The 56081-nt window shown below is 66.2% G+C and carries 51 protein-coding genes, 1 tRNA gene and 1 pseudogene (1 of these 53 running past the window's edge); 26 read left to right on the plus strand and 27 right to left on the minus strand.

The window, feature by feature from the left end; all coding sequences use genetic code 11:
* Positions 1–138: 138 nt before the first annotated feature.
* Complete coding sequence (locus ACK4HJ_RS08095) at positions 139–852, minus strand: ABC transporter ATP-binding protein (protein WP_409829728.1); 714 nt, start codon at positions 850–852, stop codon at positions 139–141.
* Between the two features lie 15 nt (positions 853–867).
* On the opposite strand from ACK4HJ_RS08095, the gene ACK4HJ_RS08100 reads away from it, so the two are divergent.
* Positions 868–1554, plus strand: a complete 687-nt coding sequence (locus tag ACK4HJ_RS08100; RefSeq protein ID WP_409829730.1) for an arylesterase — start codon at positions 868–870, stop codon at positions 1552–1554.
* A gap of 9 nt (positions 1555–1563) precedes the next feature.
* On the opposite strand, the gene ACK4HJ_RS08105 is transcribed toward ACK4HJ_RS08100, so the two are convergent.
* The 4 genes from ACK4HJ_RS08105 to ACK4HJ_RS08120 form a co-directional block, all read right to left on the minus strand.
* The gene (locus tag ACK4HJ_RS08105; RefSeq protein ID WP_409829733.1) at positions 1564–1758 is read right to left on the minus strand and encodes a hypothetical protein; all 195 of its coding nucleotides are present in this window, start codon (positions 1756–1758) and stop codon (positions 1564–1566) included.
* A 61-nt stretch (positions 1759–1819) separates the two neighbouring features.
* Positions 1820–2662: a DUF2189 domain-containing protein gene (locus tag ACK4HJ_RS08110; RefSeq protein ID WP_409829735.1), complete on the minus strand. Its 843-nt coding sequence runs from the start codon at positions 2660–2662 to the stop codon at positions 1820–1822.
* Between the two features lie 112 nt (positions 2663–2774).
* Positions 2775–4043, minus strand: coding sequence for a PLP-dependent transferase (locus ACK4HJ_RS08115; protein WP_409829737.1), 1269 nt, complete (start codon positions 4041–4043; stop codon positions 2775–2777).
* Positions 4044–4125: 82 nt separating this feature from the next.
* Positions 4126–4617 (minus strand): BON domain-containing protein, encoded by a 492-nt coding sequence (locus ACK4HJ_RS08120; protein WP_409829739.1) that lies wholly within the window; start codon positions 4615–4617, stop codon positions 4126–4128.
* Positions 4618–4745: 128 nt separating this feature from the next.
* Here ACK4HJ_RS08120 and ACK4HJ_RS08125 point away from each other — a divergent pair, with 128 nt between their 5' ends.
* The 4 genes from ACK4HJ_RS08125 to ACK4HJ_RS08140 all read left to right on the plus strand — a co-directional run bounded on the left by ACK4HJ_RS08125 (position 4746) and on the right by ACK4HJ_RS08140 (position 9042).
* Complete coding sequence (locus tag ACK4HJ_RS08125; RefSeq protein ID WP_409829742.1) at positions 4746–6434, plus strand: SulP family inorganic anion transporter; 1689 nt, start codon at positions 4746–4748, stop codon at positions 6432–6434.
* Between the two features lie 100 nt (positions 6435–6534).
* Positions 6535–7311, plus strand: coding sequence for a GGDEF domain-containing protein (locus ACK4HJ_RS08130; protein ID WP_409829745.1), 777 nt, complete (start codon positions 6535–6537; stop codon positions 7309–7311).
* Positions 7312–7321: 10 nt separating this feature from the next.
* A complete protein-coding gene (locus ACK4HJ_RS08135; RefSeq protein ID WP_409829748.1) occupies positions 7322–8176 on the plus strand; it encodes a MinD/ParA family protein in 855 nt (284 codons plus the stop codon).
* Positions 8177–8244: 68 nt separating this feature from the next.
* Complete coding sequence (locus tag ACK4HJ_RS08140) at positions 8245–9042, plus strand: sulfurtransferase (protein ID WP_409830094.1); 798 nt, start codon at positions 8245–8247, stop codon at positions 9040–9042.
* A 61-nt stretch (positions 9043–9103) separates the two neighbouring features.
* Here the strand turns inward: ACK4HJ_RS08140 and ACK4HJ_RS08145 are convergent, their stop codons facing one another.
* The 4 genes from ACK4HJ_RS08145 to ACK4HJ_RS08160 all read right to left on the minus strand — a co-directional run bounded on the left by ACK4HJ_RS08145 (position 9104) and on the right by ACK4HJ_RS08160 (position 11940).
* Entirely contained in the window at positions 9104–9988 is an 885-nt protein-coding gene (locus ACK4HJ_RS08145) for a pirin family protein (RefSeq protein WP_409829751.1), read from the minus strand.
* Positions 9989–10108: 120 nt separating this feature from the next.
* Positions 10109–10663 carry a flavodoxin family protein gene (locus tag ACK4HJ_RS08150; RefSeq protein WP_409829754.1) on the minus strand — a complete coding sequence of 185 codons (555 nt, stop codon included), beginning with the start codon at positions 10661–10663 and terminating at the stop codon, positions 10109–10111.
* 121 nt (positions 10664–10784) lie between these two features.
* Complete coding sequence (locus tag ACK4HJ_RS08155; protein WP_409829756.1) at positions 10785–11198, minus strand: DoxX family protein; 414 nt, start codon at positions 11196–11198, stop codon at positions 10785–10787.
* Between the two features lie 40 nt (positions 11199–11238).
* Positions 11239–11940, minus strand: coding sequence for a pirin family protein (locus ACK4HJ_RS08160; protein WP_409829759.1), 702 nt, complete (start codon positions 11938–11940; stop codon positions 11239–11241).
* A 105-nt stretch (positions 11941–12045) separates the two neighbouring features.
* On the opposite strand from ACK4HJ_RS08160, the gene ACK4HJ_RS08165 reads away from it, so the two are divergent.
* The 5 genes from ACK4HJ_RS08165 to ACK4HJ_RS08185 all read left to right on the plus strand — a co-directional run bounded on the left by ACK4HJ_RS08165 (position 12046) and on the right by ACK4HJ_RS08185 (position 17110).
* Complete coding sequence (locus tag ACK4HJ_RS08165) at positions 12046–12984, plus strand: LysR family transcriptional regulator (protein WP_409829760.1); 939 nt, start codon at positions 12046–12048, stop codon at positions 12982–12984.
* Between the two features lie 98 nt (positions 12985–13082).
* Positions 13083–14240 (plus strand): NAD(P)/FAD-dependent oxidoreductase, encoded by a 1158-nt coding sequence (locus ACK4HJ_RS08170; protein WP_409829763.1) that lies wholly within the window; start codon positions 13083–13085, stop codon positions 14238–14240.
* Entirely contained in the window at positions 14237–15256 is a 1020-nt protein-coding gene (gluQRS, locus tag ACK4HJ_RS08175) for a tRNA glutamyl-Q(34) synthetase GluQRS (protein ID WP_409829765.1), read from the plus strand. The genes ACK4HJ_RS08170 and gluQRS overlap by 4 nt, the downstream gene beginning before the upstream one ends.
* A complete protein-coding gene (trmB, locus tag ACK4HJ_RS08180) occupies positions 15253–16011 on the plus strand; it encodes a tRNA (guanosine(46)-N7)-methyltransferase TrmB (protein WP_409829767.1) in 759 nt (252 codons plus the stop codon). Before gluQRS ends, trmB begins: the two co-directional genes overlap by 4 nt.
* A gap of 40 nt (positions 16012–16051) precedes the next feature.
* Positions 16052–17110, plus strand: a complete 1059-nt coding sequence (locus ACK4HJ_RS08185; RefSeq protein WP_409829769.1) for a GGDEF domain-containing protein — start codon at positions 16052–16054, stop codon at positions 17108–17110.
* A 26-nt stretch (positions 17111–17136) separates the two neighbouring features.
* Here ACK4HJ_RS08185 and ACK4HJ_RS08190 read toward each other — a convergent pair.
* The 3 genes and pseudogenes from ACK4HJ_RS08190 to alaS form a co-directional block, all read right to left on the minus strand.
* Positions 17137–17566, minus strand: a pseudogene (locus ACK4HJ_RS08190) (VOC family protein).
* A 43-nt stretch (positions 17567–17609) separates the two neighbouring features.
* A complete protein-coding gene (locus tag ACK4HJ_RS08195; protein WP_409829771.1) occupies positions 17610–18533 on the minus strand; it encodes a helix-turn-helix domain-containing protein in 924 nt (307 codons plus the stop codon).
* A gap of 33 nt (positions 18534–18566) precedes the next feature.
* A complete protein-coding gene (alaS, locus tag ACK4HJ_RS08200) occupies positions 18567–21206 on the minus strand; it encodes an alanine--tRNA ligase (RefSeq protein ID WP_409829773.1) in 2640 nt (879 codons plus the stop codon).
* Between the two features lie 300 nt (positions 21207–21506).
* Between alaS and ACK4HJ_RS08205 the strand changes: the two genes are divergently transcribed.
* The 11 genes from ACK4HJ_RS08205 (at position 21507) to ACK4HJ_RS08255 (ending at position 32918) form a co-directional block, all read left to right on the plus strand.
* Positions 21507–22424, plus strand: coding sequence for a dihydrodipicolinate synthase family protein (locus ACK4HJ_RS08205; RefSeq protein ID WP_409829776.1), 918 nt, complete (start codon positions 21507–21509; stop codon positions 22422–22424).
* A gap of 75 nt (positions 22425–22499) precedes the next feature.
* Positions 22500–23651 (plus strand): branched-chain amino acid ABC transporter substrate-binding protein, encoded by a 1152-nt coding sequence (locus ACK4HJ_RS08210; protein WP_094290688.1) that lies wholly within the window; start codon positions 22500–22502, stop codon positions 23649–23651.
* Positions 23652–23685: 34 nt separating this feature from the next.
* Positions 23686–24621 (plus strand): 4-hydroxyproline epimerase, encoded by a 936-nt coding sequence (locus ACK4HJ_RS08215; RefSeq protein ID WP_409829780.1) that lies wholly within the window; start codon positions 23686–23688, stop codon positions 24619–24621.
* A gap of 27 nt (positions 24622–24648) precedes the next feature.
* Positions 24649–25764 (plus strand): NAD(P)/FAD-dependent oxidoreductase, encoded by a 1116-nt coding sequence (locus ACK4HJ_RS08220; protein WP_409829783.1) that lies wholly within the window; start codon positions 24649–24651, stop codon positions 25762–25764.
* Positions 25761–26051 carry a 2Fe-2S iron-sulfur cluster-binding protein gene (locus ACK4HJ_RS08225; RefSeq protein WP_409829785.1) on the plus strand — a complete coding sequence of 97 codons (291 nt, stop codon included), beginning with the start codon at positions 25761–25763 and terminating at the stop codon, positions 26049–26051. Before ACK4HJ_RS08220 ends, ACK4HJ_RS08225 begins: the two co-directional genes overlap by 4 nt.
* On the plus strand, positions 26048–27379 hold the full coding sequence (locus ACK4HJ_RS08230) for an FAD-dependent oxidoreductase (RefSeq protein ID WP_409829788.1): 1332 nt from the start codon (positions 26048–26050) through the stop codon (positions 27377–27379). The genes ACK4HJ_RS08225 and ACK4HJ_RS08230 overlap by 4 nt, the downstream gene beginning before the upstream one ends.
* 103 nt (positions 27380–27482) lie before the next feature.
* Complete coding sequence (locus ACK4HJ_RS08235; protein WP_409829791.1) at positions 27483–28118, plus strand: TRAP transporter small permease; 636 nt, start codon at positions 27483–27485, stop codon at positions 28116–28118.
* Positions 28119–28132: 14 nt separating this feature from the next.
* Entirely contained in the window at positions 28133–29398 is a 1266-nt protein-coding gene (locus tag ACK4HJ_RS08240; RefSeq protein ID WP_094290683.1) for a TRAP transporter large permease, read from the plus strand.
* Between the two features lie 62 nt (positions 29399–29460).
* Positions 29461–30483, plus strand: a complete 1023-nt coding sequence (locus ACK4HJ_RS08245; RefSeq protein ID WP_409829795.1) for a TRAP transporter substrate-binding protein — start codon at positions 29461–29463, stop codon at positions 30481–30483.
* Between the two features lie 70 nt (positions 30484–30553).
* A complete protein-coding gene (locus ACK4HJ_RS08250) occupies positions 30554–31228 on the plus strand; it encodes a GntR family transcriptional regulator (RefSeq protein ID WP_252660174.1) in 675 nt (224 codons plus the stop codon).
* A 199-nt stretch (positions 31229–31427) separates the two neighbouring features.
* Complete coding sequence (locus ACK4HJ_RS08255) at positions 31428–32918, plus strand: NAD-dependent succinate-semialdehyde dehydrogenase (RefSeq protein ID WP_409829798.1); 1491 nt, start codon at positions 31428–31430, stop codon at positions 32916–32918.
* Between the two features lie 84 nt (positions 32919–33002).
* Here ACK4HJ_RS08255 and ACK4HJ_RS08260 read toward each other — a convergent pair whose 3' ends face one another.
* The 4 genes from ACK4HJ_RS08260 to ACK4HJ_RS08275 form a co-directional block, all read right to left on the minus strand.
* Positions 33003–34163, minus strand: a complete 1161-nt coding sequence (locus ACK4HJ_RS08260) for an ROK family protein (protein WP_409829801.1) — start codon at positions 34161–34163, stop codon at positions 33003–33005.
* 193 nt (positions 34164–34356) lie between these two features.
* A tRNA-Gly gene (locus tag ACK4HJ_RS08265) sits at positions 34357–34430 on the minus strand.
* A gap of 64 nt (positions 34431–34494) precedes the next feature.
* Positions 34495–36507 carry a Cache 3/Cache 2 fusion domain-containing protein gene (locus ACK4HJ_RS08270; protein ID WP_409829803.1) on the minus strand — a complete coding sequence of 671 codons (2013 nt, stop codon included), beginning with the start codon at positions 36505–36507 and terminating at the stop codon, positions 34495–34497.
* A gap of 319 nt (positions 36508–36826) precedes the next feature.
* Positions 36827–37747: a pseudouridine synthase gene (locus ACK4HJ_RS08275; protein ID WP_409829805.1), complete on the minus strand. Its 921-nt coding sequence runs from the start codon at positions 37745–37747 to the stop codon at positions 36827–36829.
* A gap of 273 nt (positions 37748–38020) precedes the next feature.
* Here ACK4HJ_RS08275 and ACK4HJ_RS08280 point away from each other — a divergent pair, with 273 nt between their 5' ends.
* The 3 genes from ACK4HJ_RS08280 (at position 38021) to ACK4HJ_RS08290 (ending at position 41686) form a co-directional block, all read left to right on the plus strand.
* Positions 38021–38566: a hypothetical protein gene (locus ACK4HJ_RS08280; RefSeq protein WP_409829808.1), complete on the plus strand. Its 546-nt coding sequence runs from the start codon at positions 38021–38023 to the stop codon at positions 38564–38566.
* A 122-nt stretch (positions 38567–38688) separates the two neighbouring features.
* Positions 38689–41082: an AsmA family protein gene (locus ACK4HJ_RS08285; RefSeq protein WP_409829810.1), complete on the plus strand. Its 2394-nt coding sequence runs from the start codon at positions 38689–38691 to the stop codon at positions 41080–41082.
* A gap of 73 nt (positions 41083–41155) precedes the next feature.
* On the plus strand, positions 41156–41686 hold the full coding sequence (locus ACK4HJ_RS08290; protein ID WP_409829813.1) for a M23 family metallopeptidase: 531 nt from the start codon (positions 41156–41158) through the stop codon (positions 41684–41686).
* 24 nt (positions 41687–41710) lie between these two features.
* Here ACK4HJ_RS08290 and ACK4HJ_RS08295 read toward each other — a convergent pair whose 3' ends face one another.
* From ACK4HJ_RS08295 to ACK4HJ_RS08315, 5 genes are all read right to left on the minus strand, one after another.
* Positions 41711–44959, minus strand: a complete 3249-nt coding sequence (locus ACK4HJ_RS08295) for an error-prone DNA polymerase (protein ID WP_409829816.1) — start codon at positions 44957–44959, stop codon at positions 41711–41713.
* A gap of 40 nt (positions 44960–44999) precedes the next feature.
* Positions 45000–46571: a DNA polymerase Y family protein gene (locus ACK4HJ_RS08300; RefSeq protein ID WP_409829818.1), complete on the minus strand. Its 1572-nt coding sequence runs from the start codon at positions 46569–46571 to the stop codon at positions 45000–45002.
* Positions 46534–47385: a translesion DNA synthesis-associated protein ImuA gene (imuA, locus tag ACK4HJ_RS08305; RefSeq protein ID WP_409829821.1), complete on the minus strand. Its 852-nt coding sequence runs from the start codon at positions 47383–47385 to the stop codon at positions 46534–46536. The genes ACK4HJ_RS08300 and imuA overlap by 38 nt, the downstream gene beginning before the upstream one ends.
* 179 nt (positions 47386–47564) lie before the next feature.
* A complete protein-coding gene (locus ACK4HJ_RS08310; protein ID WP_409829823.1) occupies positions 47565–47972 on the minus strand; it encodes a VOC family protein in 408 nt (135 codons plus the stop codon).
* Between the two features lie 85 nt (positions 47973–48057).
* The gene (locus ACK4HJ_RS08315; RefSeq protein WP_409829827.1) at positions 48058–49368 is read right to left on the minus strand and encodes an HD-GYP domain-containing protein; all 1311 of its coding nucleotides are present in this window, start codon (positions 49366–49368) and stop codon (positions 48058–48060) included.
* 453 nt (positions 49369–49821) lie between these two features.
* Between ACK4HJ_RS08315 and ACK4HJ_RS08320 the strand changes: the two genes are divergently transcribed.
* Positions 49822–50115: a DUF4148 domain-containing protein gene (locus tag ACK4HJ_RS08320; protein ID WP_409829828.1), complete on the plus strand. Its 294-nt coding sequence runs from the start codon at positions 49822–49824 to the stop codon at positions 50113–50115.
* A gap of 130 nt (positions 50116–50245) precedes the next feature.
* Here ACK4HJ_RS08320 and ACK4HJ_RS08325 read toward each other — a convergent pair whose 3' ends face one another.
* Complete coding sequence (locus ACK4HJ_RS08325; protein WP_409829830.1) at positions 50246–50884, minus strand: 3-oxoacid CoA-transferase subunit B; 639 nt, start codon at positions 50882–50884, stop codon at positions 50246–50248.
* A 2-nt stretch (positions 50885–50886) separates the two neighbouring features.
* Positions 50887–51594 (minus strand): CoA transferase subunit A, encoded by a 708-nt coding sequence (locus tag ACK4HJ_RS08330; protein WP_409829833.1) that lies wholly within the window; start codon positions 51592–51594, stop codon positions 50887–50889.
* Positions 51595–51669: 75 nt separating this feature from the next.
* On the opposite strand from ACK4HJ_RS08330, the gene ACK4HJ_RS08335 reads away from it, so the two are divergent.
* Positions 51670–52212, plus strand: a complete 543-nt coding sequence (locus ACK4HJ_RS08335; protein ID WP_409829836.1) for a LuxR C-terminal-related transcriptional regulator — start codon at positions 51670–51672, stop codon at positions 52210–52212.
* 18 nt (positions 52213–52230) lie between these two features.
* On the opposite strand, the gene pcaC is transcribed toward ACK4HJ_RS08335, so the two are convergent.
* The 4 genes from pcaC to ACK4HJ_RS08355 form a co-directional block, all read right to left on the minus strand.
* Positions 52231–52620, minus strand: coding sequence for a 4-carboxymuconolactone decarboxylase (gene pcaC, locus ACK4HJ_RS08340; RefSeq protein WP_409829838.1), 390 nt, complete (start codon positions 52618–52620; stop codon positions 52231–52233).
* Positions 52621–52821: 201 nt separating this feature from the next.
* A complete protein-coding gene (gene katG / locus ACK4HJ_RS08345; RefSeq protein WP_409829841.1) occupies positions 52822–55020 on the minus strand; it encodes a catalase/peroxidase HPI in 2199 nt (732 codons plus the stop codon).
* A 125-nt stretch (positions 55021–55145) separates the two neighbouring features.
* The gene (locus ACK4HJ_RS08350) at positions 55146–56063 is read right to left on the minus strand and encodes an SMP-30/gluconolactonase/LRE family protein (protein WP_409829844.1); all 918 of its coding nucleotides are present in this window, start codon (positions 56061–56063) and stop codon (positions 55146–55148) included.
* A 9-nt stretch (positions 56064–56072) separates the two neighbouring features.
* Positions 56073–56081: the end of an amidohydrolase family protein gene (locus tag ACK4HJ_RS08355; RefSeq protein ID WP_409830097.1), read on the minus strand. Its footprint extends 837 nt past the window's final position; 9 of the gene's 846 nt are visible here — the last part of the coding sequence; its start codon lies off the right edge, out of view — the gene reads right to left on this strand; the stop codon is at positions 56073–56075.

The raw sequence follows: 56081 nt of genomic DNA on the forward strand, positions 1-56081 counted from the left end.
CGCGTGCGCTTGGTGGTGTTGCTCAGGCCCAGGCTGCTTTGCTTCATGTGCCTATTGTCTCGGCTTCAAGCATTCGTCGGCACATGACGCAGGGGATTCGTGAAGAGGGTCCCTAGAGGCCGAAAACACCAGAAACTGTCAGACCACCCGGCCTGCCTCAATCGTGATGCGCCGGTCACACTGCGCAGCAATGGCGCGGTCGTGGGTTACCAGCACCAGCGTCGTGCCCTGCTCGCGGTTCAGGTCGAACATGAGCTGCATGATGGTCTCGCCGGTGGCGAAGTCCAGGCTGCCCGTGGGCTCGTCGGCCAGCAGCACAGCGGGTTGCACCACAAAGGCCCGCGCCAGGGCCACACGCTGCTGCTCGCCGCCCGACAGCACCTTGGGGTAGTGCGACAGGCGCTGGCCCAGCCCCACGCGCGCCAGCATGTCGGCAGCGGCCTTGCGGGCGTTCTTCCGCACGTCGGAGCGCTCGGCCAGTTCCAGCGGCAGCATCACGTTTTCAAGTGCCGTGAGGTTACCCATGAGCTGAAAGCTCTGGAAGACGAAGCCCACCTTCTGCGCGCGCAGCGCAGCGCGGGCGTCTTCGTCCAGCGCAAAGAGGTCGTGCCCGTCCAGCCGCACCGTGCCGCGCGTGGGCGTGTCCAGCCCTGCAATGATGGACAGCAACGTGCTCTTGCCCGAGCCTGATGCGCCGACGATGGCGGCTGTTTCCCTCGCTGCCAGGCGGAAATCGATATCCCGCAAAATGTCGAGGGTTCCGGTGGAATCCGTGACCGATTTGAAGACATGCTCCACGGCGATGATGGGAGTGGCAGCGGATGTCTCGGGCAAGGGGGAGGATTCGGACATGAAAGGCTCTTTACTTTGATTCGAAATCTGCAACGGCGCCACTTTATCCTGAGCGCATCTGTCGGCCTCGCGGTGGGGCTTTCGCCCGCCCTGGCTGCCGCGCAAGCTACAGCGGCCGCCAAGGCACCTGCCGCGCAGGCCCGCACGCCGGTCATTCTGATTCTGGGAGATTCACTGAGCGCTGAATACGGCCTGCCGCGCGGCACCGGCTGGGTGGCGCTGCTGGAAAAGCAACTGGCGCAAGACAAGCTCCAAGCCACGGTGGTGAATGCCAGCGTGAGCGGCGAGACCACGGCCGGGGGCCGGTCGCGCCTGGCGTCGCTGCTGGCGCAGCATGCGCCCACCCATGTGGTGATCGAGCTGGGAGGCAACGACGCGCTGCGCGGGTTGCCGCTGAAGAACACAGAAGACAACCTGACCTGGATGACCCAGGCTGCCCAGAAGGCAGGCGCCAAGGTGCTGCTGGTGGGCATGCAGGTGCCCCCCAACTATGGCACCGACTATGCGAACAAGTTCGCCGGCCTTTTCACCACCGTGGCCCAGGCGCAGAAGGTGGCCGTGGTGCCGTTTTTCCTCAAGGGCGTGGCCGACGGCCCCGACCCTACCAAGCTGTTCCAGCCCGACCGCATTCACCCGCGCGCGGAAGCACACCCGCAGATGCTGGCCAACGTGTGGCCGGAGCTCAAGAAACTGCTGCGCTGAGCGACTGGCTCAGTTGGAGCCGTTCTCGCCAGCAGGACCACCGGACGTGCCGGCCGCGCCATCGGCCTGGCGGTCCGCCGATGGCTGGTCGGCGTGGTCATCTTCCGGCTTGCGCTGGGCCTTGGCTCTCAGCTTTTCTTCCTTCTTTTGTTTTTTGGCGAGCTCGCGCTGGCGCTTTTCGTATCCGTAGTTGGGTGTTGCCAAGGTAGTTGCTTCCTGAAGAGTAGTTGAGGCCCACTGTAACAGCACGTGATGGGCGAACCCATCACGCAGACGAAACCCGCACGGGGCTGACCGCCGCGCGGTAGGCATGCCAGCTGGCAAAGCCCAGCACCGGCCCGGCCAACAGCAGCCCCGCGCCCCACACCAACAGCAGCGATGCAGCCACGATGGCCGTGATGAGCGCCCCCCACAGCAGCATCACGCCCGGATTCTCCAGCACCACGCGCATGCTGGTAATGCCTGCGGTGAGCGCGTCCGTGTCGCGGTCCAGGATCATAGGGATGGACACGACCGATGTGGCAAACACCAGCGCCGCAAAAGCGCCGCCCACCAGCGTGTACACGGCCACAAAGCTCCAGTTCTGCGGATTGAACACTGCCTGCAAGACGCCGGTGGTGGACGGCATGCCTGTATTGAAGAACACGGCAAACACCACGAGCGAGGCCCGGCCCCAAAGCAATTCCAGCACCACCAGCACGAGGACAAGCATGCCCATGCTGCCCATGTGGCTGTCCCAGCAGGTCAGCGATTCACCCAGCGCAGGCTGCAGTCCGGCCTCGCGCCGGCGGCTGGTGTCGTACAAACCCATCGCCAGAAACGGCCCTACCAGAAGGCAGCCGCTGGCCAGGGACATGGTGTACTCGGGCCGCGTGCGGAACACCAAGCCCAGCACCAGCGCCATGCCCCAAAAGCACAGCCCATAAAACACCGCGATGCCGGGCGCGGCCCGCATATCGCGCAGGCCCAGGGTCAGCCAGCGGAACGGGTCGGAGAACCGCAAAGGCTGTAGGGTGATGGGCTGCGAGGTCGTGGGTGGCGCAGAGCCCGCAGAGGGGCCGCTGCCGCCGGGGTCGCGGGGCGAGGACGGGGTGGAGGTGTCGGGCATGCGGCGGAGAGAGACAACGGGCGGCTGGTACCGCAAACCCCCACACTAAGCCACCGTCTTGCCGCGCGCCACTGCGGAAACTACCACCTCCGGCCGCGCTGCTTGACCCGCGTCAAGCCCCGCCAAAGGCACTTGCCAGGGCCTGCTCCAGGTCTTGCCGCAGGTCTTCGACGGCCTCCAGGCCAATGGAGAACCGCACCAGCGTCCCGGGCCGAAGGTGCGGCGTGGGGCGCGTGCGCATGCTGGACAGCTGGTACGGCACCACCAGGCTCATGGGGCCGCCCCAGCTGTAGCCCAGCTTGAACAGCCGGAGGCTGTCGCAGAAAGTGTCCACCTGATCTTGCGTGTAGCGCGCGTCGATCATCACGCTGAACAGGCCGGCGGCCGCGCCCTGCCCTCCGTGGGCTGCACCACACAGCGCCTTCCAGTGCGCGTGGCCGGGGGCGTCCGGCAGCGCCGGATGCAGCAACTGTGCCACCGCGGCCTGCTGCTGCAGCCACCGTGCCAGGGTGCGGGCAGCCTCGTCGTGCGCGCGGTAGCGCAGCCCCACACTGGGCAGCGCCCGCAGTACGGCCTCGGCGTCGTTCGCGCCCACGCCCAGGCCCAGGCGCATGTGGGTAAGCTTGATCTTCATGTGCAGGCCCGGGTCGCGCGTGATGACGCTGCCCATGAGCACATCGCCCCCGCCGCTGGGATATTTGGTCAGCGCATGAGCGGAAATGTCCACGCCCAGGCTGCCCCCACCACCGCTGCCGTCACCGTCGCCCAGCAGGTCAAAGGGCGCAAAGGCCAGGCCTGCACCCCAGGTGTTGTCAAGTGCGGTGATCACACCACGTTCGCGGCAGATGCGCACCTGTTCGCACAGGTCGGGAAACTCCATGGTCACCGAGCCTGGCGCCTCCAGCCAGACCAGCCGCGTGGCAGGGGTGATGCGCGCGGCAAGGTCGGCAGGGTCCAATGGGTCATACAGTACGTGGCGGACACCGAAACGCGCCAGCTCGCCCTGCGCCAGATCCTTGCCGGGGCCATAGGCGTTGTCCGGAATCAGCACTTCATCGCCGGGCTTGAGCAGTGCAAGACCCACATTGGCAATGGCCGCCAGGCCGCTGGGTACCAGCACGCACTGCAAGCCGCCCTCCAGCGCGCAAAGGCGCTCTTCGAGGATGAACGTGGTGGGCGTGCCGTGCAGGCCATATGTGTAGCCGCTCTTGTCTTTCCACTCGCGCGAACGCATGGCGGCGACGTTAGGAAAAATGACAGTGGAAGCCTTGTAGACACCCGGCTGGGGGGCAACAAAGCCGGGCGGGGGAAGATAGTCGTGGTGGACGAGACGGGTGGCGAGATGGAGGTCGCCAAGGGTAGCGGGTTGGTCATGCTGCATGCGGCACATGGTAGCGCGCCGCCAGGGACCGGAGCCCCTGGCGGCGCGTCATCATGCTGGCAATCAGCTCGTCGGCTGCAGCTTAGCTGGCGGTCACCACCAGTTGGTTGTTCACCTCAGTCACGCCCTCCACCGCCTTGGCAATGGTTTCAGCGCGGTCACGTGCCACGGTGCTCGGGGCGGGGCCGTTCAGCGTCACCTTGCCGTTGACCGTGTCCACATTGATCTTGACGGCGCTGAGGTCGGGGTCGCGGGCCAGGTCGGCGTTAACCTTGGCCGTGATGGTGGCGTCGTCGATGGCGCCCATGGTGCGGTTGCCCGCGTTGGCCATGGCATTCTCGGCGGATGCGGCGCCTTGCTCCATACGGTTCTGTGCGTTGTCGATAGCCCCTTCAGCACGCACGCGGGCGTCGGCGGCAGCCTGGTCGGTCCGTTCAATGGCCGAGTCCACACGCTGACCCACCGTCTGGTCTTCTGTCTTGCCGCAAGCCGTAAGGCCCAGGGCCAGAGCACTGACAGCCAGGATGGTGGCAACACGTTGAGCGGGACGCTGGGAAATCTTCAGGGTGTTCATAGCAGTAACTCCTTGGGGTTGGAACATGGGGTCACTGTAGGCAGCGCAGGGTGCTCGCCGGGTCGGACGGTACCGAACTCCCTGTAGGACTTGGACGCCCGGCCTTGCGGGCGCGCGACAATCGCGAGATGTCCTTGTCTTCGCTCTCCCGGTGGTTCCCTTTCCTGTCCTGGCCCCGTCCCGACCGGACGCTCATAAAGGGGGAGTTCTGGGCCGGCATGACGGTGGGGCTGATGCTGGTGCCGCAGGGTGTGGCCTATGCGGCCCTGGCGGGCATGCCGCTGGTAACGGGCATTTACGCCTCGTTGATTCCTGCGCTGGTGGCGGTGCTGTTCAGCTCGTCCACCCGGCTGGGCGTGGGCCCCACGGCGCTGACCAGTCTGCTGATTGGCGCATCGCTATCAGGGATGGCTGAGCCTGGCAGCGCCCAGTGGGTGGCCATGGCGGCGTGGATGGCCATTCTGTCGGGCGTGCTGCAGCTGGTGATGGGCATGGCGCGGTTTGGGTGGCTGCTCAACCTGGTCACTTCGCCGGTGCTCAGCGGGTTCACGCAGGCGGCAGCGCTGCTGATCCTGGGCTCGCAGCTGAGCGCATTGACGGGCCTTCGCGCGTCGGATTGGGGTGCCCTGCTGTCCACGCCCTCGCCCGGCTTGTTCGACCTCACCGCCGCAGCCTTCGGCCTGGGCAGCCTGGCCTTGCTGATGCTGGCACGCCGCTGGAAGGCCAACTTCCCGGCCGCCATCATCGTGGTCGGCGCGGCAGGTGGCCTGAGTTGGGCGCTGGGTTTTGCCGACGCAGGCGGCGCCGTGGTGGGCACACTGCCTTCGGGTCTGCCCGCACCCTACTGGCCGGGCATGCTGCCGTGGTCGGGCTTTGCTGCGCTGGTCATGCCGGTTCTGGTGGTGACGCTCGTGAGTTTTTTGGAGACTGCGTCCAGCGCCAAGGTTGAAAGCCAGCGCTCCGGCGAGCAATGGAACGAGAACCAGGACCTCATCGGCCAGGGCCTGGCCAAGATCAGCAGCGGCCTGTGCGGCAGCTTCGCCACCAGCGCCTCGTTCTCGCGCTCGGCCATCAACCTGTATGCGGGCGCCCAGAGCGGCTGGGCCACGCTCTTTGCCATCAGCCTGGTGCTGGTGGTGCTGCTGTGGCTGACGCCAGCGCTGTACCACGTGCCGCAGTCGGTGCTGGCGGCCGTGGTGGTGACGGCCGTCACCAGCCTCATCAAGCCGCGCACGCTGCTGCGGCTGTGGAAGGTGTCCCGTGTGGAGGCCGTGATTGGCGGCATCACCTTCGCGCTTACCCTGGCCACGGCGCCGCGCATGTACTGGGGCGTGCTCGTGGGTCTGCTGATGAACCTGAGCCATTTCCTGTACCAGCGCCTGCACCCGCGCATCATCGAGGTGGGCCTGCACCCGGACGGCAGCCTGCGCGACCGGCACCTGTGGCAGCTGCCGCCCCTGGCACCCCGGCTGCTGGCCCTGCGCATGGACGCCGAGCTTGACTTTGCCTCCGCCAGCGCGCTGGAGCGGCGGGTGACGCAGCAACTGGCAGAGCACCCCGACGTGGTTCACCTGTGCCTGCTCGCGCAGCCCATCAACCGCATTGACGTGACCGGCGTGGAGACCTTCGCGCAACTTCTGACGCTCATGCAGTCGCGGGGAGGCACCTTGCACCTAAGCGGTCTCAAGCTGCCGGTGGAGCAGGTACTGCGGCAGGCCGGCCTGCTGGCGCCCAGTGCGGGCCTGGCGATGTACCGCACGGACGCAGAAGCGCTGGTGGCGCTGCAGCACCTGAGCGAGCCCATTGCGAGGGTTTAGTCCGGAAACTGCCCAGGGTTTACCGGGTTTACCACCCTCTGTTCCCGCGCTTTGGCCTATAAGGGCGCTGGTACACTTCAACAACTTTTTTGCTCCATCTGTGTCTGACTCTGCGGCCTCCCATCTTGTAGATCTGCGCGACCTTCGCCTGGATACTGCACACGCGCTGGTGGCTCAGGCCGGCGGCAGCGAAGCGGCTTTGCACCGCGAAACCCCCTCCAGATACCTGCAAGGCCTTATCGACGGCCTGTGCGAACTGTCCCTCAAAGACCCCCTCACCGGCCTGGCCAACCGCAGGCACTTTCGCGCCGTTCTGGAGCGCGAGATCGACCGCGTGACGCGATCCGGCGAAGCCGCGCTGCTGCTCATGCTGGACATCGACCACTTCAAGCACGTGAACGACACGCACGGCCACCTGGCGGGCGATGTGGTGCTGCAGTCGGTGGCCCGCACGCTGGCGGCCTGTGTACGTCCCATGGACACCCTGGCGCGCTATGGCGGTGAAGAATTTGCCGTGGTGCTGCCCGCCTGCCAGGCCGCTTTTGGCCGCGTAGTGGCCGAGCGCATCCGCCGTGCCGTGGCCAGCACGCCCATCCGCATTTCGCCGTCGGTGGAGTTGAGCGTGACGGTCAGCATCGGCGGTGCCTTTGCCATGCAATGGATCCGCTCGACCACCCTGCTGTGGACCGACCGGGCGGATCACCAGCTCTACCAGGCCAAGGCGTCGGGGCGCAACCGCGTCAGCATTGAGGAGCAACCCGACAGCACTGTCAGTGCCGAAGAGAAAAGCCTGTTGTTTGGCCCGCTCTACACCCCTTCGGGTTGGGGCGATCTGCCACCGCTGGACCCCACCAACCCAACAGGCAGCGCCTACTGAAAGTTAGATGATGAGCGACGCGCTGTCCCCCCAATCCGCCACGCCGACTGCCCCTGCCGGCCCTGCCACCCCTACAGCCTCCGGCCTGCCGGGCGCCCGCATCATTGCCGTGACCAGCGGCAAGGGCGGCGTGGGCAAGACCTTTGTGTCTGCCAACCTGGCCGCTGCCCTCACCCGCCGCGGGCAGCGCGTACTGGTACTGGACGCTGACCTGGGCCTGGCCAACCTGGACGTGGTGCTGAACCTGCATCCCAAGATCACGCTGCACGATGTGTTTACCGGCAAGGCCACGCTCGAAGAAGCCGTGATCGCTGCGCCCGGCGGCTTTGATGTGCTGCTGGCGGGCTCGGGCATGGTGGAGTATTCGCGCCTCACGCCCGAGGTGCGCAACCAGTTCCTGAGCGTGATCCAGGCGCTCACGCCGCAATACGACGTGGTACTGCTCGACACCGGCGCCGGCATTTCCGACGTGGTGTTGTTCTCCGTGTCGCTGGCCTCCGAGGTGCTCATCGTGGCCACGCCCGAGCCCACTTCGCTGACCGACGCCTACGCCGCCATCAAGGTGTTGGCCATGCAGCAAAAGCGGCAGCATGTGCGCATGGTGATCAACCAGGCGGCACGCCCGGGCGACGGCCGCGCCATCACCAGCCAGCTTCAACAAGTGCTGGACCGCTTTGTCAGCACCGAGTCCGGCCGCCCCATGCGCCTGATCCACATGGGCGACATCCCGGCCGACCCGTCGGTGCGCGAAGCTGTCATGCGCCGCCAGCTGCTGCTGCTGCAGACACCCGGCTGCCCCGCGGCGCTGGCCATGGCCCAGCTCGCCAACAAGATCGAGACCACGCTGCTGTCGCCAGCAGCCTAAGAACACGTCCGGCGGCGCCCCGGCGCAACCCGGCCACTATGGACACCACCAGGCCCGCCAGCGGGCCTTTGTGCATTTTTACTGCCGTGAACGACACCCCGAACACCGTCCTCAACATCTCCTGCTACAAGTTCGTGCCGCTGCCCGATGCGGCCGCGCTGCGCGAGGTGCTGCATGCGCGCGCGGGGGCGGCGCAGCTCAAGGGCACCATCCTGCTTGCCGAAGAAGGTATCAACTTCTTTCTGGCCGGTACGGCCGAAGCGGTGCGCGGCTTTGTGGACGCGTTGCGGGCCGACGAGCGCTTTGCCGACCTGGAGCCCAAGGAGAGCTGGTCGGCTACCGTGCCGTTCCGCAAGATGCTGGTCAAGGTGAAGCGCGAAATCATCCGCATGGACCATCCCACGATCAAGCCCGCCGAAGGCCGTGCCCCGTCGGTGGACCCGGCCACGCTGCGCCGCTGGCTGAACCAGGGGCACGACGACGAAGGCCGCGAGGTGGTGACCCTGGATACGCGCAACGCCTTCGAGGTGGACGAAGGCACGTTCGACAACGCCATCGACTGGCGCATCGACAAGTTCACCGAGTTCCCACCCGCCCTGCGTGCACACAAGGCCGACCTGCAGGACAAGACGGTGGTGAGCTTTTGCACCGGCGGCATCCGCTGCGAGAAGGCGGCCATTCTGATGCGCGAGGAAGGCCTGCAGCACGTCTACCAGCTGGAGGGCGGCATCTTGAAATACTTTGAGCTGACCGATGGCGCCCACTACCACGGCGGCTGCTTTGTGTTTGACGAGCGCCGCGTGCTGGACACGGGCCTGGCGACCGATGCCAAACACACCAGCGATGCAAAAACTATCAATAAGTGAGCTGCCAGCGCTTATCCAGCAAGCGCTAGCGGCCAATTCGGCTTGAATTTTCAGACCGACATCATGCCTTGAAGCGGCGCTCCGGCAACGGGATGCGCTCCACCTCGCCAGGCACCTGGCCCATGGCCTGGGCTTCCCAGTCGGCAGCGGCCTGCACGATGCGGTCCTTGCGGCTCGATACAAAGTTCCACCAGATGTGCCGCGGCGCGTCCAGCGGTTCGCCGCCCACCACCATCAGGCGCGCTGCACGTTCGCCCGCCGTCAGGCGCAGGCCTTGCCCATCCAGCTGCACGGCCAGAATCTGCGCGGCCAGCGGCTCGCCGTTGAGCTGCACCGGCGCGTCCACCGCATAGACACCCATCTCCGGCACCAGGGCCGGAATCTCCAACGTGGCGCCGGCGGGCAACTGCACGTCCAGGTACAGGGTGCGCGAATAGGTGGCCACCGGCGACGTTGCGCCAAACGCCTCACCGATCAGCACACGCACCGTGGCATCGCCCACGCGCAGCTGCGGTATGGCGGCTGCCGGCGTGTGCACGAAGGTGGGATCGGCCTCCTCGGCCGCGAGCGGCAGCGCGGCCCACAGCTGGATGCCGTGGTTCACGTATGGCCGCTGGGCCAGGCTCTCCGGGCGCCGCTCGGAATGCACGATGCCGCGCCCCGCGGTCATCCAGTTGATGGCGCCGGGTTCGATCTGCTGCACGCTGCCCAGACTGTCGCGGTGCAGGATGGCGCCTTCGAACAGATAGGTGACGGTGGCGAGGCCGATGTGCGGATGGGGCCGCACATCGTGCCCCGCGTCCGGCATGACGGTGACTGGGCCGAAGTGGTCAAAGAACAGGAACGGCCCCACGGCCTGGCGCTGCACGGCGGGCAGCAGGCGCCGCACCGTGAAGCCACCGCCCAGGTCCTTGGCATGCCCGGACAGGCGCAAGAGGGCGCTCATGCCCAAGTCTCCATGGCGCTCTCAGCGCAGGCGTTGCGGGAATTTAGTGTGGTGTACATGGGGCGGCTCCTTGACTGTGGTGCCCCACAGCCTACCAGCGCCCGAACCCGCGCGCTCGCATCAGCCGCCCAGCTTGGCGGCCAAGGCGGCCACACGCTGGCCGAACTGCTTTCCCGTCTCCAGGTCGCCGGGGAACATCTCGGCGGCCGAGGCGTCGGACGGCGACTGCGCCATGGCGCCGCTGAACGAGCCGATCCAGTTCACATCGTTGCGCGTGGCGGCCTTGGAGTTGGCGGGCATCATGCCGTTGCCCACCCAGATGCCGCCGTGCTGCATGGCCAGGTGGAACAGGTAGTCCAGCGTGACCTGCTTGTCGCCATTGGTGCTGGCGCTGTTGGTGAAGCCTGCGAACAGCTTGTCCTTCCAGGCCTGGCTGAACCAGGGCTTGGACGAGGCGTCCGCAAATTTCTTGAACTGCCAGCTGGGGCCTGCCATGTAGGTGGGCGAGCCAAAAATGATGGCGCTGGCGGCGGCCAGCGTCTCCCAGCCGCCTTCGGGCAGATTGCCGTCGGCATCAATGGCGACCAGTTGGGCGCCCGCACCCTCGGCCACGGCTTGCGCCAGGCGTTGTGTATGACCGTAACCCGAGTGGTAAACAACTGCGATCTGTGCCATAAGAAAACTCCTGTTGAAACGATGGGGAACGACGAAAGAGACAAAAAACTAGCCAGCGCGGATTGAATGCCAGAACCTGCAGCCCTGCGGGCTGCAAGCCCATTCATTCACACGCGCCGGATCAGCGGCCTGCGCGGCGTGCGTCCAGGCTCCAGGCGCCCGCGCCAAACGCAGCCAGGGCCAGCAGGCCGCCGGTCACGCCCACGTTCTTGAAGAACATGAGCTGCTGCATCATTTGCTGGTCGGCCGGCAGGCTCCAGTACGCGTGGAACAAGAAGCTGGCCACCAGCGTGAAGAAGGCCAACGCCAGCGCGGCAAACCGCGTGCCCACGCCAAAGATGAGGGCCAGGCTGCCGACGATTTCCACCACCACCGCAATGGCGGCCGCCACCGTGGGCATGGGCAGCCCCACCGAAGTGATGTAGCCCACGGTACCGGCAAAGCCGGTCAATTTGCTGATGCCCGCAGGCAAAAACAGGGCGGCCAGCAGCAGGCGCGATGCCAGGGCCAGGGGGTTTTGCAGGGATGTGAACATGGTGAAGGACTCCTGAGTGAAAGTGGTTACGAAGTAAGAATCAGGCGGCCAGGTCAAACACCAGCACCTCGGCGTTGTGGCCATCGGTCAACGACAAGGTGGTTTCCTTTTCCATCAGCAGCGCATCGCCGCCCGACAGGGCCTGGCCGTTGGCAGTCAGCGCGCCGCGCACCAGGTGCACATAGGTCTTGCGGGCGGGGTTGAGCGCCAGCGTGGCGGATTCCGGCCCATTCAGCAGACCTGCGTACAGGGCCGCATCGGCATGGATCTTGACCGAGCCCTGGGCACCGTCGGGCGATGCCACCAGGCGCAATGTGCCGCGCTTTTCAGCCTCGGCAAAGGTCTTTTGCTCGTAGCTGGGAGGGATGCCGCGCACATTGGGCTCGATCCAGATTTGCAGGAAGTGCGTGGTCTGGCCCGCTGCGTGGTTGAACTCGCTGTGCTGCACGCCGGTGCCCGCACTCATGCGCTGCACGTCGCCGGGCGGGATGCCCTTGATGTTGCCCATGCTGTCCTTGTGGGCCAGTTCGCCCGACAGCACATAGCTGATGATTTCCATGTCGCGGTGGCCATGGGTGCCGAACCCGGTGCCCGGCGCAATGCGGTCTTCGTTGATGACGCGCAGGTTGCCAAAGCCCATGTGGGCGGGGTCGTAGTACCCGGCAAACGAGAAGCTGTGGAAGGAATTGAGCCAGCCATGGTCGGCGTGGCCCCGGTCTTGCGATTTACGAACAGTCAACATGGTGATGGCTCCTTTGAAGACTCGACTGTAGGACGCCAAGCCCGCCTGCGGGGGCAGATGAATTGATGGCAATATTCAAATAATCTGAATTAACATGGCGCCACCATGCAAAATGCACGTGATGTCCTCACCCCTGATGCGCTCACCATGCTGCAGGTGATTGCCGAGGCGGGCAGCTTTGCCGCCGCCGCGCGCCAACTGGGCCTGGTGCCCAGCGCCCTCACCTACCGCGTACGCCAAATCGAAGACGCACTGGACGTGTTGCTGTTCGACCGCAGCGCACGCCAGGCCCGCCCTACCGAAGCGGGCGTCGAGCTCCTGCGCGAAGGCTCCCGCCTGCTGCAGGACATCGACGCCGTCGCCCACCGTGTGCGCCGCGTGGCCACGGGCTGGGAGCCGCAGCTCACGCTGTCCATCGACGGCATCATCTCGCCCCACACCATGCTGGAGCTGGTGGACGCGTTTTACGCCATGCAGCCGCCCACGCGCTTGAAGCTGCGCGACGGCATCATGACCGGGACGCTGGAGGCCCTCACCTCGGGTCGCGCCGACTTGGCCATTGGCGTGTCGGTAGCGGGCAACAACGTGGCAGGCCTTCAGCAGGGCACGCTGGGCGACGTGCTGTTCATCTATGTGGTGGCTCCCCACCATCCACTGGCCTCGGCGCCCGAGCCCATCAGCGACAACACTTTGCTGCAGCACCGCGCTGTGGCCGTAGCCGATTCGGCCACCCGAGGTGGCGCCACCATGGGCCTGCTGGGCGGTCAGGACGTGCTGACGGTGGACACCATGCAAGCCAAGGTGCAGGTGCAGCTGCGCGGCCTGGGCGGCGGCTTTCTGCCCGAGCCCATGGTGCGCCCCTACCTCGAAGCCGGACGACTGGTGGCCCGCCGCGTGACCCGGCCCGAGCGCAATGTCCGCGTGCACTATGCCTGGGGCGGCCCAGGCTTTACGGTGCCAGGCCGCGCGCTGCAGTGGTGGCTGAACCAGCTGCAAAGCCCCGCCACACGCCGCGCTCTGCTGGAAAACCACCATCATTTCTGATCCCCATCAGGCGCGCGGAGAGCACGTGCGCGTGTAGAGTGGTCGCTGTTGGTTTTGCATCGCGTTTCCTTTTGCCGACCGTCACCGAAAGGCCTTCCATGAGCACACCAGACCCCCTCCCTGCCAAACGGCTGCGACGCACCAGCGCCCCGCCTTCATCCCGCGACTCCGCTCCTCCCGCCCCGCCCCCCACCACCCTGTCCGGCAAGCCGCAGCGCCATTTCGCCATCATCGGCGCGGGCATGGCTGGCATCGCCTGCGCCCGCACCCTGGTGCAGGCCGGGCACCGCGTGACCGTGTTTGAAAAATCCGCCCAGGCCGGCGGCCGCACCACAACCATCGACAGCCCCTTTGGCAGCTTTGACGCCGGGGCCCAGTACTTCACCGTGCGCGACCCGCGGTTCGCGCGCGCCATCGACACCGTGCCCGGCGTGTGCAAGCGCTGGAGCGCCAATTCCGTGCAGGTGCTGGACGCCGCAGGCCGCGTGGCCGCAGTGGGCCTGGCCAACCGCGAAGCCCACTGGGTGGCCAGCCCCGGCATGCAGGCCCTGGTCACCACCTGGGCCGAGCCGCTGCAGCGTGCCGGCCAGCTGCTGACAGAAACCCGCGTGACCCGCATCGAACCCGACGCCCTCAGCGCCCCCGGCTGGCAAGGCTGGCAGCTGCGCACCGAAGGCGCCGATGGCAGCCAGCGCGTGTACGCCGGCTTTGACGCCGTGCTGCTGGCCCAGCCCTCGGTGCCCGCGCAGGCACTACTCTCCACCTCGGGCCTCAACACGCCGCTGCTCGACGCGCTATCCACCGTGGCGATCGCCCCCTGCTGGACGCTGATGCTGGCCTATCCCCATGCCGTGCGCCCGGGTCTGACCACGCTGGGCCCGCAATGGAACGCGGCGCGCAGCACGCACCACCGCATCGCATGGCTGGCGCGCGAATCGTCCAAGCCCGGCCGCAACGTGGTGGAGCGCTGGACGGTACAGGCCAGCCCCGCCTGGTCGGCCGAACACCTCGAAGATGACGAAGCCCGCGTCCAGGCCAAGCTGATCAAGGCCTTTGCCGAGGTCACCGGCATCCGTGCAGAGCCCTCGCACACCGACACGCGCCGTTGGCGCTATGCCCAGACCACCCACCCGCTCGGCAAGACCCACCTGTGGGACGCCAAGACCAGCCTGGGCGCCTGCGGCGACTGGTGCCTGGGGCACCGGCTGGAAGACGCGTTCATCTCGGGACTGGAGTTGGCGCTGGCCGTGGCATGAGCGCAGCGCAGCGCACTGCAAAGCCGTACATCGGGCGGCCGTACATAGGGCGCTTCGCCCCGTCCCCTACCGGCCCGCTGCACGCCGGCTCCCTGGTTGCCGCCCTGGCCAGCTGGCTGGACGCCCGGGCGCACCATGGCCAGTGGCTGGTGCGCATTGAGGACGTGGATACGCCACGCTGCGTGCCGGGGGCAGACGCGTTCATCCTGCAGCAGCTGGCTACCTGCGGCCTGCTGCCCGACGCCCCGCCGCAATGGCAGTCGGCCCGCGGGCTGCTGTACCAGCGCGCGCTGGACCAACTGGTGGCGCAAGGAGACGCCTACCCCTGCGGATGCTCGCGCAAGGACATCGAAGACGCCCAGGCAGCGCTCGGCCACGCGCGGGAGCGCCACGCCGCGCTGCCCTACCCTGGCACCTGCCGCCACGGGCTGGGCGGGCGCGTGGCGCGCTCCTGGCGGTTCAATGTTACGGATTTCAATAAAAAACAGGCTCCATCGCTTACTGGACAAGCGCCAGAAGCTATCAATTCAGGAGCATCCAGCACACCGCCTTCATCAGACGCGGGTACCGAAATGCACTGGACCGACCGGCGCCTGGGGCCCCAGCACCAGGACGTGGTCCGCGTGGTGGGCGACTTTGTTTTGCGGCGCGCGGACGGGCTGTGGGCCTACCAGCTGGTCGTGGTGGTGGACGATGCCGACCAGGGCATCACCGATGTGGTCCGGGGCGAGGACCTGGCCGACAACACGCCCCGCCAGATCCTTCTGCAGCAGGCCCTGGGGCTGCCCACACCGCGCTACCTGCACACCCCGCTGGTATGTGGCGCCAATGGCGAAAAGCTTTCCAAACAGAACGGTGCCCGCGCGCTGGACCTGAATGACCCCGTGCGGGCGCTGGCCCAGGCCGCCAGCACACTGGGCCTGCCGGCGCTGCCACATCCGCACAACATTTGCGTGCCGGACGCCCTGGCGCACTGGGTCTTGGCGTGGCGACGAAACTACAATGCCCCATCGTGACCGAACTGACCCCTGCACCCGTCCCCCAGAGCGCTGCTCCCGCTGCAGCCCCCCGCACGCCCGGCCAAGCGCCCGCGGGCGTAACGCACCCCAAGACCATCAAAAGCTTTGTGCGCCGTGCCGGCCGCACCACCACGGGCCAGGCCAAGGCGTTTGAAGATTTCGGCCCGAGGTTTGTCCTGCCCTTTCGCCAGAGCGTGCTGGACGCTTCCGCCGCCTTCGGCCGCAGCGCGCCGCTGATCCTGGAGATAGGCTTTGGCATGGGCGAGGCGACGGCCCACATTGCCCGCGTGCGGCCCGGCGACAACTTTCTGTGCTGCGAGGTGCACGAGCCCGGCGTGGGCGCCCTCCTCAAGCGCATTGGCGAACAAGACCTCACCAACATCCGCATCCTGCAGCACGACGCCGTCGAAGTCATTGACCACATGCTGCCCGAGGCTTGCCTGGACGGCGTGCACATCTTCTTCCCGGACCCCTGGCACAAGACCAAGCACAACAAGCGCCGTCTGGTGCAGCCTCCGCTGGTCGCCAAGCTGGCCGCGCGCCTCAAACCCGGCGGCTACCTACATTGCGCCACCGACTGGGAGCCCTATGCCCAGCAGATGCTGGAAGTGCTGGGCGCCGAGCCTCTGCTGCAAAACACCGCCCCCGGCTTTGCACCGCAACCCGACTACCGCCCCCTGACCAAGTTCGAGAACCGCGGCCTGCGGCTCGGCCACGGCGTGTGGGATGTCGTGTTCGTGCGCCGCAACTAACACCGACGACATGCCCCGACAGGCCCGCCGCGCAACACCTATGAAACCCATCCTGCAAAACCTGGTGGAGATGACGGGTCACCGCGACCATTTGCGGCTGGAGGTGTCGGTGCTGTCCACGCTGCAGAAGCTCAGCAGCATCATCGAAGTGCGCGCGCTGGAGCTGTTCACCGACGAGGGCGTGGCCTACGTACGGCCCCGCACCTGGGTGGAAGACGGCCAGCTGGTCTCCACCGATTCGGAAGCGGCGGCCGACCCCCGGCGCGAGACGCTGGACCAATACCCGGCCCTGCGCGTGTGCGTGGAAGACCACAGCGACAGCGCACTGGCCTCGCCGCGCAAGGGCCGCTATGTGCTGTGGCTGCCGGTATGGATGCACGACAAGGTGAGCACTTGCCTGGAGATCACGCAGTCGCGCCCGTTCTCTGCACACAAGCTGGACGTGCTCAAGGGCGTTTTTCAGGTCTACCAGAACTACCAGAGTTTGCTGGACTACAGCGAGCGCGACGCACTGACCGGCCTGTTCAACCGCAAGACGTTTGACGAGCAGTTCTCGCGCTACACCATGACGGGGCTGGGCGGCCGGGTGAGCGCGGTGAACGCCGTTACCGAGTCATATTCCAACGACGAATGCGCGGCACCCTCCGAGCCCGTGCAGCAATGGCTGGCCGTGGTGGATATCGACCACTTCAAGCAGGTCAACGACCGTTTTGGCCACCTGTATGGTGACGAGGTGCTCATCCTCATTGCCAACATCCTGCGCAGCTCGTTCCGCAGCCACGACCGCATCTTCCGTTTTGGCGGCGAGGAGTTTGTGGTGCTGCTGCGCTCCACCACGCTGAGCACTGCCCACAAGGTGTTCAACCGCTTCCGCCAGGCCGTGCAGGAGTACAACTTTCCTCAGGTGGGCCAGGTCACCGTGAGCCTGGGCTTTGTCAGCACCACGCGGGGCGCGCCTGTGGAAATCCTGGGCCAGGCCGACCAGGCGCTGTACTACGCCAAGGAACACGGCCGCAACCAGGTGTGCTTTTACGACGATCTGGTTGCCAGCGGCCACCTGGCGGCCAAGGTGGCCAACGACGACGTCGAACTGTTCTAAGCCAGGCGCATCCAAGCGCCACTGAGTCACTGGAACAGCGCGGTGTAGCGGCGCTGCATCTCGGCAGGCTCCACGTTCTCTATCGAATGCCCGATCAGCCAACGGTGTCCGTACGGGTCGCACCGCGCCGGAGCGCTCGCCATAGAAGGCATCGCTGGGCTCGCGCTCCAGGCTGGCGCCGGCGGCCACCGCCTGGCGGATCATCGCATCGGCGTCGTCCACATGCAGATGGATGGTGACCGGGGTTGCACCTATGCTGCTGGCCGAGCGGATACCCATCTCCGGAAACTCCTCGCTCAGCATGATGGTGGTGCCGCCGAAGTCCAGCTCGGCATGTCCGACGCGGCCTGAGGGCTCCACCAGCCGGAAGTTTTCGGTGGCCCCGAAAGCCTGGTGGTAGAAGGCGATGGCGGCGCGGGCGTCGGTGACGCACAGGTAGGCGTAAACCTCGTGGATTCGCCTGGATGACTCCTGGTATGAAGGGCCGTATCTTCCGCAGTCAGCGCCGACGGGTCTTGGACAAATTTGACCTGTGGCTGGGCAGGCGCAGATGACTGCCGCCGTCGGTGGACAGCCGGACAAAATCGGATGGCGAAACACCCGCCACTGCGCGGACTTCGCGGTGAAAGTGCGACTGGTCCGCATACCCTCGTGCCGCCGCCACCTGCGCCAGCGTCGCGCCAGGCAGGACTGCATCACGCAGTGCAGCGCGTACGCGCTGCACTTGCGCGAAGGCCTTGGGAGTCAGCCCCACCGCGTCGCGAAACAGATGGATGAAGTGGCGGTGGCTCAAGCCCTGCAGCCAGGGCTCGACCCGCGCTGAATCCGAAAGGCCGCGCAGCGCCCGGACCACTGCAGGGTGCATGACGCTTGGTCCGCCAGCCGCGGCCCGGCAACGCCAAATCTCCAGCAATGCCGCTTCCAGCCGCGCAAGGCGCCGCGCGGGGCAGGCCATGCCCAGCAACTCTTCGCCAAGTTCGCGGCCTTGCTCACCCCACACGTCGGCCAGCGCCACATGCTGCCCGGCCACCGCATGCGCTGGCAGGCCCCACAGCGCGCGGACACCGCCGGCGCGCAACAACACACCCACCGAGCGCGCTGGCGCTACCGACTGCTTTAAATAGAAACGGCTGCGTGGCCCGCCGATCACGGCTTCCGGCAGTTGCAGGCCACCAGAGCTGTCAACGGAATCAAACACTGTGGCACCGGGCCCCGCGGACGTGCGAAAGACAAGGTGCGCAAGGCCCGTGGGCAACACGTGCTCCGTGACCTGGGCTGGCCCTGGTCCCCGGTTCTGCTGCACCAGTTTGGCGGCCTCAGGGTGCCCATGGTCGTGCGCATCGAAGCCGCGCACGTCGGGGTGATCGTGGGCCCACAACAAGGCCACCACGGGGGACAGTTCAGGGCACGGGGCGCGCTGCATGGTTTCGCCCGCGCCCCGGCTTTCAGGCCCGGGTCAGGCCCGCTCGGCCACCCAGCCCTGCACCGATTGCAGGGCAGCACCCAGTTTGCTGGCGTCCGTACCGCCGGCCATGGCCATGTCGGGCTTGCCGCCGCCCTTGCCGCCCACCTGCTGGGCCACAAAGTTGACCAGCTCGCCGGCCTTGACCTTGCCCACGCTGTCGGCCGTCACGCCAGCCGCCAGCTGCACCTTGTCGCCATCGACGGCGGCAAGCACGATGGCGGCTGTCTTGAGCTTGTCCTTGAGCTTGTCCATGGTGTCGCGCAGCGTCTTGGCATCCGCACCGGGCAGCGCGGCGGCCAGCACCCGAATCGACCCGTTCATGCCCTTCACTTCCACAGCCTGGTTCACCAGTTCGTCGCCCTGGCTGGACGCCAGCTTGCCCTTGAGCGCGGCGATTTCCTTCTCCAGCGCCTTGACGTTGTCGAGCGTCTGGCCGATGCGGGCATTGAGCTCTGCCACCGGGGTCTTGAAGCTGCCAGCCGCCTGCGTCACGGTGTCTTCCAGCTGCTGCAGGTAGGCCAGTGCATTGATGCCGGTCACGGCCTCAATGCGGCGCACGCCTGCAGCCACGCCGCCCTCGGCCACCACCTTGAACAGTCCGATATCGCCGGTGCGCTGCACGTGTGTCCCACCGCACAGCTCGCGGCTGGAGCCGATGTCGAGCACGCGCACGGTCTCGCCGTACTTCTCGCCGAACAGCATCATCGCGCCGGTCTTCTGGGCCGACTCGATGTCCATAAGGCGGGCGTTGGTGGCGTGGTTGGCCAGTATTTCTTCGTTCACGAGGCGCTCGATCTCGCGGATCTGCGCGTCGGTGACCGGAGCGTTGTGCGCAAAGTCAAAACGCGTGCGCTCGGCGTTCACCAAGCTGCCCTTTTGTTGCACGTGGCTGCCCAGCACTTCGCGCAGGGCCTTGTGCATGAGGTGGGTGGCCGAATGGTTGCGCACCGTGGCCGCGCGCACTGCGGTGTTCACCTGGGCCTGCACGGTGTCGCCCACGTTCAGCGTGCCTTCTTCGAGCGTGCCGTGGTGGCCGTACACATCGGCCTTGATCTTGAGCGTATCGCCCACCGCAAAACGGGCCGAGCCGCTGGTGATGACGCCTTCGTCTCCCACCTGCCCGCCGCTTTCGGCGTAGAACGGCGTCGTGTCGAGCACGACCACGCCGTTTTGACCAGCTTTTAGGGCTGCAGCGCTTGTCCCGTCTACGTAGATAGCTATGATTTTTGCAGTTTCAGCGAGGCTTTCGTAGCCGGTGAACTGGTTGACTGCGCCGGTGTACTCCAGCGCCTTGTCCATCTTGAACTTGCCAGCGGCGCGGGCCTGGGCCTTTTGCTTTTCCATGGCGGCCTTGAAGCCGGCCTCGTCCACTTCCACATCGCGCTCACGGCACACGTCGTTGGTCAGGTCCAGCGGAAAGCCGTAGGTGTCGTGCAGCTTGAAGGCGACGTCGCCGGGCAGCACTTTGGCGCCGCCCACCAGAGCCGCGTCGAGAATGTCCATGCCGTTGGCCAGCGTCTCGAAAAAGCGCTCCTCCTCGGCCTTGAGGACCTCGGTGATGCGTTGCTCCTGTTCGCGCAGCTTGGGGTAGGCGTCGCCCATCAGGCGCACCAGGTCAGCCACCAGCTTGTGGAAGAAAGGCGTCTTCTTGCCCAGCTTGTAGCCATGACGGATTGCGCGACGCACGATGCGGCGCTGCACGTAGCCGCGGCCTTCGTTGCTCGGGATCACGCCGTCGCTCACCAGGAACGCCGTGGCGCGGATGTGGTCGGCAATCACGCGCAGGCTCTTGTTGTCCAGATCGCTCACGCCGGTCTCGCGCGCGGCGGCCTTGATGAGCGCATCGAACAGGTCGATCTCGTAGTTGCTATGCACGTGCTGCAGGATGGCGGCCAGGCGTTCCAGGCCCATGCCGGTGTCCACGCAGGGCGCGGGCAGCGGGGTCACGGAGCCGTCTTCCTTCATGTCGAACTGCATGAACACGTTGTTCCAGATCTCGATAAAGCGGTCGCCATCTTCCTCGGGGCTGCCCGGAGGGCCGCCGGGGATGTGCGGGCCGTGGTCATAGAAGATCTCGGAGCAAGGGCCGCAAGGACCGGTGTCGGCCATCATCCAGAAGTTGTCGCTTTTGTAGCGGCCGCCCTTGTTGTCACCAATGCGGATCACACGCTCGGGCGGCAGACCGATTTCCTTGGTCCAGATGTCATAGGCTTCGTCGTCCTCTTGGTAGACCGTTGCCAGCAGGCGCTCGGGCGGCAGCTTGTAAACCTCGGTCAGCAGCTCCCACGCCCACTTGAGCGATTCGCGCTTGAAGTAGTCGCCAAACGACCAGTTGCCCAGCATTTCAAAGAAGGTGTGGTGGCGCGCGGTGTAGCCCACGTTTTCCAGGTCGTTGTGCTTGCCACCGGCACGCAGGCAGGCCTGCACGGACACGGCCCGGTTGTAGGGGCGCTTGTCGGTGCCCAGGAACACGTCCTTGAACTGCACCATGCCCGAATTGGTAAACATCAGCGTGGGGTCGTTACCCGGCACCAGGGGGCTCGATGCCACAACGGTGTGGCCCTTGGAGACGAAGAAGTCCAGGAAGGACTTGCGGATGTCGGCGACAGAAAAAGTGGGTGTGCTGCTCATGGTGTGGTGGAGTGGTTTCACACAGTGGGGCGCCGTGCAGGCCGATGCCTGCGGACGGCCCAGCGGGACCAACCTTTCATTATAGGTTTGGCGCCTCGCAGCCCGTGGCTGGGGAACGACACCGCCTGGCTTACGGCCTGTGCCCGTCCCCACCTCATCCGCCCCACTCGCGGATGCCTGCCGTCAGACATGGCCCGCACGCGCTTTGCAAAAAGATGAAAACGCCCATTGCATTTCAAATATTTCTTTAATATATTTACAACATACTGAAGTTCATCACCCACCCCGGAGCACGTTCCCATGAATCCCCAACCCCGCTGGCAAGGCATCTTCCCCGCCATCACCACCAAGTTCCACGCTGACGAGTCGATCGATGCCGAAGGCACGGCCCGCCACATCGACTTCCAGATCCGCAACGGCATCCACGGCCTGGTCACCTGCGGCTCGCTGGGCGAAGCCAGCACGCTGACGCTGGAAGAAAAGCTCCAGGTAGCAAAGATCGCCCTCGAAGCCGCCGACGGCCGCGTGCCCGTGCTGGCCAATGTGTCCGAAACCAGCACCCGCGAAGCCCTGCGCTACATCGACGGTGCCAACAAGCTCGGCGTGGCGGGCTACATGGTCATGCCCTCGGTGATTTACGTAGCTGATGCGCGCGAAGCCATGGCCAATGTGCGCGCCATGGCCGCAGCCGCCCAGCGCCCGCTGATGGTCTACAACAACCCTGTCGCCTACCGCGTGGACCTGAAGCCCGAGCACATGCTGGAGCTGGCCGATTGCGAATGGATCGCCGCCATCAAGGAAAGCACAGGCGACATCCGCCGCATCACCGACCTGCGCAACACCGTGGGCAACCGCTACCAGCTCTTCCTGGGCGTGGACGACCTGGCCTACGAAGGTCTGGCGCTGGGCTGCGACGGCCTGCTGGCGGGCGTGGGCTGCGCCTTCCCGCGCGAAACGGTTGCGTTGTATGACCTGATGAAGGCCGGAAAATTTGCCGAAGCGCTGCCGCTGTACCAGTGGATGACGCCCATGCTGCACCTGGATGTGTCGAACAAGCTGGTGCAGAACCTCAAGCTGATCGACGTGCTCGTGGGCGTAGGCACCGAGCACATGCGCCGCCCCCGTCTGCCGCTGGTGGGCGAAGAGCGCGCATTTGTCGAGCGTGTGGTCCGCCAGGCGCTCGAAACCCGCCCGACCCAGTACCAGTCCGTGGCCTGACACGCCCCGCCATTTCCGTCACCGGGCCGGACGAGACACCGGCCCTTTCCATCACGCACACACAAGAGGTTTTCCATGACACGTGCATCTTTCGGATTTCGGACACTCACACCCGCAGCCATTGCGGCCCTGCTTCTGGCGGGCCACGCCCACCAGGCCAGCGCGCAAGAGCAGGTCATCAAGATCGGCCACAGCGGCCCGCTCTCGGGCCCCAACGCCTTCGCGGGCAAGGACAACGAGAACGGCGTGCGCCTGGCTGTTGAGGAGCTCAACGCGAAAAAGATCGTGGTCGAGGGCAAGACGCTGAAATTCGAACTCGTGTCGGAAGACGACCAGTGTGATGCGCGCACCGGCGTGAGCGTGGCGCAGAAGCTGGTGGACAGCGGTGTGAAGTTCGTCATGGGGCCGTACTGCTCGGGCGTGGCCATCCCCGCGTCACGGGTCTACAACGACGGCGGCGCCATGGTGTCCACCGTGGGCACCAACCCCAAGGTGACGGAAGGCGGCTACAAGAACCTGTTCCGCATCATCGCCAGCGACACGCAGATTGGCTCCAACATGGCCGTGTATGCAGCGCAGGTGCTCAAGGTCAAACAGGTGGCCGTGATCGACGACCGCACCGCCTTCGGCCAGGGCGTGGCCGACCAGTTCACGAAGGAGGCCAAGAAGCAGGGCCTCACGGTGGTGGGCCAGGAGTTCACCACCGACAAGTCCACGGACTTCCTCTCCATCCTCACCAGCCTCAAGGCCAAGCAGCCGCAGGCCATTTTCTTTGGCGGCTACGCGCCCCAGGCCGCGCCCATGGCACGGCAGATGAAGCAACTCGGCCTTACCGCCAAGCTGCTGGGCGGCGACACCCTGTGCAGCCCCGAGGTAGGGAAGCTCGGCGGCGAGGCCGTGAACGACACTGTGTTCTGCGCCCAGGGCGGCACCATGCTCGACAAGGTGGCCAACGGCCCGGCCTTCAAAGCCAAGTACAAGGCGCGCTTCAAGCTGGATGCCGACGCGTATGCCGCCTCCTACTACGATCAGGTGATGTTCATGGCCGACGCGATGCAAAAGGCCAACTCCACCCAGCCCGCCAAGGTGGGTGCACAGATGCTCCAATCCAGCCACCAGGGCGTGGCGGGCACCTACGCCTACGATGACAAGGGCAACCTCAAGCAGGCGCCCATCACGGTGCTGACCTTCCGCAACGCTGCGCCCGTGCCCCTGGCAAGTTACTGACCCCGTTCTCAGCCCTTACCCCTGAAACAACTCCATGAAACGCATCCAGATCCTTGACTCCCACACCGGCGGCGAGCCGACCCGGCTTGTCATTGGCGGTTTTCCGGACCTGGGCACTGGCACCATGGCCGAGCGGCGCGAGCGCCTGGCGCGCGAGCACGATGCCTGGCGCGCCGCTACCGTGCTGGAGCCGCGCGGTAGCGACGTGGTGGTGGGCGCGCTGCTCTGCGCACCGCAAGACCCTGCCAACGCGGCAGGCGTGATCTTCTTCAACAACAGCGGTTACCTGGGCATGTGTGGCCACGGCACGATTGGCCTGGTCGCATCGCTGGCCTACATGGGCCGCATCCAGCCTGGCGAACACCGCATCGAAACGCCCGTGGGCACGGTCACCACGACACTGCACACCGATGGATCAGTCAGCGTGCGCAATGTGCCCGCCTATCGCCTGCACCACCAGCTGGCGGTGGATGTGCCCGGCTACGGGCGCGTAGTGGGTGATGTGGCCTGGGGCGGCAACTGGTTCTTTTTGATCTCTGACCACGGCCAGCGCGTGGCCAGCGACAACCTGGAGGCGCTGATGCACTACAGCTGCGCCGTGCAGCAGGCCCTGAAGGACCAGGGCATTCGCGGCGACAACGGTGGCGAGATCGACCACATCGAACTCTTTGCGGACGACGACAATGCCGACAGCCGCAACTACGTGCTGTGCCCCGGCAAGGCCTACGACCGCTCCCCCTGCGGCACCGGTACCAGCGCCAAGATCGCCTGCCTGGCCGCCGATGGCAAGCTGCAGCCGGGCCAGGTGTGGCGCCAGGCCAGCATCATCGGCAGCCAGTTCGAGGCCAGCTACACGCTGCAGGACGATGGCAAGCTCATCCCCACCTTGCGTGGCCGCGCCTACATGAGTGCCGAAGCGACCCTGCTGATCGACGACGCGGACCCATTCGGCTGGGGCATCCGGCTGTAAACCGCCTTCTCCCACAGCGCAGGCCACATGCAAACCACCGACGTCCTCGTAATCGGCGCTGGCATCGTTGGCGCGGCCTGTGCCCATGCGCTCGTGCAGGCCGGGCTGTCGGTGCGAATCATCGATGCGCGCCTGGGCGGTGCCACGGCGGCAGGCATGGGCCATCTGGTGGTGATGGATGACAACCCGGCTGAGCTGGCACTGAGCAAATCGTCGCTCGACCATTGGCACGCCTGGGCGCCGCAGATGGATGCAGGCTGCGCCTTCACCGCCTGCGGCACGCTCTGGCTGGCTGCCAACGAGGCAGAGCGGCAGGCCGCACACGCCAAGCGCGCCACCTTGCAAGCACAAGGCGTGGCCTGCGAGATGCTGGATGCCGCCGCCCTCGCCCGTGCCGAGCCCGCGCTGCGCCCTGGTCTGGCGGGAGCGCTCAAGGTGCAGGGCGACAGCGTGGTCTACGCTCCGCGCGCCGCGCAATGGCTGCTGGACCAGGCCGCAGCGCATGGGAAAGTTGTTCTTGAACAGGCCGAAGCCACGCAGATCGACGGCCGCACCGTCACCCTGCGCGATGGCAGCCAACGCAGCGCGGGGTCCATCGTGCTGGCCAGCGGCTTCCAGGCCCCGCAGCTGTGCCCCGGCCTGCCGCTGCGCCCCAAAAAGGGCCACCTCGTCATCACCGATCGTTACCCGGGCACCGTGCACCACCAACTGGTGGAGCTGGGCTACATCACCAGCGCGCACCACAGCGATGGCACCTCGGAGGCCTTCAACGTGCAGCCCCGGCCCACGGGGCAGTTGCTGATCGGTTCATCGCGCGAGTTCGACACCACCGACGCGGCCGTCAACCACGCCGTGCTGGCACGCATGCTCCAACGCGCGCTGACGTACCTGCCCGGCCTGGCAGACCTGAACGCGATCCGCACCTGGACAGGGTTTCGCGCCGCCACGCCCGACAGTCTGCCCATCATCGGCCCGCACCCCGAGCGCCCCCACCTGTGGCTGGCGGTAGGACATGAAGGGTTGGGCGTGACCACGGCACCCGCCACCGCACAACTGCTGGCGGCACAAATCACCGGAAGCACGCCGCCCATCGACCCCAGGCCCTACGCGGCGCCACGTTTTGATTTGCGGGGTGCTGCATGACGCGTCCGGCAACCACCACCGTGCAGATCGTCGTGAACGGAGTCCCCCGGCAAGTGCCGGCGGGCACCAGCGTGGCTGCCGCGCTGGCGCAGCAACCGCCGGGCACCACCCGCACCTCCGTCACCGGCCAGGCGCGCGCACCGCTGTGTGGCATGGGTGTGTGCCACGAATGCCGCGTACGCGTCCACGGCCGCATCCGCCTGGCCTGCCAGACGGTGTGCGCCGACGACATGGCCATCGACACTGATGCGGGTATGGCCTCCGGGAGCGCTACGCCATGCCCATGAATCGCCCCACCCCCATGCACGAACGCTGCGACATCCTCATCATCGGCGCAGGCCCGGCGGGCATGGCCGCAGCCCTGGCCGCCGCCCCCAGCGGTGCAGTCATCACCGTCGTGGACGACAACCCCCAGCCCGGCGGCCAGATCTGGCGCGATGGCCCACAGGTGGCCCTGCCGCCGCTGGCGCAGCAGCATCGCGCCGCGCTCGCCCGGCACACCAACATCCGCGTGCTGACCGGCACCCGGGTGGTGGGCGTGGGCGCACTCCAGCCCACCGACAAGGCCCCCGCCCTGCTGCTGGAAGACGCCGACCGGGGATGGACCCAGCACAGCCACCGCATCATCCTGTGCACCGGCGCACGCGAGCTGCTGCTGCCCTTCCCCGGCTGGACCTTGCCCGGCGTGACGGGCGCGGGAGCGCTTCAGGCCCTCATCAAGGCGGGGCTGGATGTGCGCGGCCAGCGCATCGTGATTGCTGGCACCGGCCCGCTGCTGCTGGCGGCCGCCGCCACCGCCAAGCAAGCGGGCGCCACCGTGGTGCGCATTGCCGAGCAGGCCTCCTGGGCCGCACTGGCGGGCTTTGCGGCGCAGTTGCTGCGCTGGCCTGCCAAGGCGCTGCAGGCCCTCACGCTGCTAAATACTGGTTTGCGTGCCAACACCCATGTGCTGGAGGCACAAGGCACCACCCAGGTGCAGTCCGTGCGGCTGCGCAAGGGCACGCACGCCGAAGAATCCATCCCCTGCGACCGCATCGCCTGCGGCTTTGGTCTGGTGCCCAACACCCAGCTGGGCCAGTTGCTCGGTTGCACGTTGGGCGGACCCCTGAGCGGCGGCCTCGGTCTGGCCGTGGATGCGCAGATGCGCACCACGGTGGCGGGCGTATTAGCTGCCGGTGAAAACACGGGTTTCGGCGGCAGCGAACGTGCCCTGGTGCAAGGTGCGATCGCAGGCCATACAGCAGCAGGCCACTTGCAGCAGGCCCAGGCACTGCGCGCGCAACTCGCGCGCTGGGAAGATTTTGCCCAGGCGCTGCAGACCTCGTTTGTGCTGAACGAACAGCTCAAGGCCCTGCCCCGCCCCGACACCCTGGTATGCCGCTGCGAAGACGTGGCCTATGCCGACCTGGCCCCGCGCCAGGGCTGGATCGACGCCAAGCTGCACACTCGCTGCGGCATGGGCGCCTGCCAGGGCCGTGTTTGCGGCGCGGCCACGCAGCACCTGTTTGGCTGGACACCTGCCGCGCCCCGGCATCTGCTGACGCCTGCGCGCATCGCCACGCTGGCTGTCTGCGACGAGCCTACGCTCGAAGCCGCTGGCGCTCCGCCTGCCTGACGGGCGCACCGCGCACGGGATCACCAGGCACACCACGCAGGCACCTATCTTGCTTATAAATATATCAATCAGATATTAAAAACCACACCCCGCACACGGCCCCATGCCCTCATCCCACAGCCCCACCCCACCGCCCACTGCCACGCCGCGTACCCCTGTTCGCTGGGTGCTGGCGCTGTCCTCGCACATCCTGCGCGTCGAGCGATATGTACTCACCGGCCTCATGACGCTGCTGGTGCTGCTCATCCTGTTCAACGTCGGCACACGCTACTCAGGCATGCCCATCTACTGGGTGGACGAAGCAGCGGTCTACACCGTGGTGTGGCTGACTTTTGTGGGCGCCTCGGTGATGACGCGGCTGCGCATGGACTTTGCCGTGGGCCTGCTCACCGACCACCTGGGCCCGCGCAGCGCCAAGGCCGCCAAGGTGGTGGCCATGTTGGGTGTGCTGGTGTTTGGCGTAGCCATGCTGGTGATGTGCTGGGTGTGGATGGACCCGGTGGGCATTGCGCGCCATGGCTTTGATGCCAAGGAGTTTGCAGCCGAAAGCTTCAACTTTTTGTACACCGAGCGCACGCAGACGCTGAACTGGCCCACCTGGGTGCTGCAGCTCATCCTGCCGCTGTTTTCAGCCACGTTCACCGTGCATGCGCTGGCCAACCTGCTCGAAGACCTGGGCGCCGCTGAACGCGTGCAGCACCCGGGCTTTGACGTGGTCAATGCCGACGCCGTGAACTGACCTCCGAGGCCCCCATGCTCACCACCCTTTTCTTCCTCGCCGTGCTGATGGTGGGCGTGCCCATCGGGGTATGCCTGTGCCTGGCAGGCATCGTGTACATCCTCAGCATCAACAGCCCGGTGTTGTTCCAGTCCTTCCCCGTGCAGATGTTCGGCGGGGTGGACAGCTACGGCCTCATCGCCATCCCGCTGTTCATCCTGATCGGCGAGATCATGAACAGCGGCGGCATCACGCGCCGCCTGGTGGACCTGGCCATGGCCTTCATCGGCTCGGTCAAGGGGGGGCTCGCCTACGTCAACATCCTCGCCAACATGCTGGTGTCGTCCATCATCGGCTCGGCCACCGCGCAGGTGGCCATCATGTCGCAGGTGATGGTGCCCGAGATGGAGAAGCAGGGCTACGACAAGACCTTTGCCGCCGGGCTCACGGTGTACGGCGGCATGCTCGGCCCCATCATCCCGCCCTCGGTGATGTTTGTGGTGTTCAGCGTGCTGGCCCAGGTGGCCGTGGGCGACATGCTGATTGCGGGCATCCTGCCCGGCGTCCTGCTCACGCTGCTGTTCTTTGTCGTGATCGCGCTCATGGGGTTTGTCTACGACTACCCCCGCAGCGAAAAGCGCACGCTGGCCCAGCGCGCGCGCACCGCCGCGCAGGCCAGCCCCACGCTGCTGATCCCGATTGTCATCGTGGGCTCCATCCTGAGCGGCATTGCCAACCCCACCGAATCGGCCGCCGTGGGCGCCGTGGCCTCGGCCCTGGTGGGGCGGTTTGTCACCAAGGAGTTCCGCTTCAACGCGCTGCCGCGCATCCTGCTGCGCTCGGCCATCTACTCGGCCGTGGTGCTGTTCCTGGTGGCAGCAGCGGCCGTGTTCTCGTGGCTGCTGATCTACGGCAAGGTGCCGCAGATGGTGGCCGCCTGGGTGCAGACCGTGGCGCACGACCCGGTCACCTTCCTGCTGTTGGCAAATGTGATCCTGCTGGTGATCGGCACCGTCATCGACGGCATCCCCGGGCTCATCATGACCGTGCCCATCCTGCTGCCCATTGCCACGGAGGTTTATCACATCGACCCGCGCCACTTCGGCGTGGTGGTGGTCATCAACCTGGTGCTGGGCCTGATGTCGCCGCCCGTGGGCCTGAGCTTCTTTGTGGCATCGGCCGTTACCGGCGCCAAGCCCGGAAAGATGTTCATCGTCACCCTCCCGTTTTTCATCATCAGCTGTGTGGCGCTGGTGATGTTGTCGCTGTTCCCCAGCCTGTCGCTCGGCCTGCTCAAGTAGCGGGGCATGCCGTACGACAGATCCGTCCCCCTCCCAACGTTCTTTCACTCACGGAGTTCACCATGACGACCCAGCCCGCCCGCCCAGTCTCCCGTCGCCACTTCATCCAGCGCCACGCCGTGGCCGCAGCCGCCGTCACGGGGCTGGGCTTTCCGGCCCTGGCGCGGGCCGCCGACGCCAAGGAGTTCCGCCTGGGGCTGATCACGCCCGCAGGCCATTCGTGGAACCGCGCCGCGCTGCAGTTTGGCGAGGCGCTGAAGAAGGAAACCGATGGGCGCCTGAGCGTCACGGTCTTCCACTCGGGCCAGCTGGGCAACGAGGCAGCGATGATGCAGCAGCTGCAGTCCGGCGCGCTCGATATGGGCTGGATCCAGGCGGCCGAGCTGGGCACGCGCGTGTCCAGCATCGCTGCCATCAACGCGCCCTACCTGGTGCGCTCCACGCCCGCCGTGGCCAAGCTGGTCAAGCACCCTGCGGCCACCAAGCTGCTGGAAGTGCTGCCGCGCGAGACCGGCACCATTGGCTTGGGCTGGGGCATCACCGGCATGCGCGTCGTGTTCTCCACTAAGGACATCAACCTGCCCACCGACATCAAGGGTATGAAGCTGCGCATCAACCCCACGCCCGTGTACCGCGACTTTTATCAAATGCTGGGCGCAGCCCCCACGCCCATCCCCACGCCGCAGGTGTTCGATGCGATGAGCAACGGACAGGTGGATGGGCTGGAGGCCGACATCGAGTTCTCGTGGAACCAGCGCTTTGACAAGGTGGCCAAGACGCTGCTGCAGATGAATGCACTGTTCATGCCGTTCGCCCCCCTGGTCTCCGGCCGCATCTGGCAAGGCCTGGACGCCAAGGACAAGGACCTCATCCGCAAGCTGGTGGCTCAGTCGCTCGATGCGCAGATCAACGACATCGTGACCACCGAGGCCGGACTGATCGAGAAGTTCAAGGGCACGTCCATCGCGTTCAAGACGGCAACGGCGTTCAACCCCGACAGCACGATCCAGGAGTTCGACAAGCTGTGGCTGCCCAAGGCGCCGCAGATTGCCGAGCTGCGCAAGACAGGCGCCAGCCTGGCCTGATGGCAGCGGGGCCGCTACTGCAAGCTACTAAGATGCGGTCCGCAGCCCCGCCCCTCACACCCATCTCCCCATGACCACCCGCAGTGCATCCCCCCAGCGAGACCCCGCGCCCAAGCGGCGCGCGGCCGACGTGGCCTATGACGCCATCGAGGCCATGATCTCCACCCTGCAGCTGCAGCCCGGCTCGCCCGTAGTGGAGGCCGAAATTGTGGAAAGCACGGGCCTGGGCCGCACACCCGTGCGCGAGGCGCTGCTGCGCATGGTCTCCATCGGACTGATTGCGCAGCAGCCCCGGCGCGGGCTGCTGGTGTCGCACATCGATCTGGCCGACCACCTGGACGTGATCCAGACCCGCCGCGTGCTGGAGCGCCTGATCGCCTCCTGCGCCGCGCGCCGCGCCACGGCGCCCCAGCGCCAGGCCATCGTGCAGTGCGCCCAGAAGATGGTGGAAGCCGCCGCTCGTGGCCATCTGGACGACTACATGCAGGCCGACCACGCGCTGGACGTGGTGGTGCACCAGGCCAGCCAGAACCATTCGGCCGTCAAATGTGTGCAGCCGCTCATCGTGCAGTGCAGGCGCTTCTGGTACGCCTACCAGCACGAGGGCGAGGTATCCGAAGGCGCGCGCGCCCACATGCAGCTGGCCCAGGGCATTGCCAGCGGTGACGAAGCCCAGGCCATGGCCGGGGCCGAGCAACTGATGGAGTACCTGGAAAGGTTTGCGCGGCGCATCATCGACCGCTAAGCCGCACGGCCCAGCCACCTTCTACTATTTATTTGATAGCTTCTAGCGCTTATCCATCAAGCGCTACAGCCATTTTTATTCATATTCCTCAACCTGAAGCCTTCCGTGGCATTCCGGTGGCGTATTCCAAGGCGACAGCCTTGCACGCCGAATGGCGCTACCCTGCGCCCCTGTTCCTGCCCAGCCGATAAGAGACACCATGGACACCAAGACCTCCCCCCTCGCCCTGCTGAATGATCCCACCCTGCTCAAGACCGACGGCCTCATCAACGGCCAGTGGGTGGCAGGCAGCAGCCGCTTTGATGTGAACGACCCGGCCACGGGCCTCAAACTGGCCGATGTGGCCAACCTGGGCCCGGCCGACGCTGAGGCCGCCATTGCCGCCGCCAACGCCGCCTGGGGCCCCTGGAAGACCAAAACCGCCAAGGAGCGCAGCATCATCCTGCGCAAGTGGTACGACCTGCTGGTGGCCAACCAGGACGACCTGGGCCGCATCATGACCGCCGAGCAGGGCAAGCCCCTGCCCGAAGCCAAGGGTGAAGTGGCCTACGGCGCGAGTTTTGTGGAGTGGTTTGCCGAAGAGGCCAAGCGCATCAACGGCGAAACCCTGCCCCAGTTTGACAACAACCGGCGTCTGCTGGTGCTCAAGCAACCCATCGGCGTGTGCGCGGCCATCACGCCGTGGAACTTCCCGCTGGCCATGATCACGCGCAAGGTCGCGCCCGCGCTGGCTGCGGGCTGCCCCGTGGTCATCAAGCCTGCCGAGCTGACGCCGCTCACCGCCCTGGCTGCAGCCGAGCTGGCAATCCGTGCGGGCATCCCGGCCGGTGTGTTCAACATCCTGCCCGCCGACAGCGACAACTCCATCGCCATCGGCAAGGTGCTGTGCGCGAGCGACGTGGTGCGCCACATCAGCTTCACGGGCAGCACCGAAGTGGGCCGCATCCTGATGGCGCAGTCGGCCCCCACGGTCAAGAAGATTTCGCTGGAGCTGGGCGGCAACGCGCCCTTCCTGGTGTTTGACGATGCCGACATCGACAGCGCTGTGGAAGGCGCCTTTGCCAGCAAGTACCGCAACGCCGGCCAGACCTGCGTGTGCACCAACCGCTTTTACGTGCAGGAAGGCGTGTACGACGAGTTCGTGGCCAAGTTTGCGGCCAAGGTCAAGACAGCCAAGGTGGGCAACGGCTTCGAGGCCGGGGTGAACCAGGGCCCGCTGATTGAGGAAGCCGCGCTGGCCAAGGTGCAGCGCCATGTGGATGACGCGCTGGCCAAGGGCGGCCAGGTGGTCGCGGGCGGCCAACGCCTCACCGCCCTGGGCTCGGGCCAGTTTTTTGAACCCACGGTGGTCGCCAACGCCACGGCCGACATGCTGTGCGCCCGCGAGGAAACCTTTGGTCCCTTCGCCCCGGTCTTCAAGTTCAAGACCGAGCAGGAGGCCATCGACGCGGCCAACAACACCGAGTTCGGCCTGGCCAGCTACTTCTACAGCCGCGATGTGGGCCGCATTTTCCGCGTGACCGAGGCGCTGGAATACGGCATGGTGGGTGCCAACGTGGGCATTCTGGCCACCGAGCACGTGCCCTTTGGCGGCGTCAAGCAGTCGGGCCTGGGCCGCGAAGGATCGCACTACGGCATGGACGACTATGTGGAGATCAAGTACCTGTGCCTGGGTGACATCCAGAAATAGAGACAAAAGGAGAAGCGGCGGTAAGGATGCCGCTTCTTTTTTGATAGCTATCAGCGCTTATCCAGCAAGCGCCAGGGCCTAAATTCATTCAGATTTCTCGCCTGCGCGGTTGGTGTAGCTGGCGTTGCCCAGCCCCGTACCCACCGTCAATACGGCCCAGCGTTTCACGTCCTGCATGAAGGGCATTTCCGACAGGCCCTGCACCACCGCATCGTTGTGCAGGCAGATCTGCGTGCGGCCCTCGCCAATGTGGGGCAGCCGCTCGCACAGGTCGCGCGGCAGGTGAAAGCGGGTGCTCTCCCAGTTGCCGGGCAGGTTCTGCGTGCCCCCGGCGATGGAGCCGTCTTCGACGATCAGACCCGGGCAGGCCACGCCGATGTAGGGCGCCAGGCGGATCTTTTTCTTCTGCGCATGCTCGACCAGATCTTCGAGCATGGTGGCGATGCCCTCTACCAGTTCGTCGCGCCGGGGTTCGTCATGGGCGTGCGCCCATTTCTCGCGCCGCACCACTTCGGCCAGCGACATGTCGGGCGCCCTGTGCAGGTGTGTCAGCACAATGCCGCAGCGCACATTGGTACCGCCGATGTCCACCGCCAGGATGGCGTCGTAGCTTTGCAGCAAGGCCGGCGGGGCCAGATGCACCCAGCCGATCAGCCCGCCCTCGTCCGCGTGGTGGCGCAGGGTGCGCAGCTCCACCGGCACTTTGGCCTCTTTCAAGAGTGCGCGCACCCGTTCAATGGCGCGCCCACCGAATTCGCTTTGGTGAAAGCCCCCGCCCAGGATGACCCGTTCCACGCCCCGCCAGGTCGGCTGTTTCAAGAACCGCTGCACCACATCGGCCAGCTGCAGCGCATAGTCCTCCGACGCCTGCTCCACCGCCTGCGCGGCGGCGGCACTTTTGTCGGCCAGCGCGTCAATCTGCTTTTTGCTCAGCTCCCGCGTGGGCTTGCTGCCCAGCGGGTCCTTCCCATCCATCGACGCGTACAGCTTGCGCCAGGCCTCCAGCATGTGGCGAAACGCCGTGCCGCTGGCCACGTCGCCCACAAAACCATCCCCATCGCGCAACTCCAGGCTATAGCCCTCAATGATCACCGAGGCCAGCCGCATGTCGCCATGCGGGCCCAGAATGCCCAATTGGCGCTGGGCCTGGGCTTCCTTTTCTTCCGCGGCACGGGGCTTGCCGCCTTTGTCCTTGCGTAGGTCCTTGTCCTTGCGTGTGTCTTTGTCCGAGTCCTTGGATGCCATGGGTTCCTCAAGCGGTGAGCGCGCCCGGATGGGCTACCCCCGCATGGTGGAGCAGGGCCCAGGTCTCGCGCGTCAGCCAATGGCTTGACGTGCCCACGGCATTTGGATGGGCAGTGCGGAAGCAAAAGGGGGTAGCGGGAACCGCGGAAGACACTCAGCCGGGGCCCGGCTGGCAAGAAGACAAAGAAGCGACTGGAGCGGGTGAAGGGAATCGAACCCTCGTATGAAGCTTGGGAAGCTGCCGTTCTACCATTGAACTACACCCGCACAGCCGCGCATTATAGGCGGCGGGCGGGTGCCAACCGGGGCTTGGGGCCGCAGAACCCTCCGCTCAGCGGCCCAGCCTGGGGGCGGCTTTGCGCAGCGGCTCGGCGCCCGCGCCCTGGCCCAGATCGAACTGGGCGATGGCGGCCACCATCTGCTCGGCCTGTGTGCGCAGGCTGCTGGCGGCGGCGGCCATTTCTTCGACGAGGGCGGCGTTTTGCTGCGTGGTCTGGTCCAGTTGGGTGACGGCCTCGCTCACCTGGCCGACACCGGCGGTCTGCTCGTTGCTGGCGGCGCTGATTTCGGAAACCATGTCGGCCACGCGCTGGATGGAGCTGACCACCTCCTGCATGGTGGTGCCGGCTTGGTCGGCCAGCTCGGAGCCCTGCTGCACCATGGCGCTGCTGGCGCCGATGAGTTCCTTGATGGCTTTGGCCTCGGCGGCGGTACGCTGGGCTAGGTTGCGCACCTCGGCGGCCACCACGGCAAAGCCGCGGCCCTGCTCGCCCGCGCGTGCCGCCTCCACCGCCGCGTTCAGGGCGAGGATGTTGGTCTGGAAGGCGATGCCGTCGATGACGCCGATGATGTCGGCGATCTTCTGGCTGCTGGTGTGGATGTCCTGCATGGTGCTGACCACGCGGGACACCACGTCGCCGCCTTGCGCGGCCACGCGGCTGGCGTTGACGGCCAGCTGGTTGGCCTGGCTGGCGCTGTCGGCGTTGTGGCGGATGGTGGCACCCAACTGCTCCATGCTGGCGGCGGTTTCTTCCAGCGAACTGGCCTGGCTCTCGGTGCGGCCGGACAGGTCCTGGTTGCCTTGCGCGATTTCGTTGCTGGCGGCGGACACGCTGTCGGCGCTGGTGCGCACCGTGCCCAGGCTTTCGACCAGGCGCGTGCGAAAGCCTTCCATAGCCTGCGCCAGATTGCCGATCTCGTCGCGGGACTTCAGCGCCACAGCGTGCGTGAGATCGCCTTGGGCAAGATAGCCCAGCGCGGTGCTCAGCTGCTGCACGGGTGCGCCCACCAGGCGGCGCGTGGCGGCCACCAGCACCACCGTCAGCAATACCAGCGCCACCAGCACACCCATCCACAGCCATGCGAGCACGCTGCGCGCCTCGGCCATCATTTCGGCCACCGGGGCCTCGGCCACGATGGCCCAGTTCCAGGGCTTGTAGCGCTCTACCGCCATATAGCGTGTGGCGTTGTCGCCGTCGCCGGCGCGGCGGGGCGACCATGTGGATTCGAAGTCGCCGGTCTGCTCGATGGCCGCGAGCGATGTGAGAAAGGCCTTCGCGTCGTCCACCTTCTCGTCGAGCTTAAGACCTGCCTGCGCGCCTGCCAGGCCCTGCACGCTGCCCCGTGCGGGGCCGGACGAGATGTTGACCGCATACACCGCGCCAGTGGCGAACAGCTTTTGCCCCGCCATCACGGTGTTGAGCTTGCCCAGGATGGGGCCGATGTCCGAGCCGATGAAAAGGATGCCGATGGTGCGGTTGCCCTGCCGGATCGGTTCGTACACCGTCATGTATTCGCGGCCGAACAGGTTGGCCCGGCCGATGAAGGTTTTGCCCTCGTTCATCAACTCGTAGGCCGGGTGCTTGCGGTCGAGCAGGGTTTTGTAGGCGCGGTCGCCGTCCTGCTTCTTCAGCGAGGTGGTGACGCGTATGTAGTCGTCGCCTGTGCGCGCAAAGATGGTGGCCACGGCGCCCATGCTGTCCTTGGTGAACCGGTCCACCACCTCGAAGTCGCCGTTGAGCGATGCGCCCCCGAAGGCAAGCGTGGCCTCGGGTTGGCCATCGGCGCCCGGGGCCTCGCTGAGCGAAAAGTCGCCGCCAAAGTTGGCTTTGAACAGGGCGAAGTCCCGTTTGGCCTGCTCCTGCGCGGTTTCGTCGAACGTTTGCACCAGGGTTCGCAGTTGGGCCGCGTGCTGCTGCGCGTCGCCACGCGACAGGCGTCCAAAGTTCTGCCATAGCAAGGCGCTGACGATGCCCATGGTGATGAGCAGCACCAGCAGCAGGCTCAGCACCGCCGCCAGGGAGAGTTTGAACGCCACGGAGCGACGGTAGGTGGTGGAGGTCATGGTCTTTGTAGGTTGTGGGCCGCCGCCAAACCGCCCGGAATCAGCTCAACCGATGCGCAAACGTTTGCGCACCCAGAGCCGATCAGCGCGGGCAGTGCTTCGCATGCGCAGGCACATACCCCTCACATGGCGACAGACAACAAAGTTATCCCATCTGTTACCAAACAACAAGAACTTCGGTGCTTTTGTCCCGGAGGTCACAAGGACACCGGCGCGATGACCTTGCAGAAAGGCCAATGTAGTGGTAATCCCTATGTTGTCTGATGAGTTGAGTCCACTGCCGTAGTTTTCCGGGCTACAAGACGGGCCCCCCGCTGCTTCAAGACAAGCTCAGCCGCAGCGCACTCTCAAACACACGGTGCTCCCCCGTGAGTGGGTCTTCGAACGCCAACTCGCGCGCCAGCAGTTGCAGCGGGCGCGAGTAGTCGCCTTCGGGCGGATCGTTGACCTCGGGGTAGAACGCGTCGTTGCGCAGCGGCAGGCCTAGCGAGGCCATGTGCACGCGCAGCTGGTGGCGCTTGCCGGTGACCGGGGTGAGCCGGTATCGGGCCCACTCGCGTGACACTGCCACCTCCTGCAGTTCCATGCGGGTGTGACTGTTGGGCTGGCCGGGCACCTCGTGCATGCGAAAGAACTGCGGGCTCTCTTCCAGCCGGCTGTAATGCTCGCGCGGGAAGGCCACATCGGCGCGCCAGGGGGCGATCGCGTCGTAGTGCTTGGTGATCTGGCGGTCGCGGAACAGGGCCTGGTAGGCGCCGCGCGTGCGCTGCTGCACAGAAAACAGCACCAGCCCGGCGGTGTCGCGGTCGATGCGGTGCACCGGCGACAGCTCCGGCAGCCCGAGCCGGTGCTTCAGGCGCACCAACAGCGTGTGGTGCAGATAGCGGCCTGAGGGCGTGACGGGCATGAAATGCGGCTTGTCGGCCACCAGCAGGTGGTCGTCCTGGTAAACCACCGTTTCCGTGAATGGCAGCGCGGGCTCCTGATCCAGGTGCCGGTAGTAATACAGACGCAGCCCGCCCTGAAACGGCCGGTCGGGCAGCACGGGCGCGCCCTGCGCGTCCACCACGTCACCCGCCAGCATGCGCTCCCGCCATTCCTCTCGCGACACCACGGACAGCCGCTGCGCAAGGAAGTCCAGCACGCTGCTGCCGGGCAAGCCCTGCGCGGGCAGCACCACGCAACTGGGGCTCACGCCCGCGCGCAGCGGCAGCAGATCGGGACGGCGGGGGTGGGACATGGCGGGCGGATTGTAGGCGGCAAAAAGCGGCGGCGACTTACTACCAAATCAATAGCTTCCAGCGCTCACTGGATAAGCGCTAGAGGCCAAAAATGCTTCAAATCAAGTCAGCATGCTGAACCCTGTGGGCGGCGACTGGCGCCTGTTGAGGTGCTCGGTAAAAACACCAATGGCATCCCCAAGTGATCTGGTAACACTGTGTGACCAACACGGGGTGCCAGTTCGGTGCCCTCCTCTTCTCCTCATCAAGCGACAGACCATCCATTGCACCCCATGGCCGACGCCTCCATCGACCACCGCCACACCATCTACGCCAAGACGGCCTCGGGCCAGCAGGAAATTCAGACGCGTTCTCTCGGCCTTGCACCGCTGGTGCGGCGGCTTCTGCTGTTGGTGGATGGCCAGCGGTCGGGCAAGGACCTGGAGGTGTTCGTAGCGGGGCACGACCTGGCAGGCATGTTCGACGAGTTGATCGCCCATGGCTGCATTGAGCCCAAGGCGACCGCCCGCCCGGCGCCAGCAGCTCCCGCTGCGCCCAAGCCACCGGCGGAAGCGGCGGCGGACGACCTGGAAGACCTGCCTCCCGCCGACACCCGCTCGGCCAAAGAGCTGGACATGGCCCGCAACTTCATGACCAACACGGTCAACAGCATCTTCGGACACCACAACCGCATCTCGCTGCTGGAATCCATCCACGCCTGCCGCACCAGCGAGCAGCTGCGCCAGGTGTATCCCCATTGGGTGGAAACGCTGTCAGGCAGCGCCATCGGCCTCAAGCGCCTGCCTGAGCTGCGCGAAAAACTCTTTGTGGTTCTGTAGCGCGCTACGCGCTGCCACCCTCGGACTGCGTGTAGGACAACGGCGTGATCCGCCGTGCATGCGCGTTTGTCGCCTTTGTCTGATGCCGCTGGTGCGCTGCCCCCGCCTAGCATGGTGCTGCCATGCCAGAGCCCCATACCCCCGCAACGCCCCCCTCCTCCACTGCCGCGCCCGCAGGCCCTAGCCCACAGGCCCATGCCGCGCGGCCAGTCCGCAGGGTCCACAAGGTGCTGGCCATAACTCTGCTGTCCATCGCAGGGCTGGTGGTGGGCCTGCTGGTAGTGGCCACACTGGCACTGACTCAGCTGGAGCGCGCACGGCCCTGGGTGAACGACAAGGTCAGCGAGGCCACGGGTCGCAGGTTCGAGATTCAGGGCCCGCTGACCGCCACCTGGCGCTGGCCTCAGCCGCTGGAAGAAGGCTGGCGCCGCTGGATTCCCGGGGTCACCGTGACCGCAGAGCGTCTGGAGATGGACAACCCGGTGGAGTTCGCGCCGCCATTTGCATCCAAGCCCTCCCAGCCGTCCAAGGCAGACCCGACAACCGAGCCCCCGGAGACAGCCCCCGCCACCATGGCCCGTATCGGCAAGGCCACGGCGAGCGTCCGGCTGTGGCCGCTGCTGGCGCGCCACCTGTCGATTGACACGGTCGCGCTGCACCAGCCCGACATTGCGCTGGCCCGCACCGCAGAAGGCACCAACAACTGGACGTTCGCGCGCAAGGACCCCGATGCCCCCCGCAGCGGCTGGACCTTTGACGTGGACCGCCTGCTCATCAACGCCGGGCGCCTGGCCTATGCCGATGGGGTGAAGGACATTGACCTGCGCGCGCAGGTGGATAGCCTGGAGCCGGGCGACGCGGCCGAGGCTGCGGCATCTGCAGCGTCTTCCGCATCGTCGGCACCACAAGTTGCGGGGCAAGACAAGGAAACCCGCCAGGACAACGATGCAGCGACGCCGTCGCGGGGGGCGTCTGCCGCATCCGCAGCATCGTCCGCTCCCACCGCGCGGCACCGGACTGCGGCCACCGACTATGGCCTGCGCTTCACGCTGGAAGGCCGCTTGGCCAAGGCCCAGGTGGAGGGCAGCGGCCTGGCGGGCCAGGTGATCAGCCTGCGCGACAAGGTAGTGGACTACCCGGTGAAGGTGGAGCTTCGCGGCGGCAGCGTGGCGCTGTCGGCAGAGGGCATTCTGGCCAACCCCGGCGCGCTTTCGGGGCTGGACATGGATGTGGCGCTGCGGGGCGACAGCATGGCCGATCTGTACGAGGTGACGGGGCTGGTGCTTCCCAATACGCCGCCGTTCAGAACCCGCGGGCATCTGACCGGTAGCCTAGAGCCCGAACGCGCCGTGTGGGAATACAGCAACTTCCGCGGAAGGGTTGGCGAAAGCGATCTTCAGGGCACTCTCAAATACACCTCTGGCAAGCCGCGCCCGCGCCTCACGGGCACCATGACGTCGCAGCAGCTGCGCTTGGCAGACCTGGGCCCCACCCTGGGCACCAACAAGCCCGACAACAGCAACCGGGGCCGAGACGCGGTGGGCAAGGGCCGTGGCAAAGTGCTGCCCGACTCGAAGTTTGCCGCCGAGCGCTGGAACGCGATGGACATGGACATCGTCTTCAAGGGCCGCCACATCATCCGCCCCGAAAGCCTGCCCCTGCAGGACCTGAGCGTGCACGCGGTGATGGAGAACGCACAGCTCAAGCTGGCGCCGCTGACCTTTGGGGTGGCCCAGGGCCGCATCGAGTCGCAGGTGAGCATTGACGGACGCGCGCCGCCGCTCAAGGCGCAGATCCGTGGCACGGTGCAGGGACTGCAGCTGTCCGAGCTGTTCCCCAAAGTGCAGCTCATGAAGAAAAGCTTTGGCCGCATGGACGGCGCGATTGCGCTGAGCAGCCGGGGCAACAGCGTGGCCGGGCTGCTGGGCCAGGGTACGGGCGAGATGCGGCTGTATGTGCGCGAAGGGCGCCTGAGCAAGCAGATGTTGGACCTGGCGGCACTGAACGTGGGCAGCATCATCGTGGGCCGCCTGTTTGGCGAGAACCAGGAAGTGCACTTGCGCTGCGCCGTGGCCGACTTCACCGTGGTGGACGGCCTGGCCACCACGCGCGTGGTGAAGATGAGCACCGACGACGCCATCGTGGAAGCGACGGGCACCATTGACTTGGGCACGGAAGAGATGAACCTGCGCATCAAGCCCGAGTCGCTGGAGTGGAAGTTTCTGTCTTTGCGCTCCCCGCTGTACGTGAAGGGTACGTTCGGCAACCCGGACATCGGCGTGGAAGCCGGTCCGCTGCTGTTGCGCGCAGGCGCCGCAGTGGTCGCCGCCGTGGCCGCACCGGCGGCGCTGGCATTGGTGCCCATCACCGTGCCTGCGGCCGACGACGACACGCACTGCAAGCCGCTGCTGGACTTGGCGCAGCAGCCGGTCAAACCCGGCTCGAAGGGTGCGGCGGGCACCGCGTCGCAGGCCGCACGGCGTGCTGCAGGCGGTGCGTCGGCGCCGGCGCGTTGAGGACACGGGGCGGGGAATAATCGCCCGTCCTTGTTCTACTTGCGCAGCCCGTGCGGCTGCCTATTCGCTTTTCATGCTTCAACACTTTCCGCGCCCCTTGCGATGGGCTTTGCTGTGCGCTCTGGGCGTTCTGGTGCTGGGCTTTTTGCTGCCCGAGCGCATCCGCATCCCGGTGGCTGGCGCGTCGGCCCGCGACTGGAACGCCAAGTCCTTCTGGTTCGAGCCCTGGGGTACATCTGGGGTGCACAAGGGCATCGACATCTTCGGCAAGACCGGCACGCGGGTGCTCAGCACCACCGATGGCATCGTGGTGTTTGCCGGTGAGTTGGCAAAGGGTGGCAAGGTGGTGCTGGTGCTGGGCCCACGCTGGCGGCTGCACTACTTTGCGCACCTGGATGCGATCCGGGCCGGCATGTTGTCGCCCGTGGCGTCTGGCGAGGCCATCGGCACGCTGGGCGCCACCGGCAACGCGCAGGGCAAGCCGCCCCATCTGCACTACTCCATCGTCCGCTTGCTGCCGGCTCCATGGAAGATGGATGGCGCCACGCAGGGGTACAAGAAGGCTTTCTTCATCGACCCGCACGCCTATCTGCTGGGCCGCTGACGGCCTGCTCCGTCGGCTGGAGGGTCAGTGGAAATCCCGGCTGCCCTGCAACGCGTGCGCCATACGGCCCAGCAGCGGGGTCAGATCCTTGAAGCGCTGCGCCACCAGGTGCCGGACGGCCGGTGGCGGCGTGCCATCAGCCGCACCGCCTTCAGGGACTGTGCATTGCCACAAACCCTCGACGGCCAACAGCTGTGATCTGAGCAGTGCATTGCGCCAGGCGTCCACCATGGACGGCCAGACGATCACGTTGACGGGACCAGTCTCGTCCTCCAGCGTGACGAACATGCTGCCCTTGGCGGTGCCGGGGCGTTGGCGCACGGTGACGATGCCGCAGGCGCGCACCTTGCGGCCGTTGGGCACGGCAAGCAGTTGCAGCGCTGTCTTGAGGCGCCAGCGCGCAAGGCGCGGGCGCAGCAGGGCCAGCGGGTGGCGGCGCAGCGTGAGGCCGGTGGCGGCGTAGTCGAACAGGATTTCTTCGCCCTCGGGCGCGGCAGGCAGCTCCAGCGGCGCCTCATGCACCGGCGCATCGCGCAGCAATGGCGGAGCGCGGTGCTGAGACGCAGCGTCCCACATCTGCTGGCGGCGGTGGCCCGACAGGCTGGCCAGTGCATCGGCTGCGGCCAGGGCCCGCAAGTCCTGCGTATCCAGATTGGCGCGTAGGGCCAGATCTTCGGTGCTGGCAAACGCGGGGCCGGCGGCACGGGCCGCCACCAGGCGCTGGGCCGATTGCGCATGCAGGCTGGCCACCAGCCGCAGGCCCAGGCGCACGGCGGGCTGAGGCAATGGCGGTGCGCCCAGGCCGCGCGCGGGCCGCAGGGGTTCTGGTTCGCCCTCCAGCGTGCAGTCGATGTCGCTCACGGTCACGTCGATGGGCAGCACGCGCACGCCGTGGCGGCGCGCGTCCTGCACCAGTTGTGAGGCGGTGTAGAAGCCCATGGGCAGCGAGTTGAGCAGTGCGGCCAGAAAGCATGCGGGCTCGTGGCACTTGAGCCAGCTGCTGGCATAGGCCAGCAGCGCAAAGCTGTGGGCATGGCTCTCGGGGAAGCCGTATTCGCCAAAGCCCAGCATCTGTTGGAAGATGGCCTGCGCAAACTCGGTGCGGTAACCGCGCGCCTCCATACCGCCGATCAGGGGGCGCTCAAACCGGTGCACTCCGCCCCTGCGCTTCCAGGCGGCCATGGACCGGCGCAGGTCGTCGGCCATGCCCGCCGAGAAGCCCGCCGCAATCATGGCGATCTGCATGACCTGTTCCTGAAAGATGGGCACCCCCAGCGTGCGTTCCAGCGCTGCTTCCAGCTCGGGCATTTCCAGCACCAGCGGCAAGCCCTTGCGCTTGCGCTCGCGCGCCTTGAGGTACGGGTGCACCATGCCGCCCTGAATAGGCCCCGGCCGCACGATGGCCACTTCCACCACCAGGTCGTAGAACTCGCGCGGCTGCAGGCGCGGCAGCATGCTCATCTGGGCGCGGCTCTCGATCTGGAACACGCCCACGGTGTCGGCGGCGCAGATCATGTCGTAGGTGGCCCGGTCTTCGCGCGGGATGTCCTTCAGGCCCCAGCGCTCGCCGCGCAGCACCGCACGCAGGTCCAGGCAGCGGCGCAGGGCGCTGAGCATGCCCAGAGCCAGCACATCGACCTTAAGCAGATTCATCTCATCCAGGTCGTCCTTGTCCCACTGGATGACGGAGCGCTTTTCCATGGTGGCGGGCTCCACGGGCACCAGCCGCGTAAGCTTGCCCTGGGTCAGCACGAAGCCGCCCACGTGCTGGCTGAGGTGGCGCGGAAAGTCCTTCAGCTCGGCCGCCAGCTCCAGCCACAGCGCGGCTGTGTGCCGGTGCAGCGGCGCGCCCACGGTGGCGGCCAGCTCCTGCAGGCGGTCGGCGGCAATGTCCTCGTCGAACCAGTGGTGGTCTTTGGCAAAGGCGTCCACCAGCGCGGGCGCCACGCCCAGGGCCTTGCCCACGTCGCGCAGGGCACTGCGCGTGCGGTAGCAGGTGACCACGGCGGCAATGGCGGCGCGGTCGCGGCCGTATTTGTCGTAGATGTACTGGATGACCTCTTCGCGCCGGTCGTGCTCGAAGTCCACGTCAATGTCGGGCGGCTCCTTGCGCTCCTTGCTGATGAAGCGCTCGAACAGCAGGTGGGACTGTTCGGGGTCGACCGCCGTGATGCCCAGCAGGTAGCACACCACCGAGTTCGCGGCCGAGCCGCGGCCCTGGCACAGAATGCCCTTGCTGCGCGCATAGCGCACGATGTCGTGCACCGTAAGGAAGTACATCTCATACCCGCAGTGCGCGATCAGGTCGAGCTCCTTGGTGATCTGCGCCTGCACGCGCTCGGGTGCGCCCTGCGGGTAATGGCTGTGTACCCCTGTCTGCACCAGCCAGGCCAGGGCCTGCGCGGGCGTCATGCCGGGGGGCACGGTTTCCAGCGGGTACTGGTACTTGATCTCGTCGAGCCGGAAGGTGCAGCGGCCCACCACGGTGAGCGTGGCGGCAAGCAGCTCGGGCGGGTAGATCCCCGCCAGCCGCACGCGTTGGCGCAGGTGGCGCTCGGCATTGGGCTGCAGCGCAAAGCCGCACTCGGCCACGCTGCAGCCGCGCTGCACGGCCGTGATCACATCCTGCAGCGGCTTGCGCGAACGCAGGTGCATGTGCACATCGCCCGCCGCCACCAGCGGCAGGCCCAGCGCCCGCCCTGCGCGCTGCAGGGTGGCCAGCCACAGTCCGTCGTCGGGTGCCTGGTGCAATTCCACCGCCAGCCAGATCTGGCCGTCAAAATTTGAGCCAAATTGGCCTCTAGCGCTTGATAGACAAGCGCTGATAGCTACAAAATCAGAAGCAACAAACGCGTGACGACAAGGCGCCAGCAGCAGTTCGCAGCCCTGCAGCATCTGCCAGGGACTGTCCGGCCCCACCCGGTATTGCCCCTTGGGTGCAGCCGCCCGCGCCGCGGTGATGAACTCGCACAGGTTGCCCCAGCCCTCGGCGTCGCGCGCCAGCGCCACCACGCGCAGGTCGCCCCACAAAAATTCACTGCCCACAATGAGGTGAAAGCCCATGGGTTCGGCCACGCGCCAGGCGCGCACCACGCCCGCCACCGAGCACTCATCGGTCAGCGCCAGGGCGTGGTAACCCAGTGCAGCGGCACGCTCCACCAGCTCTTGCGGGTGCGAGGCGCCGCGCTGGAAGCTGAAATTGGACAGGCAATGCAGCTCTGCATACCCCGGCAGCCGGGGCATGGGGTCTGGCGGCGCAGGGATGGGGGCCATGGCATGCCCGGCAGGTGGAAAAGACGCAGCGGCCATGCCATCACCCAAAGATGCCGTGCAGAAACCAGCGGGGCGGCGACGGGGCCACGGCCGTGGCCTGCCCCGGCCCGCTGCGCCGGGGGAGCCTTTCGCGAAACACCCACACCAAGCCCACGGCATCGTTGTGGGCCACGAAGTAGTCGCGCAGGGCCAGGCCGGGGCAGGGAGCGTCGGATGGGCTCGTATGGAGTGCGCCCTCTGTGGCGTCGGTAGACCACCAGCCCGCCTCGAAGCGGTGCGGCCCGGCCAGCAGGCGCAGCAGGCCCTGGTAGCAGGGCCGGTTGCCCTGCAAGGTCAGCCGACGGGGCGCTTGCAGCAACCAGGTGGGCCAGAGGGTGGCGTCGGGTGCATGGGCTGTGCCTTGCTGCAGCGGTGCATTGACCGGCGGGGGGCGGAGGTGCGAGCCGCCCGGTCTGGGCAATGTTCCGCGCCCCGAGGTGGGCAGCAACTCGGCCGCAGCCTTCCACTGCTGCATGCGTTCGGGCCGGTGGTCGGCCAGAAGAACGGGCGCGGTGACCTGGTCTGCGCCCAGGCGGGCCGACAGGCGCTCCAGCAGCTGGTGCAGGGCTTCACCAGGCTCATCGCCGCCCCCCTGACCTGAGTGCTGCCCGGCGCGACCGTCCGGGGGGAGCAGGCTGGCGCTGCGGTGGGGCAACGGCGCTGCCTCCAGCAGGCGCAGCGTGATGTGGTTGGCCGGCGCGGCCAGTGTGGTACGGGCCAGGTTTTCAGACAGCAAGCGCCGCAGATGCGCCATGTCCTGCGTGGCCTGCGCCGTGCGCACCGCCAAGCTTTGTACGGGCGGAATGATCACACCATCCACGCGCCGCAGGTCATGGCGCCACGACAGCTCCAGCGCCACCACCCCTTGCTGGCGCGCCTGCAGCCAGCCTTGCAAGGCCGCCAGGCAGCGGTTGGCGCTCCACAGCAGGGCATCGGCCGATTCAGCCAGCGCGGGCAGCTCGATGGCCAGAGCAAATTGCTCGGGCAGCTCCAGCCAGGCGTGGGCCTCAGGCGCCTCGCCCAGCGCCTGGTCCAGCGCATGCAATGCCGCCGCGCCAATGCGCCGGGCCACCCCCGCACGCGGCAACGCGCGCAGGGCGCCCCAGGTGCGGCACCCCATGCGCTCCAGGCTGGGCACATGGGGCCGCAGCGCGGTCAGCGTGTGCAAAGGCAGCGCATGCACCGCCCCGCCCTGCCCGGCAGCAACGCACCCTGCCTGCACCATGCGCAGCCGGGCCTGCGCGACCAGCGCGGTCGGCCCGCACCCCCACGGTGGCGGGTGCGCGGATGCGGGGGCGCTACCCGCAAGGGCCACATCCTCACCGACATCGCCGCGCAGCACAGCAGCGGCATCGCGCCAGGCTTGCAGCACCAGCGATTGCAAGGCCTCGCGACCGCCCCACAGGCGCTCTGTGGAGGACACCTCCAATAGCAAGGCCTCGCCATCCACCAGTGCAACCCGCGGCGTAAAGCGCAGCGCCCACCAATAGGCCGCTCCCGCCTGCGCCTCACCGCTGTCCGGGGCGGGGGCAGGTTCATCCAGACACGGCAGGGGCAATGCGATCCAGTGCATGCGCACTCTCCACCATGGATGCCGCGGCGGGCACGGAGCCCACGGGCGCCAGAGACGGGCTGCTTCGGCCCTGCACCAGCTGTTGGGCGTACTGCTGCGCAGCCATGCGGCGACTGGCCTGCGCCTGCAGCACCTGGGCCAGCAAAGAGGGGCAAGCGGGCAGGCTCAGCGCCTGGTCCAGGGGCGGTCCCTTGCGCTTGAGAATGTGCACCTGCATCTGTGGTGCCCCCGCCGGGTGGCCTGGCAGCGGCAAGCCCTGCAATTGCACCCGCAGCATGGCTGGCGATGCCTGCCCCGCCGCATCCCCCCCCCGAAACACCCACAGCAACTGCTGCTGTTGCGCCGCCGCCAGCTGAAGCCTGCGCAGCGCCGCAGGTTGTGCCTGGGGCAACCAGGCCAGCACAGCCATCACATCCCGGCAGCGCAGCGCCTGTTCAGTGGCCCACAACGCCGCCTGGGGCTGGCTTGCCTGTAAGCGGCACAAACGTTCTGCCCGCAGGCCCTGGGCTTGCAAAGCCGGCACAAACGGCTCGTGCGGGGGGGCCACCACCACCACGGCCCCTCTGCGCAGGGCAGCGGCCTGGACCAGCGCGGGCAGCACCAGCTGCCATTCGTGCAGGCCGGGCCGGGCTTGCAGCACTTCCGTCATTGCCCCCACAGGCCAGCCGCCCCCCGGCAGTTGCGCATCCAGCAGCGCATGCCCGGTGGGCTGCGCCTGCAAGGGCCCGGCACTCAGCGAGTCGGCATGCCAGACACCCGGCACGGCAGATGGCAGATCGGACACGACCCGCAAAACGGGGCTGAGGGCAGGCATGGCAAGAACAAGGGTTCACAGACAACAATACTGTAAATATAACCAGTATTTTGCCGTACAGGGAATCCTCATCCACATCCCGCACCGGCAGGATCGGGTTCTTGCGCAGCGGCAGCAAACAGCCCCTGTTTGACAAGCCCGCAAGCCGCACGGCTGTCACCCTGCTGCCGCAGGCACAGTCACACGGGCGCAGCGGGCGGCTGGGCGCTGCGGTGAAAAACCGCCTCAATGTTGTAGCCATCGGGGTCCAGCACAAAGGCGGCGTAGTAATGCGCGTGGTAGCGGGGGCGCAGCCCCGGAGCGCCGTTGTCTTTCCCGCCTGCCGCCAAAGCCGCCGCATGAAAGGCCTGCACCTCGGCTTCGTCGGCCGCCCGAAACGCAATATGGCTGCGGGGCACAAAAGGCTCGGCCTGGGCAATCCAGAACTCGCCCGCGGGGTCATCCGCCGGGTCGACCACCTTGGCGCCAAACCCCACGGCGTCTCCCAGATCCAGACGGGGCACATAGCCCACGGTGGCCAGCACCGCCGCATAAAACGCCCGGCTGCGCGCAATGTCGGTGACGTGAATCCCTGTGTGGTCAATCATGCAAAGCCTCCGTACGGTGGATCACCAATCCCCTCCTTCCCAGCCCGTTCGCAGTCGGCGTTGCAGGGCCTGGGCTTATCTTGCCCTACAGGCGGCGCACGACCCAGTCGCACCAGTCGGCGACGGCAGCGTCTTCGGGCGTGGCACGCTCTGACAGCTGGGGCCAGCGGCGGTGGCTCGCGTTCAGAATGCTCTGCAACTGCCAGAGCGCCTCGCGTCCCACCAAGGCCACCTCGGCCATGCCCACTGCATCGCCCTTCATCTGGGCCATCATTTCGTTTTGCTGCTGCGGATGGGAGCCGGCTTCGATCAGGGCTTTTTGCAGCGCCATCAGGCGCGCATCGGCAAACGCGAAGGCACCATGGGGCGCGGCCTTGGCCGCCGCTGCGACCGGCAGCGCCGCCTTGAGCTGGTCCCAGTGGGAAAACGCCTCGGCCAGCAGTTCGATCTGGCGCGGTGCATCGTTGCCCAAGGGCATCAGCGCGGATTCGCGGGTCATCTCTTCCTGCAGCAAGGGCAGGATGTGGGACACCAGCGTGGAAGGAAACTTGCGGTGGTTGAGCCGCAGCACCAGCGACAGGCGCTGCGCGGGCATGTCGTCATATTTCTCGTAGAACGCGGCCACTACTTCCGCCAGCAGCAGGATGCGGCCCATGGGCGTGATGTCAGCGCCTGCCAATGCCCGCGGATAGCCGCTGCCGTCCATGCGCTCGTGGTGCTCCAGCACGGCGACTTCCACCGAGCGGGGATAGGCCTGGGTGTCGCGGATCATCAGCATGGCCGAAATAGGATGCGCGACCAGGTGCTTGCGCTGCGGCCCCACCACCTTGTGGTTGGGGTCGTCCCACACAGGGTCCATGTGCAACACGCCCAGGTCGTGCAGCAAGGCGGCAGCCGCCAGAGCGCCGCAATCGCGCTCGGTCAGCGCGCTCTTGATGCCCAGATAGATAGCCACCGTCATCATCTGCAGGCTGTGCTGGAACAACTGCGGCCGCTGGTCCCGCATCACGGTGAGCTTGCAGGCCATGGAGGGCGGCAGTGGCAGCGAGCGCAGCGGCGCCAGCAGCCGGGCTGCCGAACCCAGCGTTTGCGCCAACAGCGCGGGCAGGGCTTCCTGCTCGGTCAGGGCCTGGGTGGCCGCCAGAAGCGCGGGCACGTCCACAGGGTTGTCGATGGACAAATGGCGGTCGATGGGCTCGCGCAGCTTGTGCTGAACCAGCCGGTCGTACAGGCGGCTGTCGATGCGGGCGCCCTTTTCCACCAGCTTGATGCCATTTGCGGTGTAGATGGCCGAATCGGCCACCACCGCACGCCGGTCGGCCATGTCGGTCAGTGCGCGCAGATAGTGGGGACTGTCAGCGGCATCCAGGCCCGCCGGTTCAAGCGTGTCAGTCATGCAAGAAACACAAAAAGTTACCTGCGACTATAGGGCGCCAGCTTGCCCCCTGCTGACGCCTTCCTGGACCGCACACAGAAATCTTGAGGGAGATCAAGACTTCAACGGTGGGAGACCGTGTGGTGGGCCAGTCGGTTCACGGAATTGTCATTGTCCCAAATGCATGCAAGGGTTTTCATGAAGATCGTGCTGCAAAAGCCCTCTTCAGAGCCAGTTCATGGCTCAGTTTCGCCTCAATCTTCAAAAGTTCCAGCTTGATTGTTTCCAATACTGGAACAGTTAGTTTGCGACTGAGTGGTTTTTCTCGGGCTCTCGGCCGCGTACAGTTCACCCCATCGATGAGCCGAGCCCTTCACCAGGCGACTCACCGAAGCCGGAGGAGCCGCCCATACAGGCAAGCCACCCCGGTGATCTGAGCCGACTTTGCTGATCAACTTTTTGAGGACTTTCATCATGAACAACACCGCACGTTTCCTGTCCATCGCTGCCGTCGCTGCCTTCGCTTCTTTTGGCGCCCACGCTGACGAAGCCGATGCTTCGCAGTTCGCTACCCAGTTCGAAACGAACCGCACCCGCGCCGAAGTGGCTGCCGAAGCCGCCACCGTGGCCCAGACCCGCAGCCAGGAACCCGCAGGTTCGCGCGTGGTGACTTACAGCTCCACAGCTGACCGCGCTGCCGTGCGTGCCCAGGCTGCCGAAGCCCTGCGTACTGGCCAGATCCCCTCGGGCGAATTCAGCGCGATGTAATTCCTGCAGCCCTGCGCAGGCAGGGCGCAGAATTTAATGCCATCAAGAAGGCCGGAGTCCCTTGCGGGGCTCCGGCCTTTTTTCTGCACGCCACACAACCAGCGAATGGCTGTGAAGTGCTGCGCAAAAGTTACTTGATCAGCGTGACACCCGTCTTGGCCTGCAGGGCATCAAAAGTCACGCCCGGCGCCAGCTCCACCAGCTTGAGGCCCTCTGGCGTCACGTCCAGCACGCCAAGGTCGGTGATGATGCGGTCCACAACGCCCACGCCCGTGAGGGGCAGCGTGCACTGGGGCAGGATCTTCAGGTCCTCGGTACCGTCCTTTTTGCGTGCCACGTGCTCCATCAGCACGATCACGCGCTTGACGCCGGCCACCAAGTCCATGGCGCCGCCCATGCCCTTGACCATCTTGCCGGGGATCATCCAGTTGGCCAGGTCGCCTTTTTCGCTGACCTGCATGGCGCCCAGGATGGACAGGTTGATCTTGCCGCCACGGATCATGGCAAACGACTGGTCGCTGCCGAAGATGGACGAGCCCTTGATGGTCGTCACCGTCTGCTTGCCCGCGTTAATGAGGTCTGGATCCACCTTGTCTTCGGTCGGGAAGGGGCCGATGCCCAGCATGCCGTTTTCCGACTGCAGCCACACTTCCTTGTCGCCGGTGAAGTTGGCCACCAGCGTGGGTATGCCGATGCCCAGGTTCACATAGAAACCATCTTCAAGTTCTTGCGCCGCGCGGGCGGCCATCTGGTCTTGGGTCCACGGCATGGTCAGGCTCCTGCTTTCTCGGTGATCGTTCTTTTTTCGATGCGCTTTTCGGGGTTGGCATTGAGCACGATGCGGTGCACATAGATGCCGGGCAGATGGATGTCGTCAGGGGCCAGCTCGCCCACTTCCACAATCTTTTCCACCTCGACGATGCAGACCTTGCCGGCGGTGGCCGCGGCCGGATTGAAGTTGCGCGCCGTCAGGTTGAAGCGCAGGTTGCCCGACCTGTCGGCCACATCGGCCTTGACCAGCGCCACATCGGGCACCAGCGACCGCTCCATCACGTAGGTTTCGCCGTCGAACTCGCGCAGTTCCTTGCCCTCGGCCACGATGGTGCCCACGCCCGTCTTGGTGAAGAAGGCCGGGATGCCGGCGCCGCCCGCGCGCAGCTTCTCGGCCAGCGTGCCCTGGGGGGTGAACTCCAGCTCCAGCTCGCCCGCCAGGTACTGGCGCTCGAACTCCTTGTTCTCGCCCACATACGACGAGATCATTTTCTTGATCTGGCGGGTCTCCAGCAGCTTGCCCAGGCCAAAGCCGTCTACGCCTGCGTTGTTGGAAATCACGGTAAGGTTCTTCACGCCTGAATCGCGCAGTGCGTCGATCAGGGCCTCGGGAATACCGCACAGGCCGAAGCCGCCAACGGCCATCAGTTGGCCGTCCGCCACCACGCCCTTGAGGGCTTCGGCGGCCGATGGAAATACCTTGTTCACCACGATCTCCTTATTGATGGGATGCGCTACGATACTACGTACTCAAATAAGTAGTTTTCCGTAAAGATTAGCACTATGGAAGTGGATTACCGACTGGCTTTTGACATGGCCCCCGTGGGGCTGGTGCTTTCGCGCAACCGCACCATGGTCGACTGCAACCGCCATGTCTGCGAAATGTTCGGCGCGTCGCGCGAGGTGCTGATCGGCCAGTCGTTCCAGGTCCTCTACCCCAGCGCCGATGAATACGAGCGCTTGGGCGCACACATGGAGCCCATCCTCAACGCCAAGGGCCACTACGCCGACAACCGCATCATGAAGCGCGCCAACGGCGAGGTGTTCTGGTGCCATGTGTCGGGCCGGGCGCTCAACCGCAACGCGCCGCACGAATCAGGCATCTGGAGCTTTGAAGACCTCAGTTCGCAGCGCCCGGTGAAGGCTGAGCTGACCGGGCGCGAGCGCGAAGTGGCTGCGCGGCTGCTGGAGGGACTCACGTCCAAGGAGATTGGGCGCACGCTGGAGATCAGCCACCGCACGGTGGAGATCTACCGCGCCCGCCTCATGCGCAAGTACAACGCGTCCACTGCGGCAGACCTGGTCCACAAACTGCTGGCGGGCTGACGTACCGCGACCGCAGGCTCACTTGCCGGGGCCGTCGATGACTTCGGCTGCCGTGCGGAAAGCCTCTACCGCCGTGGGCAGGCCGCAGTAGATGCTGGCGTGGAGCAACACCTCCTGGATTTCCTCGGCCGTGGCGCCGTTGTTCAGCGCGCCACGCACATGGCCCTTGAGCTCATGCTGCTTGCCCAGCGCGATGAGCATCGACACCGTGATGAGGCTGCGCGTCTTGCGGTCGATACCCGGCCGCTGCCACACATCGCCCCACGCGTTGCGCGTGATGTACTCCTGGATGGGCTGCGTGAAGGCCGTGGCGTTGCCAAGCGCCCGGTCCACGAAGTCGTCACCCATGACCTCGCGGCGGGTGGACAAGCCTTTTTCATAGTCTTTGGATGGGGATGGTTGCGTCACGCAGGCTCTCCTTGAGTGTGAAAGATCAGCAGCGATGGTAGCGAGCACGGGATTGGAATGCCGCCAACGCACAAAAGCAAAAAGCAAAAAGCCCGGCAGGTACTTAGTACCGCCGGGCCTTTTTTTCGTTTCTGAATCTTGCCGCACCGCGCCGCACCACAGCGTGGTCAGGCAGCGCGGCGCGTCGGCGTCAAGCCGGGGTCAGGCGCCGCCGCTAGCGGCCAGATCAAACCGGTCCAGGTTCATCACCTTGGTCCAGGCGCGTACAAAGTCCCGCACAAACACCGCTTGCGCATCGCTGCTGGCATACACCTCGGCCAGCGCGCGCAGCACTGAGTTGGAACCGAACACCAAGTCGGCCACCGTGCCCGTCCATTTGCGTGCGCCGGTGGCACGGTCCACGCCTTCCAGCACGCCCGCCGCCGCTGCGGACTTCTGCCACTTCGTGCGCATGTCGAGCAGGTTGACAAAGAAGTCATTGCTCAACACACCGGGGCGCTGCGTGAACACGCCGTGGGCGGCCCCGCCCACATTGGCGCCCAGCACCCGCAGGCCACCCACTAGCACCGTCATCTCCGGGGCCGTCAAGGTCAGCTGGTTGGCACGGTCCACCAGTAGTTCGACCGCTGCACCTTCGAGGCCCGGGCGCAGGTAGTTGCGAAAGCCGTCGGCCACAGGTTCCATCACTTCGAACGACGGCACATCGGTCTGCTCTTGCGAGGCGTCCGTGCGGCCGGGTGAAAACGGTACGCTCACGTCCTGCCCGGCCTGCTTCGCCGCAGCCTCTACGGCGACCCCACCGGCCAGCACGATCAGGTCGGCCAGCGAGATCTTCTTGCCGCCCGATTGCGCCGCATTGAACTCGCGCTGAATGGTTTCAAGCTGGCCCAGCACCTTGGACAGTTGGGCAGGCTGGTTCACTTCCCAGTCCTTTTGCGGAGCGAGGCGAATGCGCGCGCCGTTGGCACCGCCGCGCTTGTCGCCCCCGCGGAATGTCGAGGCAGAAGCCCAGGCCGTCGATACCAATTCGGAGATCGACAGGCCCGATGCCAGCACCTGGGCCTTGAGCGCTGCGATGTCTTGTTCATCGACGAGCGCATGGTCCACCGCCGGAACCGGGTCCTGCCATACCAGCACTTCGGCCGGCACTTCTGGACCGAGGTAGCGCGCACGCGGGCCCATGTCACGGTGGGTCAGCTTGAACCAGGCGCGTGCAAACGCGTCAGCAAACTGCTCGGGGTTCTCCAAGAAGCGGCGCGAGATTCTTTCGTATGCGGGGTCAAAGCGCAGGGACAGGTCGGTGGTCAGCATGGTCGGCACGAGCTTTTTCGACGGGTCGTGCGCATGCGGAATCGTGGCAGCAGCCCCCTTGGCCGTCCACTGGTGCGCACCCGCCGGGCTCTTGGTCAGCTCCCACTCGTAGCCGAACAGGTTTTCAAAGAAGTTGTTGCTCCATTGCGTGGGCGTGGTCGTCCACGTCACTTCCAGGCCGCTGGTGATGGTGTCGCCACCCAGGCCGCTGCCATGCTTGCTGATCCAGCCCAGGCCCTGGTCTTCAATGCCACCAGCCTCGGGTTCACGGCCCACCAGCGCGGCATCGCCCGCGCCGTGTGTCTTGCCAAAGGTGTGGCCGCCGGCAATCAGCGCCACGGTTTCCTCGTCATCCATGGCCATGCGGGCAAACGTGTCGCGGATGTCGCGCGCTGCAGCCAGCGGGTCGGGGTTGCCGTTGGGGCCTTCGGGGTTCACGTAGATCAGGCCCATCTGCACGGCGGCCAACGGGTTGGCCAGGTCGCGTTCGCCGCTGTAGCGCTTGTCGCCGCCCAGCCAAGTGGCCTCGGCGCCCCAGTACACGTTCTCGTCGGGTTCCCACACGTCGGGCCGGCCACCAGCAAAACCAAAGGTCTTGAAGCCCATGGATTCAAGCGCCACGTTGCCGGTCAGGATCATCAAGTCAGCCCACGAAATCTTGCGGCCGTACTTCTGCTTGATGGGCCACAGCAGGCGCCGGGCCTTGTCCAGGTTGGCGTTGTCGGGCCAGCTGTTGAGCGGCGCAAAGCGCTGCTGCCCGGCCCCCGCACCACCGCGCCCATCGGCCAGGCGGTAGGTGCCCGCGCTGTGCCAAGCCATGCGTACGAACAGGGGGCCGTAGTGGCCAAAGTCAGCCGGCCACCAATCCTGTGAGTCGGTCATCAGCGCGCGCAAGTCCGCTTTCAGCGCTGCAAGATCGAGACTTTTGAATTCCTCCGCGTAGTTGAAACCGTCGCCCATCGGGTCGTTGAGCGGGGAGTTCTGGTTGAGCGGGCGGAGATTGAGCTGGTTGGGCCACCAGTCGGCATTGCGCGGGCCCGTGGGCACGGCTTTGGTGTGGTCGAAGGGGCACTTGGCTTCGGTGGACATGGGCATCTCCTGTAAGAACGACGAGTCAACGTATCAACAAAAGCCGATGGTAGGAAACCAATCAAGAAAGGTAAATTTAATCCATTGAATATTGTCGATAGCAAATTTAAATGCAGAAGCTTTATTCAGCTCCGTCGCGCCAAAGGCAGGCCTGAAGTTTCCACCTGAGCGTGCAGCACCTGCCCGTGGGTCGAATCGGTGACAAACACCGTGCGTCCGCCCTCCCCGCCAAACGCTAGGTTGGTGGTGGACGCCCCGGCAGGCCCCCGCAGCACCAGTACGGGCTCGGCCCGGTGGTTGAGCACCCACACATATCCCAGGCCGGGGTTGGCCACCAGCAGCCGACCATCCGCATCCACTGCCAGGCCATCCGGACCACTGGGTCCATACGACGTGAAAAACTGCCCCACCTTGGCCACGCTGCCGTCGGGCAGCAGCGGCACGCGCCATACGCAGTTGCCGCGCGTCACGGCGAGGTACAGCACCCGGCCGTCGGGCGACAGGGCCACGCCGTTCGGGCTGGGCACGTTGTCCAGCAGCAGGTCGAGCTGGCCGTTCGGCCGCAGGCGGTACAGGCGGCCGCTCGGGTCGTGCAGACCGCTCTGGCCCTGGTCGGTGAAATACAGGTTGCCTTCGGCGTCGAAGATGAGGTCGTTCACGCCCTTGAAGCGCTCGCTGTTGCGGCGCTCCAGGTACGGCGTGACCCTGCCCGATGCCAGATCTAGGCGCATCAGGCCGTTCTTGTAGTCGGTGATCAGCAGCGTGCCGGCATCCAGGAACTTCATGCCGTTGGGCTCGCCGTGATATTCAGCCATCAGGGTCCACGCGCCTTGCGGATCGATGCGGAAGATGCGGCCCCAGGGGATGTCGGTCACGTACAGGTTGCCCGCGCCATCGAACACGGGGCCTTCGAGGAACGAGTCGGTGACGGTGCCGCCCCGGTTCGCATCGGCCCATTCGCTGCGCTCGCGGCGGCGGAAATGCGCGGGCATCGAGGTGAACACTTCCAGTTCACGGACTTGGGGTGGGTTCAACAGGAACATGAGCCTCTTTCACTGAGA

The sequence above is a fragment of the Acidovorax sp. genome, assembly GCF_046294525.1.
In the GTDB taxonomy this organism is placed as follows: domain Bacteria; phylum Pseudomonadota; class Gammaproteobacteria; order Burkholderiales; family Burkholderiaceae_C; genus Acidovorax.

Excerpts from the sequence above, each read along its gene's own strand:
- ACK4HJ_RS08220 (WP_409829783.1), top strand. The coding sequence starts at position 24,649 with ATGCAAACCACCGACGTCCTCGTAATCGGCGCTGGCATCGTTGGCGCG.
- ACK4HJ_RS08325 (WP_409829830.1), bottom strand. The coding sequence starts at position 50,884 with ATGCCGTGGACCCAAGACCAGATGGCCGCCCGCGCGGCGCAAGAACTT.
- ACK4HJ_RS08135 (WP_409829748.1), top strand. The coding sequence starts at position 7,322 with ATGAGCGACGCGCTGTCCCCCCAATCCGCCACGCCGACTGCCCCTGCC.
- ACK4HJ_RS08185 (WP_409829769.1), top strand. The coding sequence starts at position 16,052 with ATGAAACCCATCCTGCAAAACCTGGTGGAGATGACGGGTCACCGCGAC.
- ACK4HJ_RS08320 (WP_409829828.1), top strand. The coding sequence starts at position 49,822 with ATGAACAACACCGCACGTTTCCTGTCCATCGCTGCCGTCGCTGCCTTC.
- ACK4HJ_RS08240 (WP_094290683.1), top strand. The coding sequence starts at position 28,133 with ATGCTCACCACCCTTTTCTTCCTCGCCGTGCTGATGGTGGGCGTGCCC.
- ACK4HJ_RS08275 (WP_409829805.1), bottom strand. The coding sequence starts at position 37,747 with ATGTCCCACCCCCGCCGTCCCGATCTGCTGCCGCTGCGCGCGGGCGTG.
- ACK4HJ_RS08210 (WP_094290688.1), top strand. The coding sequence starts at position 22,500 with ATGACACGTGCATCTTTCGGATTTCGGACACTCACACCCGCAGCCATT.
- ACK4HJ_RS08230 (WP_409829788.1), top strand. The coding sequence starts at position 26,048 with ATGAATCGCCCCACCCCCATGCACGAACGCTGCGACATCCTCATCATC.
- ACK4HJ_RS08165 (WP_409829760.1), top strand. The coding sequence starts at position 12,046 with ATGCAAAATGCACGTGATGTCCTCACCCCTGATGCGCTCACCATGCTG.
- ACK4HJ_RS08270 (WP_409829803.1), bottom strand. The coding sequence starts at position 36,507 with ATGACCTCCACCACCTACCGTCGCTCCGTGGCGTTCAAACTCTCCCTG.
- ACK4HJ_RS08155 (WP_409829756.1), bottom strand. The coding sequence starts at position 11,198 with ATGTTCACATCCCTGCAAAACCCCCTGGCCCTGGCATCGCGCCTGCTG.
- ACK4HJ_RS08335 (WP_409829836.1), top strand. The coding sequence starts at position 51,670 with ATGGAAGTGGATTACCGACTGGCTTTTGACATGGCCCCCGTGGGGCTG.
- ACK4HJ_RS08260 (WP_409829801.1), bottom strand. The coding sequence starts at position 34,163 with ATGGCATCCAAGGACTCGGACAAAGACACACGCAAGGACAAGGACCTA.
- gluQRS (WP_409829765.1), top strand. The coding sequence starts at position 14,237 with ATGAGCGCAGCGCAGCGCACTGCAAAGCCGTACATCGGGCGGCCGTAC.
- ACK4HJ_RS08245 (WP_409829795.1), top strand. The coding sequence starts at position 29,461 with ATGACGACCCAGCCCGCCCGCCCAGTCTCCCGTCGCCACTTCATCCAG.
- ACK4HJ_RS08235 (WP_409829791.1), top strand. The coding sequence starts at position 27,483 with ATGCCCTCATCCCACAGCCCCACCCCACCGCCCACTGCCACGCCGCGT.
- katG (WP_409829841.1), bottom strand. The coding sequence starts at position 55,020 with ATGTCCACCGAAGCCAAGTGCCCCTTCGACCACACCAAAGCCGTGCCC.
- ACK4HJ_RS08215 (WP_409829780.1), top strand. The coding sequence starts at position 23,686 with ATGAAACGCATCCAGATCCTTGACTCCCACACCGGCGGCGAGCCGACC.
- alaS (WP_409829773.1), bottom strand. The coding sequence starts at position 21,206 with ATGAGCAGCACACCCACTTTTTCTGTCGCCGACATCCGCAAGTCCTTC.
- ACK4HJ_RS08300 (WP_409829818.1), bottom strand. The coding sequence starts at position 46,571 with ATGCACTGGATCGCATTGCCCCTGCCGTGTCTGGATGAACCTGCCCCC.
- ACK4HJ_RS08145 (WP_409829751.1), bottom strand. The coding sequence starts at position 9,988 with ATGAGCGCCCTCTTGCGCCTGTCCGGGCATGCCAAGGACCTGGGCGGT.
- ACK4HJ_RS08295 (WP_409829816.1), bottom strand. The coding sequence starts at position 44,959 with ATGGCCCCCATCCCTGCGCCGCCAGACCCCATGCCCCGGCTGCCGGGG.
- ACK4HJ_RS08120 (WP_409829739.1), bottom strand. The coding sequence starts at position 4,617 with ATGAACACCCTGAAGATTTCCCAGCGTCCCGCTCAACGTGTTGCCACC.
- ACK4HJ_RS08110 (WP_409829735.1), bottom strand. The coding sequence starts at position 2,662 with ATGCCCGACACCTCCACCCCGTCCTCGCCCCGCGACCCCGGCGGCAGC.
- ACK4HJ_RS08095 (WP_409829728.1), bottom strand. The coding sequence starts at position 852 with ATGTCCGAATCCTCCCCCTTGCCCGAGACATCCGCTGCCACTCCCATC.
- ACK4HJ_RS08255 (WP_409829798.1), top strand. The coding sequence starts at position 31,428 with ATGGACACCAAGACCTCCCCCCTCGCCCTGCTGAATGATCCCACCCTG.
- ACK4HJ_RS08310 (WP_409829823.1), bottom strand. The coding sequence starts at position 47,972 with ATGATTGACCACACAGGGATTCACGTCACCGACATTGCGCGCAGCCGG.
- ACK4HJ_RS08225 (WP_409829785.1), top strand. The coding sequence starts at position 25,761 with ATGACGCGTCCGGCAACCACCACCGTGCAGATCGTCGTGAACGGAGTC.
- ACK4HJ_RS08205 (WP_409829776.1), top strand. The coding sequence starts at position 21,507 with ATGAATCCCCAACCCCGCTGGCAAGGCATCTTCCCCGCCATCACCACC.
- ACK4HJ_RS08170 (WP_409829763.1), top strand. The coding sequence starts at position 13,083 with ATGAGCACACCAGACCCCCTCCCTGCCAAACGGCTGCGACGCACCAGC.
- ACK4HJ_RS08250 (WP_252660174.1), top strand. The coding sequence starts at position 30,554 with ATGACCACCCGCAGTGCATCCCCCCAGCGAGACCCCGCGCCCAAGCGG.
- ACK4HJ_RS08280 (WP_409829808.1), top strand. The coding sequence starts at position 38,021 with ATGGCCGACGCCTCCATCGACCACCGCCACACCATCTACGCCAAGACG.
- ACK4HJ_RS08125 (WP_409829742.1), top strand. The coding sequence starts at position 4,746 with ATGTCCTTGTCTTCGCTCTCCCGGTGGTTCCCTTTCCTGTCCTGGCCC.
- ACK4HJ_RS08195 (WP_409829771.1), bottom strand. The coding sequence starts at position 18,533 with ATGCAGCGCGCCCCGTGCCCTGAACTGTCCCCCGTGGTGGCCTTGTTG.
- ACK4HJ_RS08285 (WP_409829810.1), top strand. The coding sequence starts at position 38,689 with ATGCCAGAGCCCCATACCCCCGCAACGCCCCCCTCCTCCACTGCCGCG.
- ACK4HJ_RS08160 (WP_409829759.1), bottom strand. The coding sequence starts at position 11,940 with ATGTTGACTGTTCGTAAATCGCAAGACCGGGGCCACGCCGACCATGGC.
- ACK4HJ_RS08115 (WP_409829737.1), bottom strand. The coding sequence starts at position 4,043 with ATGCAGCATGACCAACCCGCTACCCTTGGCGACCTCCATCTCGCCACC.
- ACK4HJ_RS08350 (WP_409829844.1), bottom strand. The coding sequence starts at position 56,063 with ATGTTCCTGTTGAACCCACCCCAAGTCCGTGAACTGGAAGTGTTCACC.
- ACK4HJ_RS08315 (WP_409829827.1), bottom strand. The coding sequence starts at position 49,368 with ATGACTGACACGCTTGAACCGGCGGGCCTGGATGCCGCTGACAGTCCC.
- ACK4HJ_RS08290 (WP_409829813.1), top strand. The coding sequence starts at position 41,156 with ATGCTTCAACACTTTCCGCGCCCCTTGCGATGGGCTTTGCTGTGCGCT.
- imuA (WP_409829821.1), bottom strand. The coding sequence starts at position 47,385 with ATGCCTGCCCTCAGCCCCGTTTTGCGGGTCGTGTCCGATCTGCCATCT.
- ACK4HJ_RS08150 (WP_409829754.1), bottom strand. The coding sequence starts at position 10,663 with ATGGCACAGATCGCAGTTGTTTACCACTCGGGTTACGGTCATACACAA.